The following is a 57,671-nucleotide window of genomic DNA, read 5'->3' as shown; positions in this document are numbered from 1 at the left end:
TATATTCATAGATTTCTTTTTTTGCCTGTTCTCTAGTCTTGTATTTAGTCAAGTAGATTAATTCCTTCTTTAATATACTGTAGAATGATTCAATGAGGCGTTATCATAACAGTTTCCTTTTCTGCTCATGCTTACATCCATTCCGTAGGATATCAATTTCTTCTGATAATCTTTTGAACAATACTGACTTCCTCTATCCGAATGGTGAAGGACTCCCTTTGGTGGCAACTGGCGATTGTACGCCCGCTGTAAGGCTTGGATGGTTAGCTCTTTCGTCATCGTTTTATCAACAGCCCAGCCCACAATCTTACGGGAATATAAGTCCATTACGCTTGCTAGATAGAGCCAACCTTCAGAAGTTGGAATGTAAGTAATGTCAGCCGCATAGACCCTTATGAGGCTGGTCCACTATAAACGCTTGATTTAATTCGTTTTCATAGACGGGTAATGAGTGATTTGAATTCGTTGTCGCCTTATACTTTTTGACTGTCTTAGATCGGAGACCTTCTTCCTTCATAATTCGAGCTACTGTTTTTTGAGAAACGGCTGTTCCTTGCTTCTCAAGGTCTTTCGCAATTTTAGGGCTTCCATACAACCCCCTAGAATCTAGAAAAGATCGATTGACCAATCACACAAGTGTTTTATGATGTTTCGTCCGATTACTTTCAGGGCGATCGATCCATTTGTAATATCCGCTTCGTGATACTTTCATTACTTGGCACATCTTCTCCACTCGGTACATGAAGCGATTCTCATAAATAAATGAGTAAATTACCGATGGTCTTTCGCGAAGAAGTGCATAGCCTTTTTTAAAATGGCGTTCTCCTCTTCTAGGTCACGAATGCGCTTCTGAAACGATTTTAGCTGTTGATCCTCCGTCATTTGCGGAAGAGCATCTTCTATGAACTCTTTTGAATATTTCTTTTTCCAATTATGAATGGTATTAGGGTTAATATCTAAATCTCTTGTCGTCTGGGCAACTGACTTATTTTGTTCCATCATCATCTGGACTGTGCTTCTCTTAAAGTCTTCATCGAATACTTTTCTACTCATTCATAGACACCTCGTTTTATAAGTTAATTTTATAATAAACCGTGTCTACTTTTGAGTCTAACATCACTTCCTGTATTCATATCTACATTCGATTTATGCACGAATTTTATTTGATTTTTATTAATTTTATATATTGAATAAATAATCCCAAATAGTGCCCAGTATATAACAAATAAAGTTCGACCAATATAAGCAGAATTAATGAAAGAAGCAAATAGGAAGTTATACACACTAAAATACAAAAATCCAGTTGCTAAATATTTGTATTTTTTTATTTTTCTAACTTTAATTGATATATAAAATACATATAAAATTAAAAATGAGTACACTGATATACCGATTAACCCAGTTTCTAATAAGGTAGCGAAAAATGCGCCGTCTGTAACATGAATATGAGAAATAGAATATAGAGATCCTGCTTTCTGCGTAGATATTCCTGCACCAAAAAATGGGTTATCTTTTATATACTTTAAACTCTCTGTAATTAAAAGCAAATGCCCTTCATTAGAACTTTGAATGTTAACATTATTAGAAGTAATTAATGTATTAAAAATAAAAGTATTACTTAACCTATCTGCAAAAAATATTAAAGATATCAACACTATTGAAATACTAAAGAAAAGACATATTATCACAATTCTATTATTTCTTTTAAAAAGAGAAACAAAAACTGTTACAACAGTTATAACAGCAAAACCAATTATGGCAGCACGAGAAAATGTGCAGATAATTGCGATGAAAGAAACGACACTTGCTAAAAAACTCTTTAATTTAAAATCATTAAAAAATTTATTAATAAATATTGTGTAAAAAAGCAACATAAAACTACCATATATAATCATATTTCCAATCATTCCATTTGCTCTTACTATATCTGTTCCATAATAACCAAATAACGGGTAATCAGAAGGTACTAAAAGTTCTTTGGGTAATTTTTGTCTAAATATAAATTGAAATATACCAAAAACTCCAAAAAAGAACCCTAATCTGTAAATGGTTTTCAGTAATTTATCAATTATTTTTTCAGATTTTAAAAACTTATATATAAAAATAGATATGAACAAATAAATTACATTTTCCCTCAATGATAAAATTTTTCTGTATGTAGTTTCTTCGCTAATTAGAAACGATACAATATATACACAGAAAAGAAAACTATACAGTAAGGTAAATGTATCAATTGTTATTGTCCCCTTCTTTATAATGTGAAAAAAAGATAAGGCTATAAAAATAATGTAAAAAATACTTAAAATGATTGATGCAAGCTGTAAAGAAGCATTAAAGGGAATATTGATAAAGCTACTGAAAAATATTAGTAAAACAAACAAAAAAATAAAATGATAATACTTACTCTTTACTTCATACAGCATTTCATTTGACTCCAAAACATCATCTCCTTATCTATATAGTACATATTATAATTGTATAAAGATTAATTATTAGTATCAATAAAAAGATGGGGAATAAATTTCATGTTAAACGATCAACATATAACTTTAGTGGCTCTTAACTTTGTTAAAAAATGCATGTAACTGTCAAGTCATATTTTACACTTTTCGCTAATTGCCCTTTTGCACTTTTGCCTATTTAAAATATATGTTTTCTGTTTTTCATTCGAAAGCTATCCCCATCCATATGAATTACCTCAACTCGATGTAATAGACGATCTAAAATTGCAGTTGTTGTGCCTTGGTCACCCATTGTTCACTCCATTGCTCGGAGCTTTTATTCTATACAAATGGGGGATGTGGCAGCCTTTTTACAATGGCTTAAAGAACAATTATCCAGTAGGAAAAATCCCTTTTATTATTATGCTCTTAGACTACGAAATGATCTCCAGGCAGTTAGAAATGCTTTGTTATCACCATACAGTAATGGTTTGCTTGAAGATCAATTCAATCGATTGAAGACGATAAAGCGAATGACCTATGGTAGAGCAAGACTTGAAATATTGGAAAACGGGTACTCTATAAATTGTAAATATTATTCTGAAAATAAAAATAATAAAAACTATCTCTATCTCACGTAACCCTTCATCAAAATTACGTAAGAACCATTTGACTTGACGGTTACAACACTCTATAGACGTGCAAAATTTTCACTATTAAGGAAACGAGTCCTATATCATTTAGAATATCGTAAGAACCATTTTTAATTGTCAAATACAAGAAAGTAAATTACACTGACTTTCTACAGCCCTACTAGAATAATGGCACCGAAACAAAGCATGGTCAACAGGGAAGAAAATGGATAACCTACTGTTTCTTTTTGAAACTGCCATCACGATTTATCATAGTAGAAACTTAACTAACTTATGCTCATCCATATAATTCAAATAAGTTCCATCTAGCTAATCAATAATTAAGTAACTGGGGCTGGAAGATAATTTCAATGTAATTTGACCTTGATTCCATTTTATTTTTTGCTTTTTCCCTATCATCGAATAAAGTTTCCCTTTTCCTGAAGGGTATTTAATTGTTTGATAATGGGTATTTTCTGTTGTCCAAAATGCTAACAATTGCTTTCCCTTTTCATTTTTAAAACTTAAGATAAAATCTTTTGGTTGCCCGTACTCTAGCCTTTGATCTATATAATACCCATCTAAGGTATTAGATAGAGTTTTTAATGAGATATAAGCTAATTTTGGAACATCATTACTCCATAGAAGACCAAAGTGATGTTCCCTATTATTCGGATCAACCCCATCATTTTTCCAATCATACCATATACTTATAGGAATATCTGATTGAAGATTAACAAGAAACATTCTTGTTAAATATTCAGCTTGCTGCATTTCAGTAAAGTGTTCAGGTTTATGAACCATAGAATAACCCCATTCACCTGAAATAATTGGAATACGTTTATTAGTATAAAGTCCTATGAGACTTTTTACTTTTTCATAATCAAGAACTACTTCTTCAGGTTTAGTTCCTCTATAAGGATGTACTGATACAGCATCAATATATTTTATAATACCTTGGTCAAAAACTGCTTTTAACCACTTGCGTGAATTTTCATTAATTCCAGCTAAAGCTGGAGCCACAATGTTTCCACTTGGGTCATTTTTTCTTATAATTGGTGCTACTTTTTTTACTAAAAGTCCATAGTCTTGATAATTGGGCTGTTGATTCCAAAATAAATTAGTGTTAGGTTCATTCCATATTTCCCAGATTACTCCTTGATGGCTATATCTCACTGTAGCCGCATTAACAAAATTTGCAAAAGCTTCTCTTCCTTGATTAGTTACAATGGATCTATTTTCTTCATAAAGTTTGTTAGAATAGTCTAAAATGTAGTAGGGTTTAATTCCTTCTTCTTTAAACCACTGATTAAGTTCATCATATCCTTTAAAATCGTAATGTCCTTTTTTGGTTTCAATTTTCCCCCAAAATAAATCAATACGGACCCATTTCAAACCAGCCTTAGAAATTAATTGGATATCTTTTCTTGTTACGCCTTCATGTATACTTACACCAAATCCAAATGGGATCTTCTTATATTTATCAAATCCTTTATATTCAAAATCTTTGATAAACCATGTTTTATACACGAATACAGAAGATAACAATACAACCAATGATATTAATATCAATATAAATAAAGATAATTTCTTGTTATTTAAAATTAGTCTCAATATTATCCTCTTTCTGATTCAGTTAAGAGATCAAATCCTATTTTTGATAAGACCTTTAGTAACATCGGTATGATGTAAGTTCATAATACAATTGTTAAAAGGTTACACCTAACTCTCAATTTATATATTCTAGTTGATTTACTTTGATAAAGAATTTGCAAAATAACAAAAGGAGGAAAATGTACTTCTGATATTTTCACTATAATAATTTGTTTACTCTTTCTACAATCTTATAGATATTATCCATTCTCTTGTAACATCTTAATTAAGAAGAATCACTTTATGTTCGATAAACTGGAGTACTTACTCCAGTTAGAAACATACTTTTCACACAATGAAGCTTACATGAAAGCCTTAGTTTATCAGGCTAATCCTCTTTGCTTCATTTTTAATTGAGTCATGTTCGTAGAGAGGCTCCGAGTCAATCCTTTGGTTAATAATCAAATTTCCAGTAATATGCATCACTAAAATAAGGAGAAACAGTGTTTATTAAACAAACGGTCACATCCCTTTGATCGGAGTGTTTTACTCTGTTTCTAGCTATCCTTAAGTCAAAGTTGTGCCTCCTCTTTTTTGAATTGAATGTACCATACAAAAAATAGAAATCTAAACCGTGTGTTATATCAATTTTCTTTTTAAATTGGGTTCTGTATAAAAAATAATGAAGGAATGCTAAACACTGTGCAGAGATATTTCCTCACTTAATGCCTAGTTTTTAAGCCAATTAATCTGTTTATCACAATTAATAATTTGTAAAATACTTTTTTAATATAAATTTGATATTCCCCAATAATAATAATCTCACCATTCTTTATTATTAACATATCAATTGAATATTATTAGTAATTTCTGTTTCCTTAGTATAGAGCTAAAGTGTATCGTAAGATTGCAAACTAGCTTTGTTTATTTACCCCTTGAACATATCCAATTATCTCTTCCCAATCCATAAATAATCGAACAATATCTTCTTCTATTAATTGTGTACCTGTTTGTACTTCAATAATTTCTAAATCATTTATTGCTTTAATAGCATGCTTGTCTCCTGCATGAATTTTTAAGACATCACTTGGTTTAACATTATGTATAGTATCATTTAAGATAAATACACCTTCACCTTTAATGATCGTCCATACTTCATCTCTAAAATCATGTAATTGATAGCTTAAATTTTTGCCTGCATCAATTCCAATTCTTTTTGTTAATACTTCTTTATTTTCCCCCTTAATTTTTGTGTAATCCAATACACGATACCATCCCCATCTACGTTCTTCATACATTGGACGGTTTTCAAATTCGCCTACTATTTCTTTTATACGTGGACTCGCTTCTCTATCTGAAACCAAAATACCATCTGGACTTGCTGCGACTATAAGATCTGATGCTCCTAGAACAGTTATAGGAATCTCAAGTTCGTTAATTAAATGAATGTTTTTACTATCTTCACTTATTGCGCCTTTACCGATTTTTTCTGTCGCTATTTCTTCAGTTAATGTATTCCATGTCCCTAAGTCTTTCCAATAACCATCGTATGGAAGTACAACGATTTTTTCTGTTTTTTCAACTACTTCGTAATCAAAACTAATTTTTGGTAATTGATCATAATTAGCCAAAAGTTCATCAAAGTAAATTGGTAGTCCTTTTTCTTTAAGTATTGAAAGTACGTAACCTAATTTGAATGCAAATACACCACAATTCCATAATGCACCATGTTTTATAAGATCTAGTGCGTCTTTTTCAGCAGGCTTTTCAATAAAACGACTGACTGAAAGATAGTCATTGCTTTCAGTTTTTGATTCGGGAACAATGTATCCGTATTTAGAGGAAGGGTACGTAGGATTAACTCCTATTAACGCTAGCTCAGTTTGACTTTCTTTTACAATATGCTCTAAATCTTTTACCCTATTAAAAAATTCATCTTCAACATATGGATCCACTGGTAAAATTGCAACTACCTCATCTTCATTTGCACCTAAAACAGAATATATATAAGCTGATGCTAATGCAACAGCAGGAAACGTATCTCTACGAGTAGGTTCAACAATCAAACTTGCTTTGTTTTCTAATTGACTTTGAATCATATCTACTTGCGATTTACTCGTCGCAATAACGGCAGAATCTGACAATCCTGTCTTCTCTAACTGAGCCCATACTCTTTGAACCATTGATTCTAATTTATTTTCTTTATTTTGTAATACTTTCAGGAATTGCTTAGAACGTGCATCGTTTGATAATGGCCAAAGTCGTTTTCCGGATCCACCTGATAATAAAACTAACTTCATTGTTCCACCCACCTTAGCTAAAGTATTTTCTTATAAACATTAATAATTTGTTCATTCATTATTTCACTAGTAAAATTATTTAAATAATAGTAATATCCATTTTTTCCTTTTACTTTTAAATCATCTTTAGTTATTGAATTTAATATTTCTTTTAATGTAGTTAAATCATTTAAAGAAAATACATATCCATTATCCTCTTTTGCCAAATAAGGTAAAGCACCTCTATCACTCACAATGATAGCTTTTTTATTTTTCATTGCTTCTACAGCAACTAAACCAAAACCTTCCCATCTGGAAGGAATAATAACGGCATCAAATAATTGATAATACGAATCAAGTTTTTCATTGTCTATCCAGCCAATATTAACAACACCTTCAGGTATCTCTAAATTACTATTTTCTAATATACCGGATCCAATGATATATAAACTTACATTATCAGATGGATACGTTTTAAAAAATTCAATTAAAATGTCTAGCCCCTTTTGTCTATCAAATCTTCCAACAAACAATAAATTTATTTTGTTTAAATTTAAGTCAAGCTCTATTGTTCCACTGCGATTAATTGTATTAATTCCATTATTTATTAGTTGTAATTTTTTTTGTGAAAATCCTAATCTAAGTGACTCATTTTGTTCATGTAATGAAATATTTATAATCTTATCTGTTCTCATAGCCAAAATTCTTTCTATTGATGAAAAAACTTTTCTCTTAGCAGAAGATATTTCCATTAAAAATGCCCAACCATGGGAACAATATACCACCTTATATTTTTTTCTTTTTAAGAATAGTGGTAACCTTACAAATAGACCTGCAAAGGTACTATGAATATGCACTATATCAGGTTGAATACGGTTAATTTCATGTGCAATTTGTCTCATTGCACTAAAAATATTTTTAATATTTCTTTTATATTTATAAAACATTAATTGTTCTGCAGGTAGATCAAAATCTTTATCTGAATTTGTTTCACTAAGCATTAGGTATATTTTGTCTATCTCTTTTAAATTCTGCTGATATCTAATTACTTCTTTTATATATGTAGCTAATCCACCTCTGACATATTCCCCAATATGCATTACTTTCACAGTTTAAATCTCCTTCCATTAATCAAAGCCAGTATTCTATCCCTTGAGAGATTTTGTATATTTTAATAACTGATCAGCAGAAGTTTGCCAGGAAAATTTTTTTGCTTGCTCTAACCCTTTTATTTTTAATTCTTTTTTTACTTGATCATTATTCATAACATAAATAATTTTTTCAGCTAATTCATCGGGGGATTTAGGATCAAAATAGATAGCAGCTTCACCAGATACTTCAGGCATTGGTCCAAAATTTGAAACTATCACTGGACATCCTGTAGACATCGCTTCCAACGGAGGCAGTCCAAACCCTTCATAAATTGATGGGAAAACAAAGCAACCTGCATTTATATAGAGAGCTTTTAATTCTTCGTCTGTGACATAACCAAGTTGTTTAATATTTTCATTTTCTATTTTTACACTATTGAATACTTTCAAATTTGTTCCACCAGCAATCACTATTTCAAAATCTTCGTTTTTCAGATATTTCATAGCATCAACTAATGCTATAAAATTCTTATTTGGATGCATACTGCTAACAGCTAGTATATATTTTCCCTTAGCTAAATTAAATTTTTCTAAAATAGTCTGATCTTCTTTTATACTTTCAAAATGCTCCTTCCCCTCAGAAATCAGCTCAAGTTTTTTAGGATTAATATTTAAATGTTTTATTAACTCATTTTTTGAAAACTGGGAAATTGTTAATATTTTTTTAGTAAATTGCTTAAAAAAGAAAAACATAATTTTATACCATACTTTAAATAATAGAGAAAAACCTTGGGGAGAAGAATACACAGCTGTATCGTGAAGAACTACAATCTGATTTCTTTTTAATATTGGACCAGTGTTGCAAAAATTAATCAAAGGTTTATTTCTCACATACAACAATAAATCTATTTGTTCCCATTTTTGACCATTAAGATTCCCTATTTTTTTTATTTTAATATTTTTAAAATAAGATTTTTCTTGAAAATCAGCTGGAACTAGTATTGTAAATTTAATATTTGTTTGTTGATCAAGACGTTTTATTATTTCATTAGCAAATCTTTGTACCCCTGTCAATCTCTGCGTTAAAAAACGACCATTGATGAATACTTCCATTCCTATTACTCCTTTGAAAGAAAGATAAATTCATATAGAAAATGTTAAAGTAATTAACAAAAGTTAATATTGAAGTTTGAAAGCAAAAGATTAGAATTTTTAATGTTTAGCTAACTTTGTACTTATTGAGCAAGGGGCAATTTTAGAAAAATGAACTACAATTTCCCCATCCTATTTGCCAATCCATCCTTCATCGCTCGAAATCCATATTGAGCTGGTATTATAGATTTATTAAAAATAATATTTTTTAATATTCTTATTAATGAAAAAAACAAGAAAAAAGTAAGTGTGCCTTTCCTAAAATAGTTATTAATTAAATATATGTTATTTCTAATAGTATAGTAAAATACTATCGGACTAAATTTTTCGCCTTTTAAAGTAGATTGTGAAACTTTATGCCAAATTATTGATTCAGGAACATAAAAAATTTTGTAACCATTGTTCTTTACTCGAATATTCCAATCCGTCTCTTCAAAGTATAGAAAGAACTCTTCTTTCATTACACCAACATTTTGAATTACGTCTCTTTTTATTAATAAACTACATCCAGTTATATAATCTACTTCAATAGATTTATTATACTTTTCATCATCATCTTCACCAATACCTAGATGCTTTATTAAACCAGTTTTCTTATTTATTTCACCACCTGCAAACCAAATCTTATTACTTCCATGAAAGAATATTTTAGAACCAACTATACCAATAGAATTATCTTGCTCCATCTTAGCAATAAGTGGGTCTAATGCGTTTTTTTCTACGATAGTATCATTATTGAGTAGCCAGAAGTATTCAAAGCCTCTTTCAATAGCCGCTTTAATACCTACATTATTGCCACCAGCAAAACCTAAATTACTTCCAGATTGAATAAATGATATATTCAAATCAAAAATACCAGCTCTATAATCTTCCTTTAATAAATCAAATGAATCATCTTGAGAATCATTATCAACTAAAAAGATATGGAAAGAAGAGTAATTTAATAATTCTAGTGATTTCAAACACTCAAATGTATCTTGATATGCATTCCAATTTAATAATATAATTGCAGTTTTTTGATTAGTCTCCATCTATTCACATTCCCACCTATAAAATATCTTTACGACTTCTGATATTTTATTATTATTATAATTTTAATATTAGAATGATGTATATTTTATTTATTTTGATATATATACCTTCTATATCTTCAATGAATATTGTTTTTCAAAATAACTTTGATATTCCCCACTAATAATTCTTTCCCACCATTCTTTATTATCAAGATACCATTGAATAGTTTGGGCAATTCCTGTTTCAAAAGTATACGTTGGTTTCCAACCTAATTTTTCCATTTTAGTAGGATCAATAGCATAGCGTTTATCGTGGCCTAAACGATCTGTTACATACTCTATCAAATCTTCTGATTTATCTAGTGTTTTTATAATCGTTTTTACTACTTCTAGATTTGTTCTTTCATTATGTCCCCCAACATTATAAACTTCACCAATTTGTCCTTCATGTAGAACCAAATCAATTGCAGCACAATGGTCTAATACATGTAACCAATCACGAATATTTTTTCCATCACCATAAACAGGAACTTTTTGATCATTAAGTACTCGAGAAATGGTCAATGGGATTAACTTTTCAGGAAAATGGTAAGGACCATAATTATTGGAGCAACGAGTAATATTTATTGGTAATCCAAATGTTTCATGGTACGCACGGACTATTAAATCGGAAGATGCTTTACTTGCACTGTAGGGACTATTAGGTTGAAGTGGTGTTTCTTCTGTGAAAAAAGTGGTTAGATCAAAATCTAATTCTCCATAGACTTCATCTGTGGAAACATGAACAAATTTCGTAATACCATTAGCTTTTGCCGCATCTAATAAAACTTGAGTACCTAGAACATTCGTACGTACAAAAGATTCTGGATCGGTAATGGATCGGTCTACATGACTTTCAGCTGCAAAATGGGCAACATAATCAAAGTTTTCTTTCTCAAACAAAGTGAATATTGCATCTCGATCTGCTATATCTGCTTTAATGAAATGATAATTGTCTGCTTTTTCAATCTCTTTATGTTTTGTTAAATCTCCTGCATAAGTTAATAAATCTAAGTTATATATATCATATTGAGGATATTTATTAACCATATATTGGACAAAGTTTCCGCCAATAAATCCCGCTCCACCTGTTACAAGAATCTTTTTCTTAGTCATTTATTTCACCTCTTGTTTTAATTCATTTAAATAATGTTTAAGTGAGTCTTGCCAATTTGGAAGTGGTACAAAACCTTGTTCAACAAGCTTTTGTTTAGACATTCGTGAGTTTTTCGGTCTAACTGCTCGTGTCGGATATTCTTCAGATGTAATGGAGTGCACCGTCACATTTTTATTTGCTTGTTTAAATATTTCTTCTGTAAATTGCGCCCAATTGCAGAACCCTTCATTCGAGGCATGGTAAATACCATATTTCTTGCTCTTTATCATATCAATTAATAATCTAGAGAGATCGTAAGTATAGGTTGGAGAACCATATTGATCTCCTACAACATTCAGCTCAGTACGGTTTTCAGCTAATCGAAGCATAGTTTTTATGAAATTATTCCCATTAATTCCGAACACCCATGAAATTCTAACAATAAACCATTCCTCTAAGAGAGACTGTACCAGTTTTTCACCCTCATATTTTGTTAATCCGTAGTAGCCTATAGGACCAGATGGATCAGTTTCAATAAATGGAGCTTCACCTTTTCCATCAAATACATAGTCTGTACTTATATACATGAATTTTGCATTTAATTCCTTTGCTGCATTAACTAAGTATTTTGTTCCTTCTACATTAACATTCCAACAGTTTTCCTGATCATCTTCTGCTTTGTCAACTGCCGTATATGCTGCACAATGGATGATGGCATCTGGTTTTATCTCATGAACTAAATGGTAAACATCTTGCTCTTTAGTTATATCTAAATCTTTACTACTTACCATGTTTAATCCACGACTTAATCCTTCACGAACGACATCAAATCCCAGCTGTCCTGAATAGCCTGTCACTAATATTTTCATTTCATTACTCCTCATAGAAAAAGTTATGTTCTGCCTCTTCTAAAGTAGGTGCTTTTTCATCCTTTGCTGATAAAACAGGTATAATTTCCATAGGCCATTCAATACCAATTGCTGGGTCATTCCAAATGATACCCCGATCACATTCAGGTGCGTAAAGCTCATCTACCTTATATTGAACCTCAACATCATCCGTTAAAGTCATAAACCCATGGGCAAAGCCTCTTGGGATTAGTAATTGCTTTTTATTCTCTGCACTCAACTCAATCCCAAACCACTTTCCGTATGTAGGACTTCCTTTTCTAATATCTACCGCTACATCAAATATCGCACCCTTTGTACAGCGGACAAGCTTCGATTGCGCTTTTGGATCTAATTGATAGTGTAATCCACGTAATGTACCTTTTTGGGAAGAAAAAGATTGATTGTCTTGAACAAAAATTTGATTAATTCCTGACTGTTGAAATTGTTTTTCACTGTATGTTTCCATAAACCAACCTCTATGATCACCAAACACTTTTGGTTCAATCACTTTTACACCCTGCAAGTTCGTTTCAATTACTTCCACTATTTGCACCTTCTCTTAAACTAGTATTTAATATCTCCATTTGCCACTTTCAATAAATATTGCCCATACCCAGTTTTAGCAAATAACTTCCCAGAGTCTATTAGCTGCTCTTTTTCAATCCAGCCATTTATAAAAGCAATTTCTTCTAATGCAGCTATCTTAATTCCTTGATGTTCTTCAAGAGTGCTAACAAAATTGGTAGCATCTACCAAACTTTTGTGTGTACCGGTATCAAGCCAAGTAAATCCTCTTCCGAGGAGTTCAACGTTTAGCTCACCTAATCCTAAATAGGTTTCATTTACAGATGTAATTTCAAGCTCCCCTCGATCAGAAGGTTCAATATTCTTAGCGATATTAACAACTCGATTGTCATAGAAATATAAACCTGTTATAGCATAATTTGATTTAGGTTCTTTTGGTTTCTCTTCAACACTTAATACTTTTCCATTTTCATCAAATTCAACTACACCAAATCTTTCAGGATCCTGTACATGATAGCCAAACACTGTAGCTCCACTTTCTTTTTGAGCTGCTCTTTGAAGAATTTTTCGCATACCACTGCCATAATAGATATTATCACCTAATATCATTGCTACTGAATCATCACCAATAAATTCTTCACCAATAATAAAGGCTTGGGCTAACCCATCCGGGCTTGGCTGAACCTTATACTCGAGGTTAATGCCATAATGAGATCCGTCACCTAATAATGCTTCAAAACGTGGAGTATCCTCTGGAGTTGATATAATTAGTATGTCTCTAATTCCAGCTAGCATTAGTGTAGACAAAGGATAGAAAATCATAGGCTTATCATAAATTGGTAATAATTGCTTACTTGTAACCATCGTTAATGGGTATAAGCGAGTTCCACTACCACCGGCTAAAACTATTCCTTTCACAACTAACAGCTCCTCATGTGCAATAAAATTTCAAAATGAATTTTAATATATTAATCAATCTATTTTCCCTTTAATTCCACAACTTTACCTATTTTGTAAATATATAATAATAAATACTGGATTCTTTATTTCTAGAAATAAAGAATATAAGTTTGTTTTTTTAGTTATTACTTCAATTTTCATATACTGACCAATCTATTAAATAGAGTAGAATTTATATGTTGTTTAACCTATCTTATATGATATAAAAATAATTATTTAATTAAGAGTAGGTACTTTTTAATAGTTTATTTAAATTAGTCTCCCATTCCCTTATTATTACATCCATCTTAAAATCTTTTACTCTTTCAAGACTCAAACTCTGGAAGTATTCTCTGCTTTCTTTTTTTATTATTAAATTTTTTAATTTATCAATAAATTGGTTAATATCATAATCATTAATAAGAATTCCATAAGTCCCATTATTCAAAATCTCTTTAGGTCCACTATTACTAAAACTAATTATTGGTAATCCACAAGCCATTGCTTCTGTAATGACCAGACCAAAACCTTCCCACCTTGAAGTTGAAATAAATATTGATCCTGATGAGTAAAATTTACCTAATTCCTTACTTTTTAAAGATCCCTTTAAAATAATTTTTTCTTCTAATTCATTTTCTGAAATCATATTTCTAAATTTCTCTTTATCTAGACCCTCCCCTGCCACTAATATTCTCCAACCATTTTCTAACTCATGCCCAATTTTAATTAAAAAATCAAGTCCTTTTTGCTGAATTAATAAACGTCCTACAAAAATAATATTCTTATGATTTAAAGTACTTATTTGTGGATCTGAAATAGTTAATGGATTATAAATAAAACATGATTTTGTATTTAATTTTTTAAATTTTTCTAAATCATTAGCTGTTAAGCAAACAACTAAGTCTGCTTTTTCTACCCCTAACTTATAATCAAGTATAAACTCTTTATAATATTTAGAAGTATAGACATCAAAGTCGTTATGCTGCCAAGCAACAATTTTTATATTAGGAACCCTTTTTTTTAATATTGGAATTAGAGCAGTTAAAACTCCTTGACACAATATGAGGATCTCGTGTTTACTATTACTTAGGTACTCAATTAAATCTTCAGTTTGTTCTTTAAACATTTGAAATATATTGAGTGAGTTTTTGTTAACTTTGTATTTAAAATATAAAGCTCTTTTTATCAATTTTCTTTTGAAATTTATTGGGCGAATAACATGAGGTATTTTGATACCCTTCTCCACTTCATAGTAAAAAGAATTTACTCCTGAAAAATCAACTAATGAAACTTTATTTCCCTTTCTCTTCATATAGTTGGCCATCTCTATTACTACTCTTTCTACTCCACCCATATTAAAAGCCTCGTTTATAATACAAACATCCAATATCTTCTACTCCTTTATAATTAAAATTTGCCATACTATCTTCATGAACTTATTCTAGTCAAAGTATTTTTGAAATTGACTGTTATCTAATATGAATTGTGTAGTAATAATAAGGTACCCAATTTCCAATTAATAATGTCTTAACCTTCCAAAGTAAGAGATAAACAATCATTTAGCAAATTGGATTTATGATACAAAAGATAGTTATTTAATAAAAAGAGAAAACCATTTTTAAACATGAAATTCCATTATGTGAATACCTTAAACTAGGAGATAGAAGATTAGTCATTTATTTTATTTGTTTTTTCAAAATTTTTTTTACAATATCTATATTTCCTGTTACTTTCATTCCTATCAAAAAAACTATTAAACTAACTAAAGCTTTAACAACAAATAAAATTAACATAGACCAATGCCCAAATAAAAATTTTATAAACAATAATGAAGCAAGAATAAAACTAGAAATAATTAATGGATCAAGTAAAATTTTATAAAATTCTATTTGTCTTGATTGAAACACTTTTATCATTAATAAATAGTTTGCCTGAATAAAATTAAGGAAAAAAGCAATAAGTAGTAAAAGAGCAACATTTTCTATCTTACCTGACCAAACGCCAACAATAATACTAATAATATTCAAAAATGCAGATAATAAACCACTTATTAATAATAAATCTGTACGGTTAGCAGATTGAAAAATTGAACCCGTACTACTTAAAATCATTTGAATCCAAATGGAGAGTGCTAAAATTTGAAATGTTGCTACACTTCCTTCCCATTGAGAGCCAAAAAGGATAAAAATTACTTCTTTTGAGGAAAAGAATAAAAACACAGTAAGTGGCATACCAATAAATGCTAATAATCTTGATAATAAAAGGTATGTTTTTTTTATTATGTCTTTTCGATCTTCATACTCTGACATAATAGGTTGAATAACAGGTGTTATTACATTAGTTAAAATTTGATTAGGATATAAAGATAATATATAAGCCTTATCGTATAATGCCAATGCTTTTGTAGATATAAATTTTCCAATTAATATATTATCTAAATTCCTAGAAAAGTAATTAATAAAATTAAAAAGAAATTGATTTCTTGAAAAAGAATATATTAAGTTCAAATCTTTTTTTAAAATATTTTTGGTTAATTTCAGTTTTGTTCTTGGGAACATAATAATAAATAACATTATGTTTTTCACAATTGCACTAATAACTAGTGCATAATAACTAAAATCAAGTAATGCTAAAATTGTACCAACAACACCTGAAATTATACTTGAAAGAATCTGTGCAAAATTCACATCTAAAAATTTTTTTTGCCTTAATAAAATTGATTGAGGTACCATATTTAATCCACTAGATAATAGTGCTACTGCCATTACTAAACAAACGCCCACCAATTGATCATTATTGTAAAACTTTGCGATCGGCTCCGACATTAGAGCAAATAGAACACTGAATAGAATCGAAAGCAACACTGTAAAACTAAATATTCCATTTACTTGTTTATCAGTTAATTCTTTATTTTGTATAACAGCGGGTCCAATCCCCAAATCAATCAGCATTGTAAAAAAAATTAAGAATACATTAACAATAGCAACTATACCAAAATCATCAGGAGTTAATAATCTTGACAAGATCGCCAATAGTACAAATTGAATAATATAATTGGAATACTTTCCAATTGCACTAATTATTATCCCACTCTTTAATTCATTATTAAGATTCACTATTTTCACTCCATAAACTTATTAACAACAAATTCTTAAGAAATAGTAATTTAATACTACTAATTTCAAAGACTAACTGTTAATTTATTAAACTATCTTTACATTAGTTTACCTCTTTTATTATTGACTGATATACATCTAAGTACTTACTTGCTACTACTTCAGTTGAAAAATTTTCTTTTGCAAATGTTTTACATTTACTAGAAGTCTCATTATAATTATTAATAATATTTGTTAGTTCACTTTCAGGCAAAGTTTCATTATTAAGAACAATTCCTAAAGAGTTTTTATTAATTATCGAAGCTGCTCCACCCACATTTTCATTAACTATAACTGGTAATCCTGCTGTAAGATATTCTACTACTTTAATACCTATCCTACTATCTTTATGAGTCATAAATTGAAGACCAAAATCAGCTACGGTCAAATATTTCACAACTTCATTATTTGGAACACTTTTTACCGTGTAATTACTTTCTGAAATATCATAATTTTTTAATTCATTTTGAATTTTATTTACTTTTGGAGTTAACAGAAGGAAATGAAAATTAGTCATTAGTTGTTTATTTTCTTTAAAAAACTTCATATATGTTTCAAGTTGATTCCATCCATTTCCTAAACTACCAAGATAACAATAAACAATTTTACCTACTAAATTTTTTTCTTTTCTAAACTCATTTCTAAATTCTAAGTCCAATTTATTATTGTCTAAGGTAACATTGTTTGGTATTATGTAGGTTTTTGATTTAAAATCAGCTAACTTTTGATTTGCAAAATTTTCCGAAATTGCTATTATTTTGTCAGAAGTTTCATATAATTTTTTTTCTTTTTTCATCCAATAATTTATAGTTACTCTATTATTTTTCCAGTGAAATAAACTATTTTCTTCTACAAAATCAGATCTTGTATCTAATATAAAATTTACTTTATTAAAAGCTCTTTTTAATAAAGTAAAAGGGATAGCTCCTGGATACGACCTTACATGAAACACATCAATCTTATCTTTTTTTATAAAATAAATTAAAGGTATCAACATCTGATACACAAGTGGGATATGAACTATCTTTACATTGAACCAACGAGTCAAATATACTATAGGAACAACCTTTAATTTTATATTAAATTCTGATAGTTCTTCCGTTAAATTTATTATTTCATTCCTTCTAGTTATGTAATTTTTAATTGGACAAAACCAATATATACTGAATCTATGATTACTCTTCTTACTCATTTGTTTTAATAAATTAATAACTTGAGTTTTTAATATAGCATCGAATATACTTTCACAGAATATTACATAACCAATGTTCATTCTTGCACCTCAAATTCTTTTTCGTAATATTTTTTCAACACTTAAATCAATAGGATAAAAAATAATATTTTTATTGAAAATTTCATAACTAGCAAGTTATATATATACTCTCAGTTAAACAATATTCTGATTAATTTATTAATTTTCACACGAAAAACCGGACAATTTCAAAAAGAAAATTATCTATTACTAATTTAAAGAAGAACCTTGCAAAAATAAAAATAAAAAATAAAAATAATGGATTTAAATTATAATTAACATATTTTATTTAGAATTAATTATTAGATTACATTTTGATATATACACCGAGATTTCAATTTTATCGTAAACTTTTTAATTCAACATCCATTATCTATTTTATAAATTTATAGAACGGGATCATGTAGAAGAGTAAGTATGGTTATGTTGTTTACTTTTCGATACAATAATTTCCATTTTTTATTTTCAGCTTTAGAGTTGCTTTAAGCCCTATGCCAAAGTTTTTACAGTGTAATTATTAATTTTGATTTTCATTCGTAATATTGGAGGGAAAAATAAATAATTAATGAACATTTTTTGTCTTGCTACAAATCATACACATTATATTTAAAGAATATCAATAGAATTAGCGGAGAGTAATACTATACACTTGTTTTATAAATTACTATGAAATAAGGTTTTATTTTTTAGTTTGAGTAAAAAAATAGTTAAGAAAATCAAAAAAGACAGAAAAAATATATAAAATTAATACTGATATATTCTCAACTTAGCCTAAATTAATTATAATTACTACCCCTTATTATGAACTAATAATCAAAGATTTTGGAGACTTGAATTGGCATAACCTCAGAAAAACATTATAATTAAATTCAAATTCTTACAAAGGTCTCCAACTTATTATATTGTGAGGTATGAACCGATCAATTCAAAATCTCCCTTTTAACATCTTTGATTTATTCTTTCTTTATACATCATCGAATAAATCTACTGGTCATAATAAGCATTTTTGCATTAAAGTTGTAGTTGATCAGGAGATAATACATAATATATCAACCTAAAAATGATGTAATGGATATCTTTATAATATAACCTTGTTTCAAATGTAGAATTCTATTTAGATCAACAATTAAATATTGATTTAAAATTAATCACAAAAATGTGACAATTAAAGTTTTCCAAAATTTTTAAGAATATTAATATTTTTATACCTTTTCTAACACACCTAATTTTATGGATGGTCTTCCCATTGAATAATATTCAATATTATAATTCTTGACTTCCTCTAAATCATAGCAATTTCTTCCATCAAAGACAATTGGCTGTCTCATGTATTTTAGATATAAATCTAAATCTAATTCTTTGAACTCTTCCCATTCCGTTAAAATTAATGCAGCATCAGCACCATCTAGCGCTTCTTTCGTATTTAAAGCATATTCTATTTTTGAATTTAATACTTTCTTAGCATTATCCATTGCAATTGGATCATACGCAACTATGCTAACATTTTGTTTTATTAACTTATTAGTTATTACTATTGAAGCTGCTTCTCGCATATCGTCAGTATTTGGTTTAAAAGCTAATCCTAATATGGCAATTCTTTTTCCTTCAAGGGAAGTGAAACGCTTTTCTAACTTATCTAATAAAATTCCTTGCTGTTTTTGATTGACAATTATTACACCTTTTAATAACTCAAAATCATATTTTACATTTCCAGCTATTTGTACCAGAGCTTTCGTATCTTTCGGGAAACATGAACCACCGTAACCAATTCCCGCATTTAAAAATCTGGAACCAACTCTACTATCTAGTCCCATACCTAGTGCTACGTCTTCAACGTTCGCATTTACTCTCTCACAAATATTTGATATCTCATTAATAAAGCTAATTTTTGTTGCTAAGAATGCATTTGATGCATATTTTATCACTTCAGCACTACGAATATTTGTTTTAAATATTGGGATTCCGAAAGGTTTATTTATTTCTTCTAATATACCAGCAGTTCCTTCATTTCTTGTACCAATTACAATTCGATCACCTTGAAATGAATCTTTAATAGCTGATCCTTCTCGTAAAAATTCAGGGTTAGATGCAACATCAACATTTACTTTATTTTCTAAGTTGTTCATTATCAATTCATATATCTTGTCGTTTGTACCCACAGGTACTGTACTTTTTGTTACAACAACTACATCTTTTTTGACATATTTAGCAATGCTTTTTGCTACTGCCTCAACATATGATAAATTTGCGGATCCATCTTCTTTTTCTGGCGTTCCTACTGCTATATATATTACTGATGCTTCTTTAAATCCTTCTTCTAGGCTAGATGTAAAATATAAACGTTCTTCATTCATATTCTTAATCATTAGATCTTCTAATCCAGGTTCAAAAATCGGTGAAATTCCTTTATTTAACTTTTCTACTTTTTCTTTATCAATATCAATACAAGTGACTACATGACCTACTTCTGATAAACAAACACCAGTAACTAGACCAACATAACCTGTTCCTACTACTGCTATTTTCATAATTATTCACCATCTCCATATGTGGATAATTTATTTTTAATAAGCGTCTTTTGACCCAAATAAAACAATCAATGTTTTTAAAATAATTTTCATGTCTAAATGTAAACTTCTAGATGAAATATATTTTAGATCTAATTCTACCATCTCACGAAATCCCAAGTTGCTTCTGCCACTAACTTGCCATAAACCTGTACACCCAGGAGTAACTAATAATCGTTGTTTGTCGTAAGTTGTATATTTCTCGACCTCTCGTGGTAAAGGAGGTCTAGGACCAACAATACTCATATCACCTTTTAACACATTAAATAGTTGTGGAAGCTCATCAAGACTTGTTTTCCTTATAATTTTCCCAATTTTTGTAACACGCGGATCATCCTTCATTTTAAACATTGCACCGTCTACTTCATTTAAATTAATAAGTTCTTTTAGTCTTTCTTCGGCATTAGAAATCATGGAACGGAATTTATAAATATAGAATTCTCTCCCATCTTTTCCTATTCTGATTTGTTTAAAAAATACCTTCCCTTTTGGATCCTCTACCTTAATTAAAATTGCCACTATTAAAAACAATACACTCAACAAAACTATACCCATAACTGATCCAACTATATCTATAGATCTTTTGGTAATATTATAGAATCTTTTATCTTTAATCATCCCTAAATTATTTTGATTAAGGAATACGACTTCATCTTTCCCTATATTTGACATTCTCCTCACCCCTTTACCTTACATCTTTACTTGCTCTATTTGACTTAAAGACACAATTTCTTTCAAATATTCCATAATTTCTTCTTTCATATTCTCATTCTGTAAAGCAAATTCAACTGTTGTTTTTACAAATCCTATTGTCTCTCCAACATCATAACGGCTTCCTTCAAAATCATAAGCGAATACTCTTTGAATTTGGTTTAACTGTTGAATAGCATCGGTTAATTGAATTTCTCCACCAGCACCTGTTTGCTGCTTTTCTAAAGCCATAAAAATTTCAGGAGTTAAAATATAGCGTCCCATAATAGCTAAATTTGATGGAGCTGTCCCTTGTTTTGGCTTTTCTACAAAATTATTAACTTGATATCTTCTTCCTTCCTGTGAACCAGGATCAATAATTCCATAACGACTTGTATCTTGATCAGGTACTGTTTGTACACCAATTACAGAAGCTTGCGTTTCTTCAAATTGATTAATTAACTGCTTTAGGCAAGGAGTATCACTTTGAACAATATCATCTCCTAAAAGAACTGCAAAAGGCTCGTCTCCTATAAAACTACGAGCGCACCAAACAGCATGTCCAAGTCCTTTCGGTTCTTTTTGTCGAATATAATGGATATCTGCAAGATTTGATGCATATCGAACCTTTTCTAGCAAATCTAGCTTACCTTTTTGAGCTAGATTTTCTTCTAATTCATGAGCATAATCAAAATGATCTTCAATTGCACGTTTTCCTTTTCCTGTAACAATGATAATATCCTCAATTCCTGATGCTACTGCCTCTTCTATTATGTATTGAATGGTTGGTTTATCGACAATTGGCAGCATTTCCTTTGGCATAGCTTTTGTTGCAGGTAAAAATCTTGTTCCTAGGCCAGCAGCTGGTATAATTGCTTTTCTTACTTTTTTCATTAAATTTCCCCCTACAATAAAATTAAGTATAAATAATGAAGAAAATAAAAATCTCATGATAAATGATGCTTTACATCGTCTATCATGAGATTTTTATTTATTTATTTATGATATAATCCCCCAAGCTACATCTTGAGAAATGGTGTCTACGATAGTTCTCTATTTCTACTATTAAACTGGACACCTCATTTATAACGAGCTAAAAAGCGCTGGAGAGCTAGCTGTTCATTATTATTAGTAAATTTTAAAAGATACCAAAAAATTTTTTCTTTTTAATCATATTTGGTATTTCTTTGTAAATATTTTGATTACTAACTAATAGTTCAGCGTTTTCTGTAAATAAATAGACCACATCAACACCGTAATTTGACTCTATATTGTCATATGCTTCAGCTAACTTGAAAGAACGAGTTGTGATATTATGAGCATCAGAAGCAATAAAATGAGTTAGATTGGCTTCTATCAGTTGATTGGAAAAATGCTTGATCTGTTTTCCAAAGTACCCGCAAATACTTGCAGCTGTTACTTGTGTAAGTGTACCTTTTTTCACAAATTGATAAAGAATTTCTGGACGTTCCATGATTTCTCTATTACGCTCTGGGTGAACAATAATCGGAATTAGACCTCTTAATTGTATGTCATAAAGTAATCTTTCTGTGTAGCCTGGTACATGGTCTGAAGGAAGCTCAATAAATAAATATTGTGATTCTGAGAGTGGCAATATTTCATCCTTCTCATAATCTTCTAATAATTCCCCGTAAATTCGATTCTCTTGTCCAGGAAGGATCAAAAGTGGAATTTGTTCATTCATTAATACCCCGTTTAATTCCGATACCTTTTCCTTTATCTCCTGCTTTAGATTATCAAAACGACTATTTCGGTGATGAGGGGTAGCAATTATGGTCCGAATGCCACTTTTAACAGCTTCCTTTGCCATTTGGATGCTTTCCTCTTTTGTTTCAGGACCATCATCCACACCTGGTAATATATGGCAATGGATATCAATCAAGCGAGTCACCTCTTATCCAGTCAATTAGAAGCCTATTGACTCTAAATCTAGTCATTTTTCGAACTATATTTATAGTTATAGTAATAATAATTAGAGGCTTTGGAGCGTTTTTTATTATTTAAAACTACTCCCAGAATTTTTGCTTTCGAACTTGCAAGAACCTCTTTTGTTTTTAAAGCCGCTTCTTTTTCAACAATGCCGCTTCCTACAACTAATACAGATCCATCACATTTATTGGCTAACACTTGTGCATCGGATACAACAAGTACTGGCGGTGTATCAAATAATACAAGATCAAATTCCCTCAATGCTTCTTCTATAAAGCGATCCATCGCATTCGACCCAAGAAGCTCAGAAGGATTTGGCGGAATTGGTCCGCTTGTTAACACATATAAGTTATTTACATCTGTATTTTTAAACACGTTTACAAGAGAAGTTTGATTCGTTAATACACTCGTTAAACCTGTTGTATTTAACAGATTAAACGTATAATGGGCAGTTGGTTTTCGTAAATCGGCATCAACTAATAGTACTTTTTTTCCTTGCTGTGCAAACACAACCGCTAAATTAGCAGTTGTTGTTGATTTTCCTTCCTCTGGACCCGCTGATGTAATTAATATTGTCCGCATCTCTTGATCAACCGAAGAAAAAATAATATTCGTTCGAATGGTTCTGTACTGTTCTGAAATTGGGGACTTCGGATCAAGCATTGTAATTAATGTCTTTGTCTTCAGAAAAAGCTGTTTTGACTTCTTACCTAATGCCACTCATCTCACCTCGCAAATTCCTTTTTTCTTTTAAACGTTGAGAATGTACCTTGCCTTCATTAATTTCCGTAACAGCGCCCAGCACTGGTAATCCTAGTACTTTTTCAATATCTTCCTCGCTTGTGATTGTGTTATCTAAATATTCAAGTAGGAAAGCAATCCCTACACCAGCCATTAGTCCAACGACTAATGCAATTGCCATATTTAAGGTTTTGTTTGGTTTAATTGGAGCTGGATTTTCAGCAACCGTTGCAGTAGTTAGAATAGTGACATTATCTACTTTCATAATGCTGCCTATTTCTCTTTTAAACACTTCAGCTGTCTTATTAGCAATATCTGCTGCTAATTGCGCATCTGGATCGGTTACTGAAAGATTCATAACTTGCGAATCCTTTTCACTTCCGACAGTAATTTTACTATTTAACGTAGAAAGCGACATTGATAAATTAAGCTCTTCTTTTACTTTATCTAAAATAACAGGACTTTTTAAAATAACGTTATACGTATTGACTAACTGAATGTTCGTTTGAACTTCATTAAAAGCATAAGCTGTTTGTTGATCTTTAGCTTGATTAACAAGAATTTGTGTTGAAGATTGATAAATTGGGGTTAAAAAATAAAAGCTGACAATTCCACTCGCCAATACGGCTAACACGGCAATGGAGATGATAAGAATCAACCTTTTTCTTAATATCAGTAATAATTCCTTTAAGCTAATTGTCTCCTCCATGGCTTCCTCCTAGAAAAAGAAAAATATTTATCTATTATTATATCATAACGATGAATTTTCTAGTCTATTTTTGTTGAAGAATGATTTCTATCTTCTGTCATTTAGTGAATTTTACACTTTACATTTAATAAAATAAAAATTTTTCATAATAAAAAACTTTTTTTAATAGTGTTAAAAGTATTGCTATTTTTGAAGAAATTGGAGGTAAGAAATTAATTTATTATTAAATAACTTCGTTTATTTTATTAATTAACTTTTTATTAGCTATTTTTATACTACATATGTAAAAAATTCAAATCACGTGTTAGGGCTATTTTGATCTCGTTGTACTATCATAAAAATATTGAAGTATATTTTAACTTTAATAAAAATAGGGCATTAAACCCTTCCTCACATCACACTCTTGACGACAAGCGTCTAAGGAGAACATAAAGGTCTCCCACAGCGTAACCGAGTGCCTCCAATGATATAGGTTTAGGAGACATTACCTAAAAAAATTCGAATCTTCCGACTTTTGTTTTTGACAAATTTCTATAATCGATCAGAATTACTGCAATGCCTTCATTAAAGACTTTTCATTTATTAACTTGAGTATATGGCTTACTATCATCAAAAAATATATTTTCTAGTAACTGAACCATTTCGGGCTGTTCTCTATAACGTACATTTATTTTAGCACCAACACTTTTTATCGTAAAGAAATATTTTTTGTAGGATTTTGTAGCAATTCAAAATATTTGTTAAGGATATTCGTATATTGTTAACTTATTGTTCGAGTTTCATTGAAAATATTGTTAATAATTTCAACATTATTGCAACCGATTACAATATTGATATATAAAGGTTGTTCCTACCTGTTCAATATATTGAACTTACCCTAATAATCCGACCTATTAAGACAATAATGATATTGTCGAAAAATAATTTTTTTACATATTTTTAACAAACACATTTATTGTTAATATTTACTAATTTAAAAATTAGTTTGGACTAAATACTCTGCTCCTTCTATATATAGGACTGATTTTATCAATCAATTAAATCTTAGGTATCTTTTCCTACTTTCTTCTATAGTAATACATGACAATGAGTTCAGTTCATTCAATAGGAAGAAAGCTTTTTTACATGTTTCTGTCTACAAATATAACTTTATACAGATTAACGTCTCATTTCTTTAAGTAACAGGTTCATTTTACTCATTCTTCATAAAAAAAAAAGCCCGACTTTAATCCAATATGAATATGAACAGACAAATACTTAGAGAGTAGTTCTTCTTGATGATGTTTAGCAGGACATTTTCACTAAAGAATAATGCTATACCTTAAATAGTAAGAGTGGTTCAGGAAATTTATACTATCCCCTCATTATTATTAATTCAATTTTTGAGGAATTGGTGATTTTCAATTCAGTATTAGAAGTGGTAGTGATAGCTGACTTCATTTATGAAAATAATAATCTGGTATATATTTTATATAGGTTTAATGCAGGGTTCGCTGACGCTACTGGAGGCGGATGGGGACCTATCGCCACTTTAGTTCTATTATCCAAAAAAGGGATGACTGCACGAATAAGTAGTTGGAACTGTTGATACCAGTGAATTTGCGATTGCCCTTTCTGCCACATTTGGTTTCGTTATTTCCCTCGGCTGGGAATCAGTGAGCTGGCTATGGGTTGTGGGCACTTATAATAGGGGGTTTATTTGCTGCTCCAATCGCTGCATGGCTCGTACGATTTTACAAACTTGGATTTCAAATGAAGCGTATTATCCATTCATCTACAGTCTTATTATAGTAGGATGGGCTTTTGCTATATTAGTTGAGATACGTAAAATGAGAGCAGCTAATATTGATTCGTGGAAAGAGAGATTTTTAAATTAAATACTCAACTATTTAAAAATCTATCGAAATAAGTAAGGACCTTAACTTTTAAAAGAGGATTCAGACTGTAGACAAATCCCTAAAAAGGATTGTCTGCAGTTTTTTTATATTATTTATGCACTATTTTTATTTTAGGTAATGAAAGTGACAAATGCCATCTAAGTTGAATGGTTCTTTATCAACAATCTTCAGCCTCACAGAATTTTGATGATGAATGACCACACATTTATGACGAATCGGGCCACTTTATTCTACCTACATTAGATGTAAACGGAAACAGGCCACTTTCTCTTTCTGCGTGTTCTTATTAAAATAGGAACAGTTAATACGATTTTTATTATTGATTATAATCCCATAACACCATCCACCCATCCTTACCTTCCACAACAAACACATCCTGATGAATATCGAAGTGGCCGTATTTTCCTCTGAATTCCTGTACAACAGGGACCTTGTAAACTAGTTTAAACGTTTCTGAGTCCTTTGACATTTTCCAGCCTTTTATTTTTTCTGGCTTCGCAAACGTATATTGAAAGGTTTCGACTCCAAAGTGGTTCATAAAGACATGAGCTCGATCCTGTATATAGACTCCTTTACTGAATTTCATCTTCATCACTGGATGAAACAACTCCCACGATTTTGCGAAATCTCCTGCCTGTTCATATTGATAAAAACGATCCACCGCTCTCGTTACTTCTTGACTTGGGGAGTAAAAAATCAAGCGTAGGAATAAAAAAAGACCTAAGACGATGATAAGCGCCGCTGCCACAAGCAGTATACGTGGTGACCTTCTCCTTCTCATGTCATGAAACTCCCCTTCTACGTTGTATTCTTCATTATTAGTATGAGAAACAAGCGGGAAATAGTAGTAGATTAAGATAGGGGATTTGTGAAAATTCATGCAATGAATTTGAAAATGTCTACTTTGTTTCATTGTTTAATATGCATATTGTTTTTACTGAATGACGATCTCTTTAAATTGGAAATCTCTACAAACAAGACTGGTATATCTAGCATTAGTAGAGAACAAGCAACGATAGACCATTAGAAAACAGCCAATTTGAAAGATCTAAATGATACGTATTTAGAATATTTTTTAAATCACAGTTGACAGGTAGGATAAATGAGTTTAAACTATCGAATATCAACAAATTTTATCTATTAAGTAGGAATATTCACACTACATTTATTTATTTCATAAGTTAATAAGAAATTAGCTGATCAGACAACTGAAGGCGCCTAATCAAATAACATCGGTTAGGAGCCTTTTTTATTAGTTCAATGCTTAAAGGGGAATAAACATGAAAAAACTAATTGTATTGGCATTTGTAGGTTTTTTGGCACAATTAATTGATGGCGCTTTAGGGATGGCATATGGAGTAACATCGTCTTCCCTTTTATTAGCATTCGGTATAGCACCAGCAGTTGCATCTGCTTCTGTTCATCTTTCTGAAGTCGTGACGACGGCTGCATCCGGTGTCTCCCATATTAAATTTGGTAACGTTGACCGAAATTTGGTCTACCGTCTTATCATACCTGGATCCATTGGTGCTTTCATCGGGGCTTGCTTTTTAAGTAATTTAAATGGGGATGTTGTCAAGCCATTTATTGGCGTATTCCTTTTTCTCCTAGGATTTTATGTTCTTTTTCGCTTCCTTTTTAAATTTAAAAACGGCGAGGAAAAAGAAGTAAAGCCATTGTCTGTCAAACAATCGATTCCATTAGGATTCATTGCAGGTTTCGCAGATGCAACCGGTGGTGGAGGATGGGGTCCCATTACAACTCCTATTCTTTTATCTAAAAAAGGGATGACTGCACGCAAAGTAGTAGGAACGGTTGATACAAGTGAGTTTGCGATTGCCCTATCTGCAACAATTGGTTTTATTATTTCACTCGGCTGGCATGCAGTGGATTGGCTGTGGGTTGGAGCACTTATGATCGGAGGTCTTTTTGCTGCCCCAATCGCCGCATGGCTCGTTCGAATTGTACCTGCTCAACTAATGGGTATTTTAGTTGGAGGATTTATTATTTTAGTTAATGCTCGCACCATTTTACAAACATGGGTTCCAAATGAATCTTCTTATCCATTCATCTATAGTCTTATTGTAGTAGGATGGGCTGTTGCTATATTAGTAGGAATACGCAAAATGAGTGCCGATAAAAAAGGTTTGGTGGAAGGAAAGCCTTTAAAACTAGATACTCCGCCTGTTTAATTGTGATACAAAAATCTTAGAATAAGGATGAAATCCTCTCTTAAAATGATTTTAAAGGGAGGATTTTTTTGTTATACGAGCATACATAAAGTGAAAGCGTCCTCTTTAGAGTTGAAAACGCCTACTTTAATATTGAATACGCCTTCATTTAGCTTGAAACCGCCAACACCCAACTTAAAAGCTTCTACTTCAAGTACTTTATAAAATACAATCAATAAGTTTAAAAATCATCATATAGTAAATAATAAAAAGTATTTCCGTTATGTTTACTTTTAGTTTACGTTTGATTTCCATTATAATAGAATGAAGAGGTGAGAGAGGTGGATTTTATGTTAACATTAAAAGATAAACAAGCTGCTCTAATGGGCGTGAACGACTTAGCTTTAACGTTTAAATCTCATTCATCTTTAGCTAAATACCTTATTAAAGGGTTAGATCCAAGAATTCCAACCGTTCGCTCCATCCAAGCTAGTCTGAACGAAGACAGTTTCCAAAATGATGAAGTACTCGAGCAAATTGTAAAGACATTAATTTTCGGCCTTATTGAAGATGAAATGGCTGAAAGCGGGCGACATTACTCCCCTTCTGAATTAGCAAAATATTTTGGTGTCAGTAGACAAACCTTAAATAAATGGGTAAATGCAGGACGATTTTCTAATACTTTTAGAACAAGTACAAGAAAACATGTTCAAATCAGTGAGAACGAATATTTTATTAGTCCACAAGGAGAGCATATTCTAATAAAAGAAGTTGTCCAAAACTACAAAAATAATTATCAAGAGTTAACAGATGCTGATGAAGCAATTGAACTAAAAAAGGAAATCGTCTATTTTCAAAATAAATATGGTCATGACTTAAACTCCTTTTTAGATGCAAGAGGCAACCGTTTATCAAACGAAGAAAAGGAGGATGTGGAAGAATGGAAGTTCTTCCTAAAAAAATATCAAAAATATGAGTGAATTCTTTTAAAAGATTGTCTGTGAGTAATAATCTATTTTTCTAAAAAAACCTCTATATTTCTATTAATTTACAATTAAGCGTCTACTTTCACCAAGAAGTAAAGTTCCTGTTTAAATTAGTGAAACAAGAAAATTATGCTTCGATCGTCTTAATCCCAATAATTAAATACTATACCTCCAATCTTTTTAGGTTTCCAATGAGCTATTTGCTCAAGTTCTGCACGATTCAATTCATTTCTATTCTCTAAACAAATCATTCCATTAATCTCTTTTATCAGTACAGGTTTGTTGAGTTCATAACTGCATATAACTTTATAATATCTTCCAAAATCTCTATATAACTGGGGTTCATCGATAAAAGTTATATTTTCAAGATTAACAGAAGCTGCAATTGACAAATAAGTATAATGTTCATTAAGCAAAATGTATAAATGCTTATTATAAATCTCAACTTCAACCTCATAAAAATTAACTGTATAATGTGGGTCTTTGAAAGCCAATATTTTACCGCCATTCAGCGTTATAATTGTAAAACATAGCTCTTTAAATAGTTTACTATCCATTTTTGGCGGCTGATTCAATTCCATATCATAAAATCCAGTTATACCATTAGGAAGCTTCAATTAATCAACACCTCCGCTTTTCATTATTTAAGCAAGGGAAAGCCTATTGCGCTTTCCCTCTTGTATTACAGCCTAGGATCAACTGGATCTGCTTCCAAAGCAAGAGTAGCTAAAACACACTCATGAATACGTTCTATAGAATCCTTATTAACATATCTCTCTACACCTTCCATACCCAAGGCGAATTCCATTAAGGCATGTCGTTGTTTCTTGCCTACATTCCTTTCTTTAAGTCTTTTTAGGTTTTCAGGAAGTAAATAATCGATTCCATAAATAATGTGTAAATATTTGCGCCCTCTTACTTTGATTGCAGGCTGAAGCAATTTTCCTTTTTCATTTCTGGAAATAAAGGTTTCAGGTTTGACAACAAAGCCTTCATGACCATCTTCGGTTATCGATGTCCACCAGCTTATTGCCTCTTGCATCGTTGTTTCATCTGAGACGACCATAAACTCTGTTTCAATAAACAAATTAGATAACAAGCTAAACTCTCGATTTCTTTCCATATGCCATAGGTGAGATTGATCAAAAAAAGTTTTACCGCTATGAGCTAAGAGATGGAATGGAGCAATCTGAATTCCCTTGATCCCTTCCGTATTCCAACAATATTTTTGAAATACTTCTCTAAAGACATGAACATTTTGAAGTTTGGAAGTTATTTCGTCTAACCATTCACTTACTCCCTTATTATGGTTTAATGCCTTCTCCAGCTTTTCTTTCAGCTTTGTGCGATCCATCATGGCAATCTCAGCAACATGAGCATACTGTGTGCTAATCAGTTCTTTAGCCTTTAAATTCCAAGGAAGAATCTCTGCATCTAGTAAAATAAAGTCTGTCTGATACTTTTCAAAATAGCTGTATCGATGTAAATCTTCATTTAATTTTCTTGTTAATTCTTCTTCTATTTCTTTAGAAAAAAACGGCCTTCCAGTACGTGTATAAATCGTTCCTAACGTTGGTCTTCCTATATATTCAATCGCTGCATCGCTGTCTTTAAATAGAAGCAAAATCCCCCTGCTCCCCATATGCTTCTTTTCAACAACCATCGTTTGGATTCCATTGGAACGATAGTACTCGAAGGCCTCCTGCGGGTGCTCCAAATAGTTATCGAGCTTTGAAGGCTCAGGTGTTGGACTCATAGTTGGGGGAATATAGATAAGTTCTTCAATCGGCACAGTAAGATGAGAAACTGAATCAATGACAGATTTTACAACCCCCTCTTGAACTTTGATCTCACCATACTGTTCGGTTAATACAGAATAACCATTTATAAATCTAGCAATATTAGGAGGGTTGAAGCGCTTTTCCTCCCATTCTTTTAATGGATTATCTTGAACTCCTGAATAATCCCGTTTAGCTTTAACAAATAAAAACTCTTTTTCTGGATATCTAAAAGCTGTCAATCTCCCTCCAAAAACGACACCCTGGTCAATATTTATCGTGTTATTGATGATAAGTGGCTGCGGTTTTGGATCATGTCCCCAAATAATCAGTTCTTTTCTCTCATGCCCAGTATACCAATCTTTCCTGACAGGTTTTCCTCGCTCATCAAAACCATCGGTGTCCCCATATCTAGTAAAATCTGAAATAATGCGAGACTGTTTTCCAATATAGTCATCTCTGATTCCAGCGTGGGTGACGACAACGACTCTTACTCCATTCTTTACAAAAACGTAATGGGAAGGGGCGTTTAGCAAGAAGTCTTTTAGCTCATTTTTTAACTGAAACGCTTTTTCTTCACCGAAAGCTTCTAAATATTGTTTAAATTCTTCCGCTATTTTTTCATCACCGTGAGATAAAGTCACGTTTCGACCTTCAAGCCATCTTGCAATTTTCCAACCATGATTACTATCAATCATATATGCTAAACCAGCGTCCACGTGTTTTTTAAAAAAGATCATACTATCTAATGAACGCGGACCACGGCTCATCACATCTCCAACAGAAACAAACTTTCTGCCTTCAGGATGAATAAAGAGTCCGTCTTGATTGGGGGCATAGCCTAACTGATCAAGGAGTTTAATAAGTTCATCAAAACAAGCATGAACATCTCCAATGAAATCCACACCTGGACCTACCTCAACTTCAAGAGGATTCATTTTGCGACTGAGTTGAATCTGCTCCACTTCATCATGCCTTACTATATAGAGGGAACGAAACCCTTCTTTTTTAATAAATCTTTTGTTTTTCAAAAAGGTTTGAGCTTGCTGCTTAACCCTCCGCTTGCCTCTTGGAAAATCTCTATTTGCATCACGCTTGAGTAAAATTTCTTCTGGTATGTCAAACACAATCGCCATAGAAGGCACATGTAATTTATGAGCAAGCTCAATATACCTCTTTCGATCCTCTGAATAAAGATGAGTCGCATCGATTATGGTTAGCTTCCCTAACTGAGCTCTAGTTTCAATCATAGAATCCATCGCTTCAAACGCTTTTTGAGAAATTAATTGATAGTCATTTAATAATATGTCCCCTTCATCCTTCGGTCGATTTGACCAATCGATAAAATCAGTATCGCCTACTAGTAAACGAAACTGATCTGAGCTTACGACTTCTGATGGCTTCAATATACCTTGTCCAATCCATGTTTTAAGAAAAGTCGTTTTCCCACTATTTGATGGTCCAATCAACAAAATAATTCCTGCATGGGGTAAAAGAATTTCATTTCTCATCTTTCAACCTCCTTTCTGACAAATGTACACATCTGTGTCGGGTGCCCGTATTCTTCATGCTCTAATCCAATCCCCTCAAACTCCATCGAGTATAAAACGTTTTTAATCCACGTTTCACACTTGGATTTAAATTCTTGTCTCGTCCATTCAAACCGATGGTCGGAATGACGTACGATTTCATCCATTGCATAAACCTCGTTATATTCTCGATTAGGGGTCGTTACAATCAACGTTTTTGGTTGATATTCTCGAAAAATCGTCTTCATGATATTCGGTAATCGATATTCGTCAATATGTTCGATTACTTCACATAAAATCATGACATCCTTATTCAGTAATCTTTCATCATAATAAAAAAGTGACCCTAAAATAGGAGTAGGACTCACATGAGTTTGATTGTAGCTTGCTTTCTCAAACCGTTGAATGGCTCGCAGTTGTGCGGTTTCAGAAGGCTCCACAGCAAGGACTTCTTTTACATCTGGGATATTCGACAATCGTACAGAAAGTTTCCCTTCTCCTGAACCAAAATCGACAATCGAGGCTCTCTGCGAAAGAGATTTAATTTTTTCAACAACCGCTTGGTAACGCAATTCGTTTAAACGTACCTTTGGTGCTGAAGAGTGCTCTTCTTCGTCATCTTTTTTAGCTAATGAGGGAAATTGATTAATTAATTCTGAAAAACGGAGTGACTGTTTTATAATGTATTCTCTTAAAGGATGGCTATCTAACCACCCTTCCCCATACCGTACTAGTTTCTCTATTTCATGTTCGTCTATAAAATAATGTTTATAGTTATCTATGACAGGAATCAATATAAATAAATGCCGCAATGCTTGTTGTATCGTTTGCTGACCTTTTAGATGGATAAATCTTGATGAGCTTCGTTGTTTCAGCTCGAAAGAATAGTTTGTTTCTCCTCGCTCAATTTCCACTATATAACCTAGAGGGTGCAGCAATTCCACAATATTTTCATCAGATAAATGAGAAGCAACTGGGCCAAAGTTCATATGTAATTCAAACGGATGATTCACCCATTTCTGATATTCTTCTTTTGGCTTGCCATTTAAGGCTGTTCCTAGAGCCTTTCGTATGTTCGTACAGAACAAACTGCTGACAGCAAATTCTCTATCATTAATATACTGTGTAATATCAAAGGCATTTGCGCTGTTTCTTACTAATTCGACTGGATCAGGGGTTACAAATATAACAACCTCTACTTCTTTTTCATCAAAAACCGTATATACCAAGCGTACACGATTTGATTTTTCATCCCGATCATATAAATTATAAGGATTTTTTGCTATTAGATAAGATAATATCTTAGCCCCATCTCCTACTGCTTTAACACTTAATTGCATATACCTTCAGCATCCCTTCAAATCTCTTGTAGTTTCCTTAATTTGTTTATTCATGTAAAATTCAATATAACGTAATTTATCTCCTTTTTAACTAAGATGTAATTTTTTTGAAAACGCCTACTTTTTTTCGGAAAGCGCCTACATTTAGTTTGAAAGCGCCCACCCTTTATTCTGATGCGCTTACTTTCATTCGTAAAACCAACTTTTTTCTACATGACTATTGAAATAATAAAACGGCTAGCACGTAAACTTACAAACAAAGTAATCAAAATTTGATTATGTGGGAAGTTTGAGTAAATACCAGAGGTGATGTAATGGAATACTGGGATTTAATAGAAAATCCTGCTGATGAAACGTATCAGCAGCTTATTAATATACTATGTGATAACTCCGATAAATTCTATTTTGTGACGAGGAAAGAATTAGAATACGATCAGGAAATACTTCTAAAATTCAAGCCCTATATCATCGAAACGTATAAAACAAGAAAATGGGCAAATACAATAACGAAAGGTCCAGCTGCAACGGTGTATGTAATCGAAGCAAATCGAAACACGCGTAAGCTACTGCAGCAATCAGCAAAAACACTATACGACTGGGTAGCTCCAAATTTGCCAGAAGACTTAACATTTATAAAAAATAATTTTGCTTGGTTTTCCTGTACGACACATGAGGAATTTGGAGGATTTTCAATTCGCTCGGAGCATTACAAGAAGCTAATTAGTCAAATACATGGTTTGAAAGTACAGAAAGTAGAATGAGTGACATCTCAACTACCCAGAGATTATGATAGAGTTAGCTAAACACAAATGGAAAGGATGTTTATTAATGGGGAAATTAACGCCTTACATTTTATCAGAGGATGCGAGATCTCAAGCTGAGTTTTATATAAAATCACTCGGTGGAGAAATCTTGTCGGTAATGACACATGAGCAGTTAATGGGAGCACAGCATGAGCATAAGGACAAGGTTATGCATTTAAGCATGGTTGTTGCAGGAGGAAATTCAATCTTCATGGCTGATTCATTTGAACCGTTTACCCATGGACCTGGCATTTCACTAAGTATTGCGTACAAAACAGAATCTGAAGCTAGTGAAGCATTCGCGAAGCTTGCTGCAGGTGGTAAGGTGAAATACCCAATTGAACAGCAGCCTTTTGGTTTGTTTTTTGGAGAACTTATAGATAAATATGGTGTAACATGGATGCTCACTGCCGAGCCGAAAGAATCATGACTAATATAGCTTTGAAATATAGTTTTATTAAATAATTGCAATACCCTTGAACTATAAGTATTAAGAGTATATTTTGAAAAAGTTTGGTCATTTTTGAAATCCTTGTTGATACAGTACGGTAAGGGTTTGAAGTTATCTCTCCCTTTCCCCCTGTTCATAACTTACGTGCGACTTTCACCGCATACGGAGTTCCAACTAATTTTTGTAGTTTCATCTAGGTCTTGTAGGTCTTATTTTCCCTCTTTCACCTAGCTCACGAGAAAACTCTTCATCAACACGATCCGATTCTATTTTTAAGTTTTTGGGAGTTTGAGGTAATGAATTTTTACTGCTTGATGGTTTTTGATTGTTTGATCTTCCCATAATATTGCCTCCTAACGAAATTTTAATCTGTATTAGTATGGCTTAGAATCAAATTTATATATCTTTAGATTTGTTCATAAACAAACATTTTTATCTTAAAAACAATTTTTAGGGAAAGTTCCTTCTTACCCTACTAAAGAGCTATTTAAAAAAATCAAGGTTCTATGAGGGAAGAAGAAACTATTTTCTATCCTCGTATACTTCCCTAAAGGAGCTAATAAATCATGGCTGAAGCACTCAAAGATATGTATAATCGACCTTTTTTTAATCAATTCTGCCTGTTGGTAAAACAAGTATATCCAGAATTCGATGACCAAATGTTTATGAATTTGATATTTGATCACGAGTGGAACACAAGAGAGCTGAAACAAAGAATTCGCCATATCACACATACTTTATCTAAAACTTTGCCCCCTTCTTATCCAGATGTGATAGCGATTTTATCTAAAATTGCTCCAACATGTAAAGGATTTGAGTATCTGTTTTTCCCAGATTTTGTGGAGCAATATGGGCTAGCTCATTGGGACATATCTATTTCTGCCCTCAAGCTATTCACTGTATCATCGAGTTCAGAATTTGCTGTTCGTTCTTTTATTGAAAAAGATCCCAAGAAGATGATGGCAATCATGGAGGATTGGGCAAAAGATGACAATCATCATGTACGGAGATTAGCTAGTGAGGGCTGTCGGCCTAGACTCCCTTGGTCTCCCCCATTGAACATGTTTAAAGTTGACCCGACCCCAATCTTGCCTATCTTGTCTCTTTTAAAAGCGGACGAAAGTGAATATGTCCGAAAAAGTGTTGCCAATAATTTAAATGACATTTCAAAAGATCACCCAGACTTGCTGAAAAAAATATGCATAGAATGGATGGGGCAGAATCCCCATACAGATTGGATTATCAAACACGGTTGTCGAACATTATTAAGAAAAGCAGATCCAGAAACGCTGCATCTATTTGGATTCAATACCAAACCTGACGTTCAAATAAAAGAGCTGACTCTATCAACTCACCATTTGTCAGTAGGCGATTCGCTTACGTTTCATTTTGTTTTAGAAAATCAATCCCTTGACTTCTATAAACTACGGATCGAATATGCAATTTGTTTTGTTAAATCAAACGGTTCAACCTCCAGAAAACTATTTAAAATAACCGAAAATACATATAAAGGCGGGGAAGTGTCCTTTAATCGAACTCATTCTTTTAAAGACCTTTCTACGAGAAAGCATTACGCAGGTGAACATCGCTTATCTATTGTCATCAACGGTACAGAAATGGCAGAAGCTTTTTTCCAATTGACTATTCCTAAAAATGATTAGAGCATAAATCACAAAGGAAAAAACCTTATGAGTTTCTTGATCGGAGCCATTTTTTTGAGAGTAAATTTGTTGAATATAGTTTGAACTGTTTAAAGTTTCTTTAAATAACAGCGAATAATTAGTATTAGTTTCTCTTCTCATTAACTTACAGCCTAGCTAATACGGAAGGGAGCACTATTTTTTTGTGATCGCAATGTTCAAATGGAATTTTTTTGTAGTAATTTACATACAAAATAATTGTACCCAATTCTTGAATAACGAATGGTAACGTCTTTTTTAGTGTCATACATATTTTGATTAATGATTTTGAACTAATTCTAATTTCTCTAAATCAATGATAAACTTGCCATTCATTAAGATATCTAGTCCTATGAGACCATTGATACCCCAATCATTTAAATCGCCAAAATCCAGCTTTATTTCTGGAATTTCGTGTGTACCTAGCTTAATAAAATCAACTGATTTTCGGTAAGAGTATTCTTCACCGCCAACTCCATACGCACTTACCAGAGGATCTCCATTTTCAAAGTAAATGCCTATTTCATCTACAATATCGGATGAAATTAGTGTATGAGCTGCACCAGTATCGATAACTAGCTTATCTATTATTTTCGTTTTCCCTTTATAAGAAATTGCCATTTCAACTTCTAGTAAACGATTGACTAATTCTCATAACCTCATTCCTCTTAAACCTGTAGGGTTTCTCATTTCAATAACAATTTTTTCGGTTCCTGTATGATAAACGATGGTATCACCTTTTGATTTAAGTAACTCTTTTGTTGCTAATTTAGAATCTTCAATAAGATTGATTAATGCAACATCCGTTACAATCTTTTTATCATTTTCTAAGTAAAAATCAAGGATATTTAGTTTTACATATTGGTCTGGATATATTTTACGAACTTCTTCCCACTTCACTATTTATCCCTCCGTTTTACTAGTTATTTTTATTACAAGAAAAGTAAAAATTGTATTAGTCCGAGTACAACCGCTCCCATTATTGGTGCGATTTTTAGCATCATGAATCCATTGGTTGTTGAAATGAATGACTCAAAGGGGTTTTTGGCAGGTGAAGCAAGAATATCGATGAATCGATCCCATCGCTTCGTTTTCATAGAGAAGTCGGGAATATTTACGTGATATTCATCTAACTTCGTTAGCAAATGCTGTTCTTTTTTAAACGGATCTAGACTCAAAATCGTCTCCCTCCAATTCTACTTTTAGTCTTTGGATTGCCCTGTGTAATCTTGATTTAACCGTCCCTTTTGGAATATCAAGGATTTCAGCAATTTCCTCCTGTGTCAAATCGTGATAATAGAAAAGTAAAACAACCGCACGCTGTATTTCAGGGAGCTTTGCCACAGCATCCCGAACCGTTATTCGATCTGCATGATGAAATTCTTTGTTCGTAATCGGAGTGAGAAAGGGCAAAAGGCTGCGCCATTTTTTACGCCGGTTTAATTTTGTGATCATTATTCGGTACGCCGTTTGAAAAAGATATGACTTTAGTTTTCCTTTGCTTGGATCATAGTAGTGCTTATAACGTTGTAGTTTGACAAACGTATCTTGAATGATATCAATGCTTAATTGCTCCTCTCTCGTATAACGGAAAACAAACGCATAAAGAGAAGGTTTTAAAAAGGTGTAAATTCCTTCTAATGCTTCGTCATCCCCATTTTGATAAGCGATCATTAATTCATCTTCACGTTCACTCAATGTCATCGCCCCAACGTTCCTTGATAGCCTTTAAAGTCATAGACATTCGGACAATTAAGTAAATAAATGATACAACCGTCCAGACTTGTGCCTGATTCGTAAAAAACTGTACAAAAGGATTCTCAATCGTTTCACCACTTGAGATTAAAATATTAAGAGTTTGAACACAAATAATGGAATAGACTGCTAGACTTAGCGTAAGTGTATCAAATACGTTCCATCGTAAAAATAATTTCGTTTTTTTATAATTGATTTTACCATTCTCACGAACAATATACTTGCGATCCATTGGAATAGCAATCGCAAAAATCAAAACCATTATAAAGCCTGCAACGATCAGCGAAACAATCCAACCAATATCCAAATTAAACACCCCTTATTTTCTTCTTTACTAGCTATACAAATAAGAAGGCAATAAGGTTCATTTAAAATGAAAAAAATTTTTTATGTCTTCCGCTTTTAATAAAGCTCTAGACACATCATTTATCGTACCAATAGTGAATAAAAGAATACCCCCAATAAAGCGATTAAACTGCTTTACCAGAGGTATTGGTTTTCCATTAGGGCCAAGTCTCTCCAGACAAAGGTTACATACTCAGCTATCTGTATAATGCTTAAATGACTTTAATACACTCTTCGTTTCTTCCGCTGAAATATCCTGTGTCACGACTTCATATTTATAGTCACCAGATGTTCCGATAAAATGGGTATTTGGGGAACCGTACAGCTTATAGCTCTCCCAATGAATACCGTTTATCTCAAACTCATCAAGTTTGTTTTTCTTTTCTGTATCAAAGTCGCCCAAGGAGCGGACAACTGTGTCTTTATGATATTGGCGCACATATAGGAGCTTCCTTCCTGAACCATCTTCATTTTTATCCTTTTTATAGCTATAGGTCATATATGCCTGTTTTTCATCTTTATATTGTTCGTAGTTTGCAGAGAAAATTTCGATCTCTGGGTGATCAAATTCATATAAAAATGACAGATCTTTTCTCAGACGATTCATGACCTTATCCACTTCTTCTTTATAATAGTCAGCTTGATCTACAAGTTTTATATCTTTTTCTCTCGGATCTTTATAATCAGGCTCTTCGATCTCCATTTTACTATAACCATCAAGATTAGGGACAAATTCCTGTGCCTTTACGGGAATGTTTATTTCTAGTTTGGACGGATGGAGATAGCTCGTCACGGCTTCGTTTTGATCATAAACCTCATACTTTAGTAAAATACCTGTGTCTTTATCTATCCAAAATCGGAAAAGATCCCCTTTCATCCTGTCCGCTACAGCTTTTTTTATTTTTCCATATAAAACAATTGTATTATGCCCCAGCACTTCTTCATTTTGCTTTTCAATATCCCAAAGGGTATCATTCCTTAAATAATAAGCTGCCTTTTCATATGGAAATATTGATAAATGTGAGCTAGAAGCAGGTGGACGTTTTCTAAATATTTCTGGTGAGTCATAAAGCTTTCTCAGATCGAATTGAAAAATGTCGTTCGGATCCACAGGTTCCTTACTGCCTTTTGCCTTATAATCATTAATTTGATACTGTTTGCTCATACGATGCAGCCTCCACACCGTTTGACTATTATAGAAGGTTTCCTGTGTATCTGAATCAAAACCCATTATATCTTTATCAAAAAATGAGGTTGACTTGTCATATCCTCCAATTTGCTCTTTCAGACTAAGCTTGTATTCCACTTTCGAACGGCTTTCCGAGTTGTCATCATACATATCGTATAACTCAAATTCACCGGCAGCTGTTTGAAAATAATCCACAGTATTTAACATTTTTATTAGTACATCTTCTTTTGTCATATCTTCGTAGGTTTCTTCTTGAGCAGGAGGTACATAAAGATTTTTCTTGATCTCAGGTTTACTCGACTGATCTTTTTTCTCATTTGCTTTATTTGCAGGATACTCATCACCAGGAAAGAGTCCCATTTTCTCAGCACTAAAGTATCCAATTCCAGCTAAAAAAAGGAAGGTAAAGCTTATACTCAAAAGTAGGCCCAGCTTCGGCTGAAAGTTAAAATGAGGTTTCTTTTCCGTTTTGTAAAATGCCTGCCTTACTTTTTCTTTGTTTTTATGTTGAAAATCAATATCCTTTAAAATCGTCTCATTCATATCCTCTTTGAGATTTTTTAATAAATCCTCCAACTGCATTGCTCCTTTCAAGCAGATTTTTTAACAAAAGACGCGCTCTATGCAACCGTGACTTAACAGTTTGCAAGCTTAATTGCAGCAGCTCTGCTATTTGGTTATAGGACAATTCTTCATAATAATAGAGAATAATAACCTCTCGATATTTAACGGGTAGAGACATGACCTTTTCCGATAGCATCCTTTTATTCTCTTTTTCGACCAATAAAGCTTCAGGAGTAACGTATGTATTTCGGGATTTTGAAAAAAAATCATTTAGAATAATATTTCTGAAGGACCAGCTTCGCAGCTTGTCTTTGCACAAATTCACCGTTATACGATAAATCCATGTTTTGTACGATGATTCATTTCGAAAGCTGTCCAGATTTTTATAGCATTTAATAAAAACCTCTTGTGCTATATCTTCAGCCAGCTGCTTATTTTTCGTGTAGGTAAATGCTAATCGTGCAACATTCTTGCCATACTCGTTCATTAACCACTCAACTCGATCTTCCTTGCTGAGTTCATCTTTATACTCATTTTCATTCAATCATCTTCCACACCCTTTCATCTATTTAGACGGAGCAGCCTCACTTTGGTTGTAAAAAATTTTTCAAGCATTCTATTAGGAAAATCAAATTGCTTGCTTTCATTTTAATAAATAACTAGAATCGTTACAGCTTGATTACTAGCGTACATTTTTAAATGTTGTGTAGCATAAGGATTAATAGATCAAATCAAAGAAAAGATGGAGGAGACTTATGAAAGCAATTGTATGCACAAAATACGGACCACCCGATGTTCTGCAACTTAAAGAGGTGGAAAAACCGGCTCCAAAGAACAATGAAATACTGGTGAAAATTCATGCAACAACGGTAACATCAGGCTGTTGTAGAGTTCGTGGCTTTAATAGCCCAATCACTTATTGGATTCCCATGAGAATATTCTTAGGTCTAACAAAGCCGAGAAAACCGATACTAGGGGTGGAGTTAGCTGGTGAAATCACAGCTATTGGCAAAAATGTAACACGATTTAAGAAAGGAGATCAGGTTTTTGCCATGACTGGGATGAGATTTGGTGCTTATGCCGAATACATATGTCTGCCTGAAGACGGATTGGTGGGGATTAAACCGGAAAATGCAACTTATGATGAAGCTGCTGCCGTTTTATTCGGAGGAACGACAGCCTTGCATTTTTTTAGAAAAGGAAATATTCAAAGTGGACAAAAAGTTCTTATTTATGGTGCTTCCGGAGCGGTAGGGACTTCTGCGGTTCAGCTTGCCAAGTACTTTGGTGCAGAAGTTACCGGGGTTTGCAGTACCACAAATGTAGAATTAGTGAAATCTCTGGGAGCCGATCAGGTCATTGATTATACAAAGGAGGATTTTACAAAAAGAGAAGAGCTATATGATATCATCTTTGATGCAGTTGGGAAAAACTCGAAATCAAATGGCAAGAAAGCATTATCTCCGAACGGGAAATACATTTCAGTTGAAGGACAGGGGATTGCAAAAGAACGTATTGAAGATTTAATTTTCCTCAAAGAGCTCATTGAGAAGGAGAAGCTAAAATCGGTCATAGATAGGCGCTATCCGCTGGAACAAATTCCCGAGGCTCACTCATATGTAGAAAAAGGACATAAAAAGGGAAATGTGGTAATAACTTTGGATCATATGAATAAAGACTAACAAAGGTCTATACCCGACCGCTTAGCTGCGATAAGTGAGTTGGTGAGACCTAGAATTGCTGCCAATACATTTATCGTATTTTTAATATTGCAATCATGGATGCCATTGATATTTTTCTAAATCAATACTCCCATGTAAACCTACTTTAACACCCTCGATTTCTAGGGACATCATTTGCTCGTTATAGGAATCATCATTTTGAAGGGCAATGTGTCCCTTTGCATTAATTACCCTATGCCAAGGGAGGCTATGCTTCCTGCTCATGGAATGGAGTATACGGACAACTTGCCTGGCAGCTCGGGGACTTCCTGCGAGCTTTGCAATCTGACCATAAGTCATGACCCTACCTTCGGGAATGTTTCGTATAATGTCAATTACTTTTTCGGTAAAAGGTGTCACGATAATAGTTCCTTTCCATTTTTTAGATACCCTTATCAGCCTTAGTAGCCTGCTCTGTTCGTTAAAGTAAAATCCGATCTGATTTTCACATAAATAATCTGATGTGGGCTCCATTAAATAGTCCGATATAAATATACATCGTAATTAAAAAAGCGTCCGATAGTGGAATTACATAGTTATCATTATATCTTTTTAACCATTTGATAATTAGTCAATTTAGCACCCTTATGTTCTACAGTTTGTGAGTAAACTACTTTATACCATCGATGTTCAAAAAATGGCTTCGCCGTAATACTGGCTTCCGTATACCTATTAATGTAAATTACTATAGAGAAAGCTTATTTAATCTCTTCTCTTATAAGATAAATAATTCCAAGCAATGCGGCTATAATACTAGTTACTAATAATGGAATTCCAACTTCTCTTGACACTATGTCAAAAGTTTTCCATGTAGCATTTTCGCCTGTACATAAAATAGCTATTACGATATAACGAGATGAAAATTATATAGCTGCAGATAAAAAAAATAAACCAGCAATCTTTTTTTCCATAAATCCTTCAATTATATAGATTAAGTTTTTTATAAGTTGTTAATTTTGATAAGAAGCATATCAAATCCGATACGCTGTAGAGCACACTTTTAACAAAGAGTAAGCCTAAAAAATTATATAGAGATATCGAAAGAGAAATGTAAAAAGGATAGTTTTGATTCGGTTAAGGCATAATTTTAAATCTTTAATAAAGAAAGAGTTAACATATTCGAAGACCATGCTAACTCTCCTCTTTTATATCTACTTAAGATTGACACCTTAATGTGCATTTTCCTAAATGTTTTCTCGTATTAAATTTAATACTTCTTCTTTTCTTCTTAATGGTTAATCGTATTGTTTAGTTTGGGAGAACTTATATAAAAACTCCCAATATTCATCAGTAAATCCACTTTCTGCCCAAAGTTCACCATATGCTTCTATATGAGCTCTTATCACTTCATCCTTACTTTTTAATGGAGCAGCATACCAAGGAATTTTTTTACTCATTCTTTGTGTAATTTGATAATGATAGTTATATTTAGGTATGAAAATTGAAAGCATTTTTCCTTCTGTTGTCCCTAATTTTCCAGCAAAACGTTTTTCAAAAATATGATGTCTTTCCCAGCCTTGACCCATGAAGTTACTAGGTGCAGAAACCTTTTGAAGTGTAGAATAAGGTCTAACTCCTTTTCTAAGAGCAGGCTTAAGGACAGTTGGACTATCCTGAATCATTCTTTTTACTCCACTAACAGCCGGAACACCTGGAAATACAACTGCAGCTCCATCAACAACTAACCAAAATCCATTCCAAAAGCTAGGGTTTTGATTATACTCATATAAAGATATAGCGAAATTTCCTATGTCGTAAATTGTCTCAACATACTTTGCTTTATAAGAGTTAGATTTCTCTGCTTTAAGAGAGTTAGATTTCTCTACTTTTAAAACTTTTTCATGTAAAAAATATTTTTCAGTTTGAGCAGTTTTTCCTGCTTCATCTGTATAGGTGAATATAACTGAATAACTAGGTACAGTATTTTTATCAAAATACTGTATTTCTTCTTTCCTAACTTTATTTAACTTAAAACCTGCGTTAGGGTCATCACTAGATTTTACCATGTTGGATAAATATTTTTTAAGAGGGAGATCTGTTTGTATCTTTTCAGTATTAACTATAGACATATCTGTGCCAATAGTTGAAAAGTAAATTTCATTAATTTTACTATATGTATTATTATCTTTTGCAAAAGCCTGTAGTGGTAAATTTGATATAATTACAAATATAGCAAGCAAAGTTACGAAATATTTTTTAAAATTTAATGTTTGAATAACTTTTCTCGACAATTTTTTCATTCATTACTCCTTTTAATTTTATTTTTGAAGTGCACTTCTAATAAAATTAATACCATCTTTTGTTTTTTTTGTAAATTATTTTTTGATTCTTCTTAATTATTTAAATTTTCATTTTTGTTTTTGAAATTTAGAAAGGTGGGAAATATAATGCGTGTTGCATATAGTGTTTTAAGAGAAATTCATAAGAAAAATTTTATTCCACAAGGTAAAGATTACGGTTTAAAAACATTTGAATTTGAGGGATTCATAAGACTTCTAGAAGATAAAGGATATGTAGAAAGAGTTTTAAGAGTAAACTATGAACTTCGTTTAGGTCCTGCTCGTTTAACTGAGAAAGGAAAAAAGTTATTAGAGACATACAAACATTATGAAGAGGATTATCCAGACAAAAGGCATTTAAAAGACTGGGTGAAAATAGAAAAAGAACAATATTCAAACGGCGCAGAAGAAGAAGATTATTAGATATTCAATGCATTGCAGAGGCTATCGGACGAAGGAATGAAACAGAAAAATTATATAAAAAGACTCTGCCTAATTCTAAATACAAATGCTAATTTAAATATGTACAAAAATGATTACTTAAAGATGTACATTTTTGTTATGTTGCTTATTGCAACTTTACATGGAGAGACGGGCATGATAGCCTTGTTTGGCGGAGCCAGCCGTTGGTACTACTAGATTCTTGGCTTGATAGTCATGCCTGTAGAGGCTCCATGTCTAGTTGTTATAATCTAACATTTTCTGCAATTGAACGTATTAATATCAAATATGTACATCCTTATAAAATCAAAAATGTTCATATTTTTTCGTCATTTACAGTCAGCTTAACCTTTTGCTTTAGATTTATTTGCATTCTCACCATATTCATTAAACTCAAGCACCATGATTTACACCACCCCCGTGGGTAGGTTTTCGTCAGCCTAACTGGTACGGTAAATTCTCACGCCTTTTCGCCGAGCTTATAACACTATCATTCTTACTAAGTCGAGTGCTATTCGACTCCTTAGGGGGCTGTGGCACCACCAAATCATTCAATAACAGCAACGAAAAGAGTAATAGAACTAGGACATTTGGTATTAACCCAATCACTTTTTCGGTAAAAGGTGTCACAGCGATTATTATTAAAGCTTACATCAGGTTACTTGTGTTAAAATCAGATCGGATTATAGCCGACGAATCAAGGCAAGGCCTATCTAAAAAAAATGGAAAGGAACTGTCCGATACAAAAAGATACCGTATTTAAAAAGGCACCCGATATTAGAAAAACATAGATATCATTATATCTTTTTAACCATTTGATAGTTAGTCAATTTAGTGCCCATACGTTCTACAGTTTGTGAGCAAACTACTTTATACCCTCGACTTTCAAAAAATGGCTTCGCCGTAATACTGGCTTCCGTATCTATCTCTAAAAGTTTTAAATTTTTTGCTTCGGATTCAAGCATATCAACTAGAGCTGAAGCTATACCTTTCCCTTGATAATCTTTATGAACATATAGTCTATCGAGATGTCCACCAAATGTTAAGTCGCTGAAACCAACAACTTTATCATTAATTTTAGCAACATACGTGATATTTTGATTTAAAGAATCTTTCCAAGTTTGTATTTTAGTATCTTTTTCTTCTTTTGGTGCCCATGCGTCCAATTGTGCTTGTGAATAATCTTGAGCATTTACTGAATGAACTGTTTCATAGAATAGTGAAACGGTATCTTTAATATCGGAATCCTTAAATTTAATAATTTCCATACTAATTTCTTCTCTCCTCAATTCTCGGTTAATGTCACCAAAGAAATTAAATCATATCAAACTATGCTGGAGGATCGCGCCGTTTTCTGGAATAATCATATAACTTAAATTAACTGGAATTAATTGAATAAATTCCTTAAATAAGGTACAGGTCTCCTTTTAAGATTGAGTACATATACAAATCATCAAATTTACCACAAGTATATTCATAATGTCTCAGTAACCCCTCTTTTGTAAACCCTTGCTTTTCTACTAATTTTTGTGATGGGAGATTTGCAGGTTCTATTAAAGCCTCAATTCTTTCCAACTGATAGTGATGGTACCCATATTTAACAACTACTTCTAATGCTTCACTAGCTATTCCTTTTCCCCAGTAATCTTTGCTTAATTCAAATCCGACTTCAGCTCGATAATGTTTGGTAACCATATTAAGAAAGCCACAGCTTCCTATAATCTTCCCACAATCTTTTAATGTAATTCCCCATCTAATGCCTGTCCCTTCTTCGTAAATAGAGTTATACCACTTAATTTCATCCCAAACGTCATTAACTATTTGGAAAGGTTCTAACCCCGTATGTTTCACAACATCTTTATCAGATAAATATTTAAACATATCATTAGCATCCTCTGTTGTTACTTCTCTCAAGATTAATCTTTTAGTCTCAATTACCGGAAATTCTTTTTTCATTAATTCTCCCACTCTCAATTAACATTCGATTATTTTATATACTCTGTTTATTCTATTTAACTACGCCATTACACGAAAAAGACGCGTTCCTAAATTGAACTGCACCCTTTTAAAGATGATCAACTAATCATACAGATGCTCTTTCAGTGAAGTAACACAGTCCTATAAACCAGAATTTTACCATAAGCGCAGCTAGAAAGAATAAAATGTTTTGTTTTATGAAAGTAAAATGAATGTAGCAAAAAATGTTAAGAACGAATATTTAATTGCTGATATAGTGGATGTAGGGTAGGTGAAAGGAATGGATTATGTGGATTGTATAAAGCGAACGCTTGATTACATTGAAGAGAACTTGCAGGAACAAATTACTCTAATGAAATTAGCAGAGATTGCGTGCTTTTCTCCTTTTCATTATCATCGTGTATTCCAGGCTTTGGTGGGAGAATCTGTGATGGATTATGTGCGAAAAAGAAGACTTACATATGCAGCAGAACGCTTATTCTATACAGATGATAAAGTGATTAACATTGCAATCGATGTTGGTTTTCAATACCAAGAGTCATTCAACCGGGCGTTCAAAAAGCTCTATGGAGTTTCACCGAAGCAATACCGCAACGCGAATAAAATATCGGGACCCTTTCGTGGAAAAGCCTGCCTGAATATAAAACCCTTACCAGGAGGAGATAGAATGGAACCAAAATTATTCACTAAACCTGCTTTTTACATTATTGGTTACGAACTAAAAACGAAGAATGAAGACGGTCAGAACAATAAAGACATTCCTCAATTTTGGCAGCAGTATTTGCAAAATAAATTGGGTTCTAACATTCCAAATCCCATACACGAAAATGTGGAACTCGGCATTTGCACCAATTTTTCTCTTGAAACAGGCGAGTTCGATTATGTCATTGGAATGGAAGTAAGGAAGGGAGCTCAAGCACCCGAAGGAATGGTGTACAAAAGTTTCCCTGAGCAGGAATATGCGGTATTCACTACACCAAAGACAAGTGAGGAATCGTTTTCGTTTTCCTCTTCTATTCAGTCCACTTGGAATTATATTTTTACGGAATGGTTTCCACAGTCGGGTTATGAACATAATGGATTAGTGGAATTTGAACTGTATGACGAAAGGTGCTACGGATCAGAGAACAAAGAGATGGACATCTACATTCCTGTAAAAAAACAGACTGCTAAGGTATAAAAGCAAAAATCTTCATTATTCAATAAAGTTGTAGCCCTAGGATAATGCGATTTACCAGCGTTCAAGATATTCCTACCTATCTCAATTTTAATATTGAGAAATTGAGATAGGGCTTTTTTATGATCCGAGTGAGAAAACAAGAAAGAGAATAGATGAAGGCTTAATTAAAATATTTGGACAAACAATTGATTTTACTCTTCAAGATGCTGATTTCTTGAATATCGAGGTAAAACCATAAACTTATTATTTAAAACCCTAGTGTTCAATTCGAACTTTTTTTACAAAAAAAGGAACTTACCTTTTTACTGATAAGCACTCTTTCTGGAATAAACAAGAAGCTCATATTAGCTGATATTGTTGAAGAGAGAAAATATTATCAATCTAGGACCGATTTTACAATTTTCACATAAAAGAAGCGCTTGCTAGCCGAATGGCTTATTTATAGCGCCGAGTGTGCATAATCAACAAAAAACCGGGGATAGCGATAGACCAGAAGCCTCCGACTGGAGCCAGGAAGCCAGCACCAAATGAATACACGAGAAGTGACCAGCCGAGAAAACTTGGCAGCTGCCTGTTGCGTGAAGCTATCCATACGATACTGGTACCGAGAATAAACATCGGCACGGAGAAGCTTCCTACCTGAGTCCAGAAATTTCGCTGCCTCACCACATCTTCCGCTGTCCAAGGAGCGGCTACCGTATTCCATAAGCCTTCTGAGAATAGGTTTTGCCACATTACGTGTGACCCCCATACTGCCAAAAACATATGAATGACAGGAATCGCCATGAGTAAATAACCGGCCCACAATGCTAGTGGCGAAGAACTTTTCGTTGACCCCGTTTGATTTTGCATGTTTATATGTGTACTCCCCTTTCATTAATCCGAAATTATAATCGATCGGCTTGCATCGCTTTTTTTCACTTCTCTTTTGTCAATATCATCGAGCTTCTCAATCGCATAATCCAGCACAGACCTCATTCCTAACAATGCCTCCTTCCGCGAAGTACGGAAATGGTGCTGCACCTTTGCAGGAATAAACTCGGCAGCAATGGTTTCATGTATCTCAAGCAAATGGTCCATTATTTTCAAATCTATATCATTTCTCATTCTTTTCACTCTTCCCTTCTTCAATTGTAGACTCTCTCTCCCCAAAACGAATGGACAACTTGTGATCGGTAAAACGAGCACCAGCAATCGGTCTTCCTAACAAAGTGCGTGGAAGTACCACTTTCCGTTTGTATATTCCTACCTGAACAGTTAGTTCGTCTCCCTTCTGACTGAGTCGAAGCTGATCTTTGTGTATGAAAGGGAGGACAAGATCCAAAATGTAGACACCGTCTTCCTTTCGAATTTCCTGTACTTTCCCATGATGAAACACCGCTCCTGCGTCCCGCCCAGTGAAGGCTGCTTCGCCAATCTGTTGAAGCATGGATAGACCAGTTGCTTCTGATTTCATCATGGGAACCCGGAGGATGGGCAGCGGGTTGAAACACTCATGGATTTCCTTCTCATACTTTTCATGAATGTCGCGCCACTCGGACCAATATCCAGTTCCCGCTTCTTCAGGCAGCACCCGATTTACAACAATCGCATCTGTATTGAAGCCAAACAGGTTTAAATAAGTGAACGCCCTTCTTGCTTCAGCAATAACCATTTTCTCAGGATTGATTACCAATCTTACTGATGAAACGGATGCATCGAGAATAAATTGCTGCAGTATCTCCAGCTCACGGATAAAATTTTCAATATTATCCATAACGTTATCGTCTGGAAGTTCCAATCCCCCAGTAACCAGCTTCGCCACTGGTCTAGCAATCTTGACTAGGCGACGCTCGTATGGAAATATTTTTTCCAACCACCACCCGAGAACGTTCGGATAACTGAGCAGGCGCAACGTTTCTCCTGTGGGAGCACAATCCACGATAATCACATCATACTGTCCACTAACCGCATGGTGCTTGATTTGCATAAGGCTGAACAGTTCCTCCATGCCTGGAAACACGAGCATCTCCTCTGTTGAAACATCGTTTAGCTTCGCCCAGTTCATCATACCAGTGAGCCAGGTTTGAACAGCCCCCCAACGTTTCTCGGCTTCCCGCACACTATCCACTTCCTGACCCCACAATCGTTCGGCAATCTTTATCGGATCAGGTCCGAGTGGTTGATCGAACGAATCCGACAAGCTGTGTGCAGCATCCGTGCTCATGACCAGCGTTCGATACCCCTCCGCGGCAAGTCTGACTCCTGTTGATGCGGCAATACTCGTTTTGCCAACTCCGCCTTTTCCAGTATAAATGATGATTCGCATAAACTCCCTCCTATTAGTACGATTTCGTAGTAATTGGGTAAAAAAATTTGAGACGTGCATCCATTGCTTGAGATGCACATCAATCAACTGACAACTAATCGTCAATTTCTATTTTACGCAAACTATTCTGTTGTGTTCGACTTTTAACAGCTTTACTCGCTTCTTCATCCTGCAATGCTTTAGCAACCTTCACAGCTAATGTAAGAAATTGCTGCAGTTCCTCATCGCTTAACACCGACTCTACTCGGGCAAGAATGTTTTCCATGATTTCTCTAGCTTGAAGTGCAAACTCCCGTCCCTTTTCCGTCAGTCTAATAAGAATGACTCTTTGGTCCTTGTCGGACTGGTTGCGCTCAACCAAGCCTTTTCGGACGAGCCGTTTGGCCAGACTTGTGATCGTACTTAGCGGAGCTCCAAGATCTGAAGCCAGCTCAGACATCGTCATCTCACCATGGAAATGAAGCATCAGCAAAGCTGAAAGCTCAGAACGGTTGACCTGCTTCTCTAAATTCACTGATTCTGAAAATAAGCTTAAGGGTCGCAGGCCGTTTTTCAAAAACAACTCGAAAAATTGCTCCATTGTATGTTGTGGCCCCTTTTACTACGAAATCGAAGTATTTCATATGTTTATTTTAATACGAAACCGTACTATTTGCAATCACTTTATTTTTTGGATGCAAATAACAGAGCGTTTTTTTATTGTAATTGTATTTTCTAACCATCGTATTACTGAATAACGATATTTCCTACATATTGAGCATTTCCGCTATCCGTATTAAGGTCAACTACAATCACATACTCACCTTTTTCGTTTGGCAAATTGAAGGATTGGTCATCTTTAAATTCCAAATCAATCTTTTTATCATTTTGATGAACCGAAACACTTACACCTTTGAGGTCAAAATCTCCGTGTTCAAAAAGTAAATCAACTTGTTGTCGAGAATCAAAGTACATTTTGTTTTGTTTTTTTGCTAATGATAGAATATCTTCCGTTTCTTTACTGTATTGTTTATCGGAATTCCAATTTATATTTGCTTCTTCTAAATCTTCTTGTTGGTTAATATCATTAGGATTTAAAAGTGAAACAGTTGGGGGAGAGAAATCATAATCTTCTCCAATACATCCTGTTAATGAAAAGACGAAAAACAAACCTATAATCAATTTGAAAAATCTGTTCATATATATTCACACCTGACACATTTTTTGTTTAATTAATTCTATACAATATTTTACAATCTATAAATTAATTTTAGCATAAACATAAGATTTTCCTATTTTATATTGAAAATAGCGAACTATCTAAGATAAATAATATCTTTCAAATCAAAGACTTTATCGGTTAAACCCAATCTTTGTGCAGGAGTACGTTGTTTCCCATCGGCTTCAAGTGGTCTTCTGTATATACCACTGTATCATATTTCAAATCTTCTACTGTCATTACCCAATCATATGCAACATCAGACCGAAATACATATCGTGAGAGTGCATCTACTGATAAAACTACATATGTCTGTACTTGACTGTCCTCTAAGCCAAAATACATTTGACCACCTTGCCCCTTATTCATCACTGAAACCAAAACAATGCCCCCGACACCAATCATCGGAGGCCTTCTTATTTCACTTATGATATGAAGCTGTTTTTTTCGCGAACCAGTTAGTCGGCTGGACGTTAAGGCTTACATTCACTTGTTTTGTTTCTAAAAATTCATCCAAACCGTACGTCCCTAGCTCTCTTCCAATTCCGCTTTGTTTATAACCACCCCAAGGTGCTTCATTATACGTGTTATGATACGTGTTTATCCATGTAATGCCTGCTCGCAATCGTTTGATGACGCGGTGTGCTTTCGCTACATCGGAAGTGAAAACAGCTCCTGCAAGACCATATTTCGTTCCGTTTGCTAGCGTAATGGCTTCTTCTTCTGTCTCAAAGGTTTGAATAACCAGCACTGGTCCGAAAATTTCTTCTTGTACGATACGCATATCAGGAGTTGTATCTGTAAAAATGGTCGGTTCCACGAAGTATCCTGGACGATCTAATCGGTTCCCCCCGCACAATAACGTTGCACCCTCTTGCTTCCCAATCTCTATATAATCGAGTACACGATTCATATGACTTTCTGAAATAAGAGGACCCATTTCGCTATTTGGATCACTGCCCGGTCCAACCGTAATCCCTTTCGCCCGTTCGACAAGCTCTTTCACAAATAGTTCATATATGTTCTTTTCAAGCAAAAGCCGCGAACCTGCTGAACAAACCTGCCCTTGGTTAGCAAAAATCGCGTAAAGCGCTTGGTCAACAGCAGATTCAAAATCGCTATCAGCAAAAACGATATTAGGCGATTTCCCTCCTAATTCAAGTCCTACTTTTTTTACGGTATCTGCTGCTGCTTTCATAATAGTAATCCCAGTATCCGTTCCGCCGGTAAATCCAACCATATCCACGAGCGGGTTTTTCGCAAGTTCCGCACCTACTGTTTCCCCGGCACCTAGTACTAAATTAATTACTCCTGGCGGGAAATTTACTTGATCGATCAGCGTAAACAGGCGAATAAGGGATAACGGAGTCTGCTCTGCAGGTTTAATCACAACCGTACAACCAGCCGCAATAGCAGGAGCTATTTTTTGAGCAGCCATAACAAGCGGATAATTCCACGGAATAATTTGTGATACGACACCAACAGGCTCCCTTACGACCATTGCTTGCATATCATCCGGTACATCATACGTTTGTCCATGAGGGACCGCAGCTAAACCTGCATAGTAGCGAAACTGATGAATCGCATCACTCACATCATAATCGGCTTCACGAATCGTTTTTCCTCCGTTTAATGTCTCAATTTTTGCAAATTCTTCACGGTCCGCTTCAAGAAGATCTGCTAATTGCTGGAGTAATCTTGCACGATCCCTCGCATGACAGGAAGTCCACCCTTGTGGACCATCAAAAGCGAGCCTAGCACATTCAATCGCCCTTTTTGCATCGTCAACTGTTCCTTCCGTTACATAAGCGATGATTTCTTCTGTTGCGGGGTTTCGAACGGGCCTGGATGTATTACTCGATCCCATCACCCACCTGCCATTGATATACATTTTTTCGATCCTCATAAAGGGAAAATTCACCTCTTCATTTTAGACTGGTTTTGCATCCTGACTAACCGCCATTGACGGTTCTTCTATGGATACTCCTTTTATATTCACTTTGAATATTTTTTTAATCACTAATAAATAGACAGCACCAACGGCAGCCCACCCTAAACCAAGCATAAAGGATGTTCTCTGGATATTAAGCCAAAGGATAAACATAAACGAAAAACCGATTAACGGGAGGATCACATTAAAAAACACCTCTTTTGCTGTTTTAACCTTCTTCTCCCGGAATGCATAGTGAGCAATCACAGATAAGTTGACAAATGAAAAGGCAATTAAAGAGCCAAAGTTAATGAAAGCTGCTGCTGTCTCTAAATTAAAAAAGATGGCCGAAAGGGAGATAACTCCAACAATGACGATATTAAAGAGAGGCGTTCTTAGCTTCGGGTGCACATAGCCAAAGTATTTCTTCGAAAACACGCCATCTCTTCCCATCACATACATTAAACGAGACACACTCGCATGCGAGGCAAGTCCTGATGCAATAACACCTGCAAAAGAACTCGAAAGGAATAGAATTTGAAAGAACTTCCCTCCTAAATAGAGGGCAATTTCCGGTGCTGTTGCGTCTGGATCTTTAAAAGCATCGACATGAGGATATAGTGCTTGAGTAAAATAGGATGCAACAATAAAGATCACTCCGCCGATAATAGCAGTCAGAAAGATCGCTTTCGGAATGGTCTTCTTCGGATTTTCGGTTTCTTCCGAATAAGTCGTCACCGCATCAAACCCTAAAAAGGAAAAACATAAAACGGTTGCACCCGTAATGAGTGACGATAGCTGCATATCACCAGAAAAGAACGGTGCTGGTGTAAATACTTCCCCATACCCCATGCCACCATTGAGTTCCCTGATCGCCAAAATAATAAAGAACACGATAATCAGCATTTGATAGATCACAAATAATGTATTTAAGTTTGCTGTTGAATTCAAACTCATCGCATTGACCACCGTAATAAGAAGAACTAGTAACACAACCCAGATCCAAGTTGGAACTTCAGGAAAAATGGCAACAAGATAGATTTTTCCTAATAAAACGTTTACCATTGGCAGTAATAAGTAATCCAGCAGGGATAACCAGCCTACAAAAAAACCGATTTCAGGGCTCATCGTTCTATGGGCATACGTATAAGCTGAACCCGCTGTGGGAAAGACGCGAACCATTTTCCCATAGCTATAAGCCGTGAATAGCATCGCTACGAGTGCAATAATATAAGCAGTAGGTACATGTCCATCCGTATCGCCTGATACAATCCCAAACGTGTCAAACACAACGGCTGGAGTCAAGTATCCCAACCCCAAAACGACGACCGACCACAAACCAATAGAGCGCTTTAACGTTACCGAATTTTCCATTTTATTCCTCCATCTATTACATTATTTTTCATCTATAGTCTGATCACACTGCAAATTAGATACTTAAATCGTTGATACTCTGAAAATACTAAACAATTAGCAGGATGATCGTGGAGGATTTTACAAAAATGCACCTGCCCTTTGTGTTAAATTCTGTTTATTCTGTCAATTTTGAAAGTGGAATCCTTATGCCGCCTTTTCATAAGGATTCCTCTTACATTAATTCGTTTGTAAACTTTCTTTCTCTTCGGCCAACGCTGCAATATTTCTTTCCAGCGCATTCAGCACCGTATCTATTTGTTCATATGAAATCACAGCTGGCGGCTCAATTCGGATAACCGTCGCATTGTTAATTGTTCCACTTACTAATATTTTTTCATCAAAAAGTCGTTTCGCTAGCTTGTAACCGAGTTCATTTGATGTGAATTCCATCCCAATTAACAACCCTAATCCACGTACTTCCTTAAGAACTTCTGGATGTTTTTCTTGAATCTTCTTTAAATAATTCACAATATATGACCCTTTTTGTGCAGCTTGCTCTGGAATATCATGTTCGAGAATTGTTTTGATTCCTGCAATTGCTGCAGCACAACAAAGCGGATTCCCACCAAAAGTAGAGGATCCTAAAAGAAAAGGATTTTCCTTCATTTTTTCCCATAGTTTTCTTTTAGCGACCATTGCTGCTATTGGCATGACGCCACCGCCTAATGCTTTCCCCAGCGTCATAATATCAGGGACAACATCGTAATGATCCATACCAAAAAGCTTGCCTGTACGACCCATTCCTGTTTGGACCTCATCAACAATTAATAAACATTCATATTGATCACAAATTTCACGCAGCCTTGAGAAATAATCTACAGGCGGGAGATTAACCCCACCTTCACCTTGAATTGGTTCAACAATGACACCCGCCACTGTTTCCCCAACCTTTATTAAATGGGAAATGGCTTGTTCAACTACATCGGCATCCCCGTATTCGACATGCTGAAACCCTGGTACAAGCGGCAAATATGGCTCCCGAAAAAGAGCTTTCCCTGATGCAGAAAGTGAACCAAATGTTTTTCCATGGAAACCATTGATCGTTGAGATAAACCATTTTTTCCCTGTCGAAAGGCGTGCAAGCTTTAACGCCATTTCATTGGCCTCTGTTCCACAATTCACAAGGTAAGACATTTGCAAGTCACCAGGTGTAATCTCTGCCAATAATTTGGATAAATAACCTCTAAGTGGATCAACCAGCTCCTGGCTATGAAGAGCATAACGACCAATTTGTGCTTGTACTGCTTCTACAACCTGGGGATGGCGATGTCCAAGTAAAAACACACCGTATCCACCTAAACAATCAATATATTCATCGCCTTTTGTGTCAAGAAAAACCGCCCCTTGACCTTCCCATTCAACAACTGAGAAGTCACTCGAAACCGATTTACGATGCTTTAAAATTGCTTCATTGACAAAAGTACTAAAGTTATAGATCGAATCTTGTATAATACGTTCTTGCTCTTCAGCATTTAATGTTTTTTTTTCGATAAAAGAAAGTATTTCCTCCGCGGACTTTAATACCTCTTCTTTTGGTTTGCGCATTCTATCACCTTTCAATAGTCGTAATCTATGCGTATTCACGAACTTAATAGTTGCAAACTCACTTATTATGTGAGTTTGATTTATCAACCTCCAAATATTTATTTCTATTCGGTGTTATTTCGTGAATATCGCCCCCCTTAAAAGTGATTTTTCGTACCGTATGTCCGCTTTACGGTGAAATTTTTTTCCAAATCCGACCATGTAATTAATTGACATTATATAACAAAATCTTTAGAATTGTCAAAATATTTTTCGCGGAAAAATGATAGATAGACTGGTTTTAAGTCGGATATTTCTCTTCTATTTCAATGAAGTAAATTTATCTGCGATTTTTGAATTATAACTACGATTTTTAAAATATATCTGCGAATTTTATAATATATCTGCGAATTTTATAATATATCTACGAAAAATTGAATTTATCTGCGATTTTC

53 protein-coding genes and 3 pseudogenes (1 of these 56 running past the window's edge) are annotated in these 57,671 nt (G+C 33.6%); 10 read left to right on the top strand and 46 right to left on the bottom strand.

The features are described from left to right. The 3 genes and pseudogenes from FDO66_RS04150 to FDO66_RS04140 form a co-directional block, all read right to left on the bottom strand. Positions 1 to 1,053 (bottom strand): annotated as a pseudogene (locus tag FDO66_RS04150) (IS3 family transposase) (it extends 98 nt beyond the left edge of the window). 29 nt (positions 1,054 to 1,082) lie between these two features. Beyond that, positions 1,083 to 2,438: an O-antigen ligase family protein gene (locus tag FDO66_RS04145; RefSeq protein WP_141431122.1), complete on the bottom strand. Its 1,356-nt coding sequence runs from the start codon at positions 2,436 to 2,438 to the stop codon at positions 1,083 to 1,085. A 202-nt stretch (positions 2,439 to 2,640) separates the two neighbouring features. After that, positions 2,641 to 2,783: pseudogene (locus FDO66_RS04140) on the bottom strand (ATP-binding protein); the annotation flags it as partial. A gap of 8 nt (positions 2,784 to 2,791) precedes the next feature. Here FDO66_RS04140 and FDO66_RS04135 point away from each other — a divergent pair. Then, complete coding sequence (locus FDO66_RS04135; protein WP_258535565.1) at positions 2,792 to 3,082, top strand: transposase; 291 nt, start codon at positions 2,792 to 2,794, stop codon at positions 3,080 to 3,082. Positions 3,083 to 3,403: 321 nt separating this feature from the next. Here FDO66_RS04135 and FDO66_RS04130 read toward each other — a convergent pair whose 3' ends face one another. The 18 genes from FDO66_RS04130 to FDO66_RS04045 all read right to left on the bottom strand — a co-directional run bounded on the left by FDO66_RS04130 (position 3,404) and on the right by FDO66_RS04045 (position 24,754). Then, complete coding sequence (locus tag FDO66_RS04130) at positions 3,404 to 4,687, bottom strand: cellulase family glycosylhydrolase (RefSeq protein ID WP_181444438.1); 1,284 nt, start codon at positions 4,685 to 4,687, stop codon at positions 3,404 to 3,406. Between the two features lie 893 nt (positions 4,688 to 5,580). Next, positions 5,581 to 6,966 carry a sugar phosphate nucleotidyltransferase gene (locus FDO66_RS04125; protein WP_141431120.1) on the bottom strand — a complete coding sequence of 462 codons (1,386 nt, stop codon included), beginning with the start codon at positions 6,964 to 6,966 and terminating at the stop codon, positions 5,581 to 5,583. Between the two features lie 17 nt (positions 6,967 to 6,983). Then, the gene (locus FDO66_RS04120; RefSeq protein WP_141431172.1) at positions 6,984 to 8,045 is read right to left on the bottom strand and encodes a glycosyltransferase; all 1,062 of its coding nucleotides are present in this window, start codon (positions 8,043 to 8,045) and stop codon (positions 6,984 to 6,986) included. A 45-nt stretch (positions 8,046 to 8,090) separates the two neighbouring features. Beyond that, positions 8,091 to 9,149, bottom strand: coding sequence for a glycosyltransferase family 4 protein (locus FDO66_RS04115; protein ID WP_141431119.1), 1,059 nt, complete (start codon positions 9,147 to 9,149; stop codon positions 8,091 to 8,093). Between the two features lie 155 nt (positions 9,150 to 9,304). After that, entirely contained in the window at positions 9,305 to 10,219 is a 915-nt protein-coding gene (locus FDO66_RS04110; RefSeq protein WP_141431118.1) for a glycosyltransferase family 2 protein, read from the bottom strand. A gap of 111 nt (positions 10,220 to 10,330) precedes the next feature. Next, entirely contained in the window at positions 10,331 to 11,356 is a 1,026-nt protein-coding gene (gene rfbB, locus FDO66_RS04105; RefSeq protein ID WP_141431117.1) for a dTDP-glucose 4,6-dehydratase, read from the bottom strand. Continuing rightward, a complete protein-coding gene (gene rfbD, locus FDO66_RS04100; protein ID WP_141431116.1) occupies positions 11,357 to 12,205 on the bottom strand; it encodes a dTDP-4-dehydrorhamnose reductase in 849 nt (282 codons plus the stop codon). Between the two features lie 4 nt (positions 12,206 to 12,209). Further along, a complete protein-coding gene (rfbC, locus tag FDO66_RS04095) occupies positions 12,210 to 12,770 on the bottom strand; it encodes a dTDP-4-dehydrorhamnose 3,5-epimerase (protein WP_141431115.1) in 561 nt (186 codons plus the stop codon). Positions 12,771 to 12,790: 20 nt separating this feature from the next. Further along, entirely contained in the window at positions 12,791 to 13,669 is an 879-nt protein-coding gene (gene rfbA / locus FDO66_RS04090; protein ID WP_141431114.1) for a glucose-1-phosphate thymidylyltransferase RfbA, read from the bottom strand. 262 nt (positions 13,670 to 13,931) lie between these two features. Further along, positions 13,932 to 15,077 carry a glycosyltransferase gene (locus FDO66_RS04085; RefSeq protein WP_141431113.1) on the bottom strand — a complete coding sequence of 382 codons (1,146 nt, stop codon included), beginning with the start codon at positions 15,075 to 15,077 and terminating at the stop codon, positions 13,932 to 13,934. A gap of 289 nt (positions 15,078 to 15,366) precedes the next feature. Beyond that, the gene (locus FDO66_RS04080; protein ID WP_141431112.1) at positions 15,367 to 16,806 is read right to left on the bottom strand and encodes a lipopolysaccharide biosynthesis protein; all 1,440 of its coding nucleotides are present in this window, start codon (positions 16,804 to 16,806) and stop codon (positions 15,367 to 15,369) included. 103 nt (positions 16,807 to 16,909) lie between these two features. Continuing rightward, positions 16,910 to 18,118 (bottom strand): glycosyltransferase, encoded by a 1,209-nt coding sequence (locus FDO66_RS04075; RefSeq protein ID WP_141431111.1) that lies wholly within the window; start codon positions 18,116 to 18,118, stop codon positions 16,910 to 16,912. A gap of 1,181 nt (positions 18,119 to 19,299) precedes the next feature. Next, the gene (locus FDO66_RS04070; protein ID WP_141431110.1) at positions 19,300 to 20,625 is read right to left on the bottom strand and encodes a UDP-glucose dehydrogenase family protein; all 1,326 of its coding nucleotides are present in this window, start codon (positions 20,623 to 20,625) and stop codon (positions 19,300 to 19,302) included. 36 nt (positions 20,626 to 20,661) lie between these two features. After that, on the bottom strand, positions 20,662 to 21,336 hold the full coding sequence (locus FDO66_RS04065; RefSeq protein ID WP_141431109.1) for a sugar transferase: 675 nt from the start codon (positions 21,334 to 21,336) through the stop codon (positions 20,662 to 20,664). 18 nt (positions 21,337 to 21,354) lie between these two features. After that, entirely contained in the window at positions 21,355 to 22,248 is an 894-nt protein-coding gene (gene galU / locus FDO66_RS04060; protein ID WP_141431108.1) for a UTP--glucose-1-phosphate uridylyltransferase GalU, read from the bottom strand. Between the two features lie 244 nt (positions 22,249 to 22,492). Next, on the bottom strand, positions 22,493 to 23,257 hold the full coding sequence (locus FDO66_RS04055; protein ID WP_141431107.1) for a tyrosine-protein phosphatase: 765 nt from the start codon (positions 23,255 to 23,257) through the stop codon (positions 22,493 to 22,495). Between the two features lie 47 nt (positions 23,258 to 23,304). Continuing rightward, positions 23,305 to 24,024 (bottom strand): CpsD/CapB family tyrosine-protein kinase, encoded by a 720-nt coding sequence (locus FDO66_RS04050; RefSeq protein WP_395939743.1) that lies wholly within the window; start codon positions 24,022 to 24,024, stop codon positions 23,305 to 23,307. After that, positions 24,011 to 24,754, bottom strand: a complete 744-nt coding sequence (locus FDO66_RS04045; RefSeq protein WP_141431106.1) for a YveK family protein — start codon at positions 24,752 to 24,754, stop codon at positions 24,011 to 24,013. Before FDO66_RS04045 ends, FDO66_RS04050 begins: the two co-directional genes overlap by 14 nt. A 1,483-nt stretch (positions 24,755 to 26,237) precedes the next feature. On the opposite strand from FDO66_RS04045, the pseudogene FDO66_RS21175 reads away from it, so the two are divergent. Next, positions 26,238 to 26,631: pseudogene (locus FDO66_RS21175) on the top strand (TSUP family transporter); the annotation flags it as partial. A gap of 337 nt (positions 26,632 to 26,968) precedes the next feature. On the opposite strand, the gene FDO66_RS04035 reads toward FDO66_RS21175, so the two are convergent. Further along, positions 26,969 to 27,433, bottom strand: a complete 465-nt coding sequence (locus tag FDO66_RS04035) for a hypothetical protein (protein WP_141431105.1) — start codon at positions 27,431 to 27,433, stop codon at positions 26,969 to 26,971. A gap of 499 nt (positions 27,434 to 27,932) precedes the next feature. On the opposite strand from FDO66_RS04035, the gene FDO66_RS04030 reads away from it, so the two are divergent. Then, a complete protein-coding gene (locus FDO66_RS04030; protein WP_141431104.1) occupies positions 27,933 to 28,844 on the top strand; it encodes a sulfite exporter TauE/SafE family protein in 912 nt (303 codons plus the stop codon). A gap of 329 nt (positions 28,845 to 29,173) precedes the next feature. Next, positions 29,174 to 29,803 (top strand): helix-turn-helix transcriptional regulator, encoded by a 630-nt coding sequence (locus tag FDO66_RS04025; RefSeq protein WP_141431103.1) that lies wholly within the window; start codon positions 29,174 to 29,176, stop codon positions 29,801 to 29,803. A gap of 149 nt (positions 29,804 to 29,952) precedes the next feature. Here FDO66_RS04025 and FDO66_RS04020 read toward each other — a convergent pair whose 3' ends face one another. From FDO66_RS04020 to FDO66_RS04010, 3 genes are all read right to left on the bottom strand, one after another. Continuing rightward, positions 29,953 to 30,426, bottom strand: a complete 474-nt coding sequence (locus FDO66_RS04020) for a hypothetical protein (protein ID WP_141431102.1) — start codon at positions 30,424 to 30,426, stop codon at positions 29,953 to 29,955. A gap of 65 nt (positions 30,427 to 30,491) precedes the next feature. Next, entirely contained in the window at positions 30,492 to 33,098 is a 2,607-nt protein-coding gene (locus tag FDO66_RS04015) for a polynucleotide kinase-phosphatase (protein WP_141431101.1), read from the bottom strand. Next, the gene (locus FDO66_RS04010) at positions 33,095 to 34,456 is read right to left on the bottom strand and encodes a 3' terminal RNA ribose 2'-O-methyltransferase Hen1 (RefSeq protein ID WP_141431100.1); all 1,362 of its coding nucleotides are present in this window, start codon (positions 34,454 to 34,456) and stop codon (positions 33,095 to 33,097) included. The genes FDO66_RS04015 and FDO66_RS04010 overlap by 4 nt, the downstream gene beginning before the upstream one ends. Positions 34,457 to 34,770: 314 nt before the next feature. Here FDO66_RS04010 and FDO66_RS04005 point away from each other — a divergent pair, with 314 nt between their 5' ends. Both FDO66_RS04005 and FDO66_RS04000 read left to right on the top strand, forming a co-directional pair. After that, the gene (locus FDO66_RS04005; RefSeq protein WP_141431099.1) at positions 34,771 to 35,217 is read left to right on the top strand and encodes a hypothetical protein; all 447 of its coding nucleotides are present in this window, start codon (positions 34,771 to 34,773) and stop codon (positions 35,215 to 35,217) included. Positions 35,218 to 35,284: 67 nt separating this feature from the next. Then, complete coding sequence (locus tag FDO66_RS04000) at positions 35,285 to 35,689, top strand: VOC family protein (RefSeq protein WP_141431098.1); 405 nt, start codon at positions 35,285 to 35,287, stop codon at positions 35,687 to 35,689. 210 nt (positions 35,690 to 35,899) lie between these two features. Here FDO66_RS04000 and FDO66_RS03995 read toward each other — a convergent pair whose 3' ends face one another. After that, on the bottom strand, positions 35,900 to 36,052 hold the full coding sequence (locus FDO66_RS03995; protein ID WP_141431097.1) for a YfhD family protein: 153 nt from the start codon (positions 36,050 to 36,052) through the stop codon (positions 35,900 to 35,902). 224 nt (positions 36,053 to 36,276) lie between these two features. Between FDO66_RS03995 and FDO66_RS03990 the strand changes: the two genes are divergently transcribed. Beyond that, complete coding sequence (locus FDO66_RS03990) at positions 36,277 to 37,371, top strand: DNA alkylation repair protein (protein ID WP_141431096.1); 1,095 nt, start codon at positions 36,277 to 36,279, stop codon at positions 37,369 to 37,371. A 297-nt stretch (positions 37,372 to 37,668) separates the two neighbouring features. On the opposite strand, the gene FDO66_RS03985 is transcribed toward FDO66_RS03990, so the two are convergent. The 7 genes from FDO66_RS03985 to FDO66_RS03955 form a co-directional block, all read right to left on the bottom strand. Next, on the bottom strand, positions 37,669 to 38,010 hold the full coding sequence (locus FDO66_RS03985; RefSeq protein ID WP_141431095.1) for a retropepsin-like aspartic protease: 342 nt from the start codon (positions 38,008 to 38,010) through the stop codon (positions 37,669 to 37,671). A gap of 30 nt (positions 38,011 to 38,040) precedes the next feature. Beyond that, positions 38,041 to 38,289 (bottom strand): hypothetical protein, encoded by a 249-nt coding sequence (locus FDO66_RS03980; RefSeq protein WP_141431094.1) that lies wholly within the window; start codon positions 38,287 to 38,289, stop codon positions 38,041 to 38,043. 32 nt (positions 38,290 to 38,321) lie between these two features. After that, a complete protein-coding gene (locus FDO66_RS03975) occupies positions 38,322 to 38,567 on the bottom strand; it encodes a hypothetical protein (protein WP_141431093.1) in 246 nt (81 codons plus the stop codon). After that, positions 38,548 to 39,063 (bottom strand): RNA polymerase sigma factor, encoded by a 516-nt coding sequence (locus FDO66_RS03970; RefSeq protein ID WP_141431170.1) that lies wholly within the window; start codon positions 39,061 to 39,063, stop codon positions 38,548 to 38,550. Before FDO66_RS03970 ends, FDO66_RS03975 begins: the two co-directional genes overlap by 20 nt. 16 nt (positions 39,064 to 39,079) lie before the next feature. After that, complete coding sequence (locus FDO66_RS03965; RefSeq protein WP_258535574.1) at positions 39,080 to 39,406, bottom strand: group-specific protein; 327 nt, start codon at positions 39,404 to 39,406, stop codon at positions 39,080 to 39,082. A 276-nt stretch (positions 39,407 to 39,682) separates the two neighbouring features. After that, positions 39,683 to 41,254, bottom strand: a complete 1,572-nt coding sequence (locus tag FDO66_RS03960) for a hypothetical protein (protein WP_141431091.1) — start codon at positions 41,252 to 41,254, stop codon at positions 39,683 to 39,685. Next, the gene (locus FDO66_RS03955) at positions 41,214 to 41,729 is read right to left on the bottom strand and encodes a sigma-70 family RNA polymerase sigma factor (RefSeq protein ID WP_141431169.1); all 516 of its coding nucleotides are present in this window, start codon (positions 41,727 to 41,729) and stop codon (positions 41,214 to 41,216) included. The genes FDO66_RS03960 and FDO66_RS03955 overlap by 41 nt, the downstream gene beginning before the upstream one ends. Positions 41,730 to 41,997: 268 nt before the next feature. Here FDO66_RS03955 and FDO66_RS03950 point away from each other — a divergent pair, with 268 nt between their 5' ends. After that, on the top strand, positions 41,998 to 42,924 hold the full coding sequence (locus FDO66_RS03950) for an NAD(P)-dependent alcohol dehydrogenase (RefSeq protein WP_141431090.1): 927 nt from the start codon (positions 41,998 to 42,000) through the stop codon (positions 42,922 to 42,924). 93 nt (positions 42,925 to 43,017) lie between these two features. On the opposite strand, the gene FDO66_RS03945 is transcribed toward FDO66_RS03950, so the two are convergent. Next, complete coding sequence (locus FDO66_RS03945; protein ID WP_141431089.1) at positions 43,018 to 43,323, bottom strand: MGMT family protein; 306 nt, start codon at positions 43,321 to 43,323, stop codon at positions 43,018 to 43,020. Positions 43,324 to 44,198: 875 nt separating this feature from the next. Further along, positions 44,199 to 45,203: a hypothetical protein gene (locus FDO66_RS03935; RefSeq protein WP_141431088.1), complete on the bottom strand. Its 1,005-nt coding sequence runs from the start codon at positions 45,201 to 45,203 to the stop codon at positions 44,199 to 44,201. Positions 45,204 to 45,350: 147 nt separating this feature from the next. Here FDO66_RS03935 and FDO66_RS03930 point away from each other — a divergent pair, with 147 nt between their 5' ends. Continuing rightward, entirely contained in the window at positions 45,351 to 45,665 is a 315-nt protein-coding gene (locus FDO66_RS03930) for a hypothetical protein (protein WP_141431087.1), read from the top strand. 815 nt (positions 45,666 to 46,480) lie between these two features. Here the strand turns inward: FDO66_RS03930 and FDO66_RS03925 are convergent. Both FDO66_RS03925 and FDO66_RS03920 read right to left on the bottom strand, forming a co-directional pair. Next, the gene (locus tag FDO66_RS03925; RefSeq protein ID WP_141431086.1) at positions 46,481 to 46,951 is read right to left on the bottom strand and encodes a GNAT family N-acetyltransferase; all 471 of its coding nucleotides are present in this window, start codon (positions 46,949 to 46,951) and stop codon (positions 46,481 to 46,483) included. 136 nt (positions 46,952 to 47,087) lie between these two features. Continuing rightward, positions 47,088 to 47,639: a GNAT family N-acetyltransferase gene (locus tag FDO66_RS03920; protein ID WP_141431085.1), complete on the bottom strand. Its 552-nt coding sequence runs from the start codon at positions 47,637 to 47,639 to the stop codon at positions 47,088 to 47,090. A gap of 301 nt (positions 47,640 to 47,940) precedes the next feature. On the opposite strand from FDO66_RS03920, the gene FDO66_RS03915 reads away from it, so the two are divergent. Beyond that, positions 47,941 to 48,840, top strand: coding sequence for an AraC family transcriptional regulator (locus tag FDO66_RS03915; RefSeq protein WP_141431084.1), 900 nt, complete (start codon positions 47,941 to 47,943; stop codon positions 48,838 to 48,840). A 435-nt stretch (positions 48,841 to 49,275) separates the two neighbouring features. On the opposite strand, the gene FDO66_RS03910 is transcribed toward FDO66_RS03915, so the two are convergent. The 9 genes from FDO66_RS03910 to FDO66_RS03870 all read right to left on the bottom strand — a co-directional run bounded on the left by FDO66_RS03910 (position 49,276) and on the right by FDO66_RS03870 (position 57,237). Further along, a complete protein-coding gene (locus FDO66_RS03910) occupies positions 49,276 to 49,692 on the bottom strand; it encodes a DUF6463 family protein (protein ID WP_141431083.1) in 417 nt (138 codons plus the stop codon). 24 nt (positions 49,693 to 49,716) lie between these two features. Next, on the bottom strand, positions 49,717 to 49,947 hold the full coding sequence (locus tag FDO66_RS03905) for a hypothetical protein (RefSeq protein ID WP_141431082.1): 231 nt from the start codon (positions 49,945 to 49,947) through the stop codon (positions 49,717 to 49,719). Further along, complete coding sequence (locus FDO66_RS03900) at positions 49,937 to 51,148, bottom strand: ArsA family ATPase (protein WP_141431081.1); 1,212 nt, start codon at positions 51,146 to 51,148, stop codon at positions 49,937 to 49,939. The genes FDO66_RS03905 and FDO66_RS03900 overlap by 11 nt, the downstream gene beginning before the upstream one ends. Before the next feature lie 94 nt (positions 51,149 to 51,242). Then, positions 51,243 to 51,728 (bottom strand): MarR family winged helix-turn-helix transcriptional regulator, encoded by a 486-nt coding sequence (locus tag FDO66_RS03895; protein WP_141431080.1) that lies wholly within the window; start codon positions 51,726 to 51,728, stop codon positions 51,243 to 51,245. Positions 51,729 to 51,874: 146 nt separating this feature from the next. Continuing rightward, positions 51,875 to 52,327, bottom strand: a complete 453-nt coding sequence (locus FDO66_RS03890) for a hypothetical protein (protein ID WP_141431079.1) — start codon at positions 52,325 to 52,327, stop codon at positions 51,875 to 51,877. Between the two features lie 160 nt (positions 52,328 to 52,487). Further along, positions 52,488 to 52,751: a hypothetical protein gene (locus FDO66_RS03885; RefSeq protein WP_141431078.1), complete on the bottom strand. Its 264-nt coding sequence runs from the start codon at positions 52,749 to 52,751 to the stop codon at positions 52,488 to 52,490. Positions 52,752 to 52,767: 16 nt separating this feature from the next. Continuing rightward, a complete protein-coding gene (locus tag FDO66_RS03880; protein WP_141431077.1) occupies positions 52,768 to 54,252 on the bottom strand; it encodes an aldehyde dehydrogenase family protein in 1,485 nt (494 codons plus the stop codon). A gap of 24 nt (positions 54,253 to 54,276) precedes the next feature. Further along, positions 54,277 to 55,650 carry an APC family permease gene (locus tag FDO66_RS03875; RefSeq protein ID WP_141431076.1) on the bottom strand — a complete coding sequence of 458 codons (1,374 nt, stop codon included), beginning with the start codon at positions 55,648 to 55,650 and terminating at the stop codon, positions 54,277 to 54,279. 219 nt (positions 55,651 to 55,869) lie between these two features. Next, on the bottom strand, positions 55,870 to 57,237 hold the full coding sequence (locus FDO66_RS03870; RefSeq protein ID WP_141431075.1) for a putrescine aminotransferase: 1,368 nt from the start codon (positions 57,235 to 57,237) through the stop codon (positions 55,870 to 55,872). Positions 57,238 to 57,671: the final 434 nt, after the last annotated feature.

This window comes from Bacillus sp. 03113, from assembly GCF_006546985.1.
Taxonomy (GTDB): domain Bacteria; phylum Bacillota; class Bacilli; order Bacillales; family Cytobacillaceae; genus VATK01.
The sequence above is the reverse complement of the archived record's forward strand: the minus strand, read 5'-3'. Positions and strand labels throughout refer to the sequence as shown.

Coding starts and splice junctions, on each gene's coding strand:
- FDO66_RS04035 (WP_141431105.1), bottom strand. CDS start 27,433: ATGAGAAGGAGAAGGTCACCACGTATACTGCTTGTGGCAGCGGCGCTT.
- FDO66_RS03885 (WP_141431078.1), bottom strand. CDS start 52,751: ATGATTGGTGTCGGGGGCATTGTTTTGGTTTCAGTGATGAATAAGGGG.
- FDO66_RS04075 (WP_141431111.1), bottom strand. CDS start 18,118: ATGAACATTGGTTATGTAATATTCTGTGAAAGTATATTCGATGCTATA.
- FDO66_RS03995 (WP_141431097.1), bottom strand. CDS start 36,052: ATGGGAAGATCAAACAATCAAAAACCATCAAGCAGTAAAAATTCATTA.
- galU (WP_141431108.1), bottom strand. CDS start 22,248: ATGAAAAAAGTAAGAAAAGCAATTATACCAGCTGCTGGCCTAGGAACA.
- rfbD (WP_141431116.1), bottom strand. CDS start 12,205: ATGAAAATATTAGTGACAGGCTATTCAGGACAGCTGGGATTTGATGTC.
- FDO66_RS04125 (WP_141431120.1), bottom strand. CDS start 6,966: ATGAAGTTAGTTTTATTATCAGGTGGATCCGGAAAACGACTTTGGCCA.
- FDO66_RS04045 (WP_141431106.1), bottom strand. CDS start 24,754: ATGGAGGAGACAATTAGCTTAAAGGAATTATTACTGATATTAAGAAAA.
- FDO66_RS04030 (WP_141431104.1), top strand. CDS start 27,933: ATGAAAAAACTAATTGTATTGGCATTTGTAGGTTTTTTGGCACAATTA.
- FDO66_RS03880 (WP_141431077.1), bottom strand. CDS start 54,252: ATGAGGATCGAAAAAATGTATATCAATGGCAGGTGGGTGATGGGATCG.
- FDO66_RS04065 (WP_141431109.1), bottom strand. CDS start 21,336: ATGTCAAATATAGGGAAAGATGAAGTCGTATTCCTTAATCAAAATAAT.
- FDO66_RS04000 (WP_141431098.1), top strand. CDS start 35,285: ATGGGGAAATTAACGCCTTACATTTTATCAGAGGATGCGAGATCTCAA.
- FDO66_RS04025 (WP_141431103.1), top strand. CDS start 29,174: ATGTTAACATTAAAAGATAAACAAGCTGCTCTAATGGGCGTGAACGAC.
- FDO66_RS04135 (WP_258535565.1), top strand. CDS start 2,792: ATGGGGGATGTGGCAGCCTTTTTACAATGGCTTAAAGAACAATTATCC.
- FDO66_RS03990 (WP_141431096.1), top strand. CDS start 36,277: ATGGCTGAAGCACTCAAAGATATGTATAATCGACCTTTTTTTAATCAA.
- FDO66_RS04070 (WP_141431110.1), bottom strand. CDS start 20,625: ATGAAAATAGCAGTAGTAGGAACAGGTTATGTTGGTCTAGTTACTGGT.
- FDO66_RS03950 (WP_141431090.1), top strand. CDS start 41,998: ATGAAAGCAATTGTATGCACAAAATACGGACCACCCGATGTTCTGCAA.
- FDO66_RS03935 (WP_141431088.1), bottom strand. CDS start 45,203: ATGAAAAAATTGTCGAGAAAAGTTATTCAAACATTAAATTTTAAAAAA.
- FDO66_RS03985 (WP_141431095.1), bottom strand. CDS start 38,010: ATGGCAATTTCTTATAAAGGGAAAACGAAAATAATAGATAAGCTAGTT.
- FDO66_RS03900 (WP_141431081.1), bottom strand. CDS start 51,148: ATGCGAATCATCATTTATACTGGAAAAGGCGGAGTTGGCAAAACGAGT.
- rfbB (WP_141431117.1), bottom strand. CDS start 11,356: ATGACTAAGAAAAAGATTCTTGTAACAGGTGGAGCGGGATTTATTGGC.
- FDO66_RS04015 (WP_141431101.1), bottom strand. CDS start 33,098: ATGAGAAATGAAATTCTTTTACCCCATGCAGGAATTATTTTGTTGATT.
- FDO66_RS04005 (WP_141431099.1), top strand. CDS start 34,771: ATGGAATACTGGGATTTAATAGAAAATCCTGCTGATGAAACGTATCAG.
- FDO66_RS04010 (WP_141431100.1), bottom strand. CDS start 34,456: ATGCAATTAAGTGTTAAAGCAGTAGGAGATGGGGCTAAGATATTATCT.
- FDO66_RS03895 (WP_141431080.1), bottom strand. CDS start 51,728: ATGGAGCAATTTTTCGAGTTGTTTTTGAAAAACGGCCTGCGACCCTTA.
- FDO66_RS03915 (WP_141431084.1), top strand. CDS start 47,941: ATGGATTATGTGGATTGTATAAAGCGAACGCTTGATTACATTGAAGAG.
- FDO66_RS03965 (WP_258535574.1), bottom strand. CDS start 39,406: ATGGTTTTGATTTTTGCGATTGCTATTCCAATGGATCGCAAGTATATT.
- FDO66_RS03890 (WP_141431079.1), bottom strand. CDS start 52,327: ATGAACAGATTTTTCAAATTGATTATAGGTTTGTTTTTCGTCTTTTCA.
- FDO66_RS03875 (WP_141431076.1), bottom strand. CDS start 55,650: ATGGAAAATTCGGTAACGTTAAAGCGCTCTATTGGTTTGTGGTCGGTC.
- FDO66_RS03920 (WP_141431085.1), bottom strand. CDS start 47,639: ATGAAAAAAGAATTTCCGGTAATTGAGACTAAAAGATTAATCTTGAGA.
- FDO66_RS03970 (WP_141431170.1), bottom strand. CDS start 39,063: ATGATCGCTTATCAAAATGGGGATGACGAAGCATTAGAAGGAATTTAC.
- FDO66_RS03925 (WP_141431086.1), bottom strand. CDS start 46,951: ATGGAAATTATTAAATTTAAGGATTCCGATATTAAAGATACCGTTTCA.
- FDO66_RS03870 (WP_141431075.1), bottom strand. CDS start 57,237: ATGCGCAAACCAAAAGAAGAGGTATTAAAGTCCGCGGAGGAAATACTT.
- FDO66_RS03955 (WP_141431169.1), bottom strand. CDS start 41,729: ATGAACGAGTATGGCAAGAATGTTGCACGATTAGCATTTACCTACACG.
- FDO66_RS04110 (WP_141431118.1), bottom strand. CDS start 10,219: ATGGAGACTAATCAAAAAACTGCAATTATATTATTAAATTGGAATGCA.
- FDO66_RS04115 (WP_141431119.1), bottom strand. CDS start 9,149: ATGGAAGTATTCATCAATGGTCGTTTTTTAACGCAGAGATTGACAGGG.
- FDO66_RS03930 (WP_141431087.1), top strand. CDS start 45,351: ATGCGTGTTGCATATAGTGTTTTAAGAGAAATTCATAAGAAAAATTTT.
- FDO66_RS04120 (WP_141431172.1), bottom strand. CDS start 8,045: ATGCATATTGGGGAATATGTCAGAGGTGGATTAGCTACATATATAAAA.
- FDO66_RS03910 (WP_141431083.1), bottom strand. CDS start 49,692: ATGCAAAATCAAACGGGGTCAACGAAAAGTTCTTCGCCACTAGCATTG.
- FDO66_RS03905 (WP_141431082.1), bottom strand. CDS start 49,947: ATGAGAAATGATATAGATTTGAAAATAATGGACCATTTGCTTGAGATA.